This is a genomic window from Mycobacteriales bacterium, assembly GCA_035995165.1.
Taxonomy (GTDB): Bacteria; Actinomycetota; Actinomycetes; order Mycobacteriales; family CADCTP01; genus CADCTP01.
Window position 1 is genome coordinate 1 of record DASYKU010000044.1, and the last position, 57,671, is coordinate 57,671.

The following is a 57,671-nucleotide window of genomic DNA, read 5'->3' on the forward strand; positions in this document are numbered from 1 at the left end:
GGACGCTGGGGCGGCGCGAGGGAGCGACGCCGTACATGGTGGTGCTCTCCGCCTTCCAGGTGCTGCTGTCGAAGTACAGCGGGAGCACGGACATCGTCGTCGGGAGCCCCATCGCGGGCCGGACGAGGAAGGAGGTCGAGGAGCTGATCGGCTTCTTTGTCAACACGCTGGTGCTGCGCGCCGACCTCTCGGGAGACCCGAGCTTCCGGGAGGTGCTGGGGCGGGTGCGGGAGGCGACGCTGGGCGCGTACGCGCACCAGGAGCTTCCCTTCGAGAAGCTGGTGGCCGAGCTGCAGCCGGAGCGCAGCTTGAGCCACTCGCCGCTCTTCCAGGTGATGTTCGCGCTGCAGAACGCCGAGGGCGGGGGCGCTCTTCCGGGGCTGGAGGTCAGCGGAGTCGGAGCGGCCATGGAGATCGCCCAGTTCGATCTCTCCCTGACGCTCTGGACGACCCCCAAGGGGCTGCGTGGCGCGCTGAACTACGGCACGGACCTCTTCGAGCGCGGCACGGTCGAACGGATGCTCGGCCACCTGGAGCGGGTGCTGGAGCAGGTCACCGCGGACGCGGACGTGCGGCTTTCGCGGCTGGAGCTGCTCGGCGAGGCGGAGCGCGCGCTGGTGGTGGAGGCGTGGAACCGGACCGAAGCGGAGTATCCGGCGGAGCTGTGCATCCACGTGCTGTTCGAGGAACAGGCGGCGCGCACGCCGGGGGCGGTCGCGGTCGTCTACGAAGGAGAGGCGCTAAGCTACGCGGAGCTGAACGCAAAGGCCAACCGTCTCGCCCACCACCTGCGCGGCCACGGCGTGGGCCCGGAGGTGCGGGTGGGCGTGCTGATGGAGCGGAGCCTGGAGATGGTGGTCGGCATCCTGGCCATCCTCAAGGCCGGCGGCGCGTACGTGCCGCTGGATCCCGGGTATCCCGCGGAGCGTCTCGCCTTCACCCTGTCCGACGCCGGCGTGCCCATCGTGCTGGCGCAGGAGACGGTGCGCGCGACCCTCGCGGTGCCGGATGGCGTGGAGCTGATCAGCCTCGACGCCGCGCGTGTGGAGATCGCGGCGGAGCCGGCGGAGAACCCGGCGGGCGGCGCGGGGCCGGATTCGGTGGCGTACGTCATCTACACCTCCGGCTCCACCGGCCGCCCCAAGGGCGCCATGAACAGCCGCCGGGGGCTGGACAACCGGCTGCGCTGGATGCAGCGCGCGTACGGGCTGACGGCGGCGGACGCGGTGCTGCAGAAGACCCCGGTCGGCTTCGACGTGTCGGTCTGGGAGTGCTACTGGGGCCTGCTCACCGGCGCCCGCACGGTGGTCGCCCGGTCCGGCGGGCACCGCGATCCCGCCTATCTGACCGAGCTGATCGAGACCCAGCGGGTCACCGTCGCGCACTTCGTGCCGTCCATGCTGCGGGTCTTCCTGGACACCGCGGACCTGGGCCGGTGCGGCTCGCTGCGCCAGGTCGTGGTCAGCGGCGAGGAGCTGACGGCCCGGCTGCAAAGGCGGTTCTTCGACAGCGGCCTGCGCGCCGGCCTCGACAACCTGTACGGGCCGGCCGAGGCGGCCATCGACGTGACCCGCTGGCAGTGCGGGCCGGGGGACGAGCCGGCGGTGCCGATCGGCCGCCCGGTCGAGCAGACCAGCACGTACGTCCTGGACGCCGCCGGCCGGCCGCTGCCGGCGGGGGCCGAGGGCGAGCTGCACCTCGGCGGGGTCCAGGTCGGGCGCGGCTACCTGGGGCGGCCGGGGCTGACCGCGGACCGGTTCGTGCCGGACCCGTTCTCGGACACCCCCGGCAGCCGGCTCTACCGGACCGGGGACCGGGCCCGGCTGCGCCCGGACGGCGCGCTGGACTACCTGGGCCGGCTGGACGAGCAGATCAAGCTGCACGGCGTACGGATCGAGCTCGGCGAGGTCGAGGCCGTGCTCGCGGCCCAGCCCGGCGTCCGGGCGGCCGCGGCGGCGGTGCGCGGGACCGCCGACGACGCCGTCCTGGTCGGGTACGTGGTGGGGGACGCCGAGCCGCGGGCGCTGCGGACCCGGCTGGCCGAGCTGCTGCCCGAGCACACCGTGCCCGGCGTCGTCGTCGGGCTGGACGCGCTGCCGCTGTCGGCCAACGGCAAGCTCGACCGCCGGGCCCTGCCGGACCCGCCATCCGCCGGGGACGGTCTCGCCGACGGCGCGGGTAGCCCGCTGGAACGGGAGCTCGCGACCCTGTGGGGCGAGCTGCTCGGCCGCGGGCCGATCGGCCTGGACGACGACTTCACCGAGCTCGGCGGCAACTCGCTGCACGCGGTCCGCTTCCTGACCCGGATCCGGAGCCGGTACGAGCAGCCGCTGACCCTGTGGCAGCTGTTCACCGCGCGGACGCCGCGGGAGCTGGCGGCCCTGCTGGAGCAGGACGCCGAGGGCGACGCCCTGCCGCCCCTGCGGCACCGGGCCGACACGGCGCTGGTGCCCTCGTCGGGCCAGCAGCGGCTCTGGTTCCTGGACCACCTCAGCCCGGCTGCCGGTGTGGCGTACAACGTGCCGACCGCGTCCCGGTTTCGCGGGCCGCTCGACGTGGCCGCGCTGGAGGCCGCGCTGAGCGACGTCGCCGGCCGGCACGAGCAGCTGCGGACGTCCTTCGAGCTGGTCGGGGGGTCGCTCGGCGCGCGGGCGCAGGACCGGCCGCTGCCGCTGCACGTGGTCGACCTGCGCGGGCAGCCCGACGCCGAGCGGGAGGCGCGCGAGCAGGCCGACCGGGTCGCGGCCGAGCACCTGGACCTGGCCGCCGCGCCGCTGGGCCGGAGCGTGCTGTTCCGGTTGGGCGACGAGGACCACCTGCTCGTGACCGTCCTGCACCACCTGGTCGCCGACGGGTGGACGATGGACGTCGTCGATCGCGACCTGGCCGACGCGTACGCCGCGCGGGTCCAGGGCCGGCCGCCCGGGTGGGTTCCGCCCGGCCTGACGTACCGCGACTTCACCGCCTGGCAGCTCACGCTGCCCGATCTGCTCGCGTACTGGCGGGATGCGCTCGACGGCGCCCCGGTCGTGCTGGAACTGCCGGCCGACCACCCGCGGCCCGCCACCCGCAGCCACCGCGGCCGGCGGATCGGTCTCCGCGCGCCGGCCGGCCTGCTGGCGACCGTCCGGGAGCTGGCCGGCCGGACCCGGAGCACGCCGTACGTGGTCTGCCTGGCCGCGTTCGGCCTGCTGCTGCGGGAGCTCACCGGCCGGACCGACCAGCTCGTCGCCTCGCCCGCGGCGGGCCGGCCCGACCCCGCGCTGGAGGACGTGGCCGGCTTCTTCGCCACCACCGTGCCCGTCCGCGTACGCCCCGGCGACGGGTCCTTCCGGGCGCTCGTCGGGGCTCTGCACCGCACGGCCCTGGACGCGCTGGACCACCAGTACGTGCCGTTCGAGAAGCTCGTGGCCGAGCTCGCGCCGGCCGGCGACCTGTCCCGGCCGCCGCTGGCGCAGGTGGCGCTGGCCTATCAGGGGCCGCTGCGGCCGTACGCGCGGCTCGACGGGCTGGCTGTGGCGCCGGTCCCGGTGGACAACGGGACCGCGAAGTTCGACCTGACCGTCGAGCTGCACGAGGTCGGGGACGAGCTGCACGTGGTCCTCGAGTACTGCACCGACCTGTTCGAGGCCGAGCGGGCCGAGGCGATGCTCGACCGGTACGTCGACCTGCTGGGCACCGCCGTCGGCGATCCCGACGCCGCGGTCCCGGCGCTCATCACCCCGCTCGTCGAGCCGGCGCCGCTTGCCGAGCCGGCGCCGCTTGCCGAGGCGGCGCCGTTTGCCGAGGCGGCCTCGCTCGCTGAGGCGGCGCCGTTTGCCGAGGCGGCGCCGCTCGTCGAGCCGGCGCCGTTTGCCGAGGCGGCCTCGCTCGCTGAGGCGGCGCCGCTTGCCGAGGCGGCCGCTGCGGATCGGCGTTGTCTGCATGAGATCTTCGCCGACGCCGCCGCGCGCTGGCCGGACCGGATCGCCGTCTCCGATCCCGGCCGCGGGCTCGCGTACCGGGACCTGGACCTGGCCGCGAACCGGCTCGCCCACCGGCTGCGCCGGGCCGGCGCCGGTCCCGGGGTACTGGTCGGGCTGTGCGCCGACCGTACGGTCGACCTCGTCGTCGGCGTGCTGGCCGTGCTCAAGGCCGGGGCCGCGTACCTGCCGCTTGATCCCTCCCATCCGGCCGCCCGGCTGGACCTGGTCCTGGCCGACGCCGACTGCCGGATCCTGCTGGCGGACGCGGAGTGGGCGGCCGCGCTGGCCGGATCCGGCCGCGCGGTGGTCGGCCTGGACGAGCCGACGACCGGCGAGCCCGAGGACCCGCCCCGGACCGGCGTACGGCCCGAGGACGCGGCCTACGTCATCTACACCTCCGGCTCGACCGGCCGGCCCAAGGGCGTCGTCGTCAGCCATGCGAACGTCACCCGGCTGTTCACCGCGACCGACGCCGACTTCGGCTTCGGACCCGAGGACGTCTGGACGCTGTTCCACTCGATCGCCTTCGACTTCTCGGTCTGGGAGCTGTGGGGCGCGCTCCGGTACGGCGGCCGCCTCGTCGTGGTCCCGCACCTGACCAGCCGGGAGCCGGCCGCGTTCCTCGACCTGCTCCGGGTCGAGCGGGTGACCGTGCTCAACCAGACGCCGACGGCGTTCCGGCAGCTGGCGGCCGTCGCCGAGGACGCCGGCTTCCCCGCCCACGACCTGCGCGTGGTGGTCTTCGGCGGGGAGGCGCTGGACCCGGCGACGCTGCGCGGCTGGGTCGGCGGCTACGGCACCGCCCGGCCGCGGCTGGTCAACATGTACGGGATCACCGAGACCACCGTGCACGTGACCGTCCGCCCGATCGCCCTGGCCGACCTCACCGACGCGGGCAGCCCGATCGGCCGGCCGATCGGGGACCTCCGGGTGCACGTCCTCGGCCCGGACCTGGCCGAGCTGCCGGCCGGCACCGAGGGCGAGATGTACGTCGGCGGACCGGGCGTGGCCCGTGGCTACCTGGACCGGCCGGCCCTGACCGCGGACCGGTTCGTGCCGGACCCGTGGGGCACCCCGGGCGACCGGCTGTACCGCACCGGCGACCTCGCCGTACGGCGTCCGGACGGCGAGCTGGAGTACCGGGGGCGGGCGGACAGCCAGGTGAAGGTCCGGGGGTTCCGGGTCGAGCTCGGCGAGATCGACCGGGCGTTGCTGGACCAGCCCGGTGTCCGGGCGGCGGCCTGCGTGCTGCGGGCGGACGAGCCGGGCGCGCCCAGGCTGGTCGCCTACCTCGTCCCGGAGCCGGGCCGGGCGGCCCGGCCGGCGGACGTCCGCGCGGCGCTGCTGGAGCGGCTGCCCGGGCACATGGTGCCGGCCGCCTTCGTCCCGCTCGACGCGCTGCCGCTGTCGCCCAACGGCAAGCTCGACCGGGCCGGCCTGCCGCGGCCGTCGTCCGACGACCTCGCGCTGTCCGGGCCCGGGGTGCGGCCGCGGACCGAGACCGAGCGCGCGCTGGCGCAGGCGTGGTCGGGGGTGCTCGGCGTCGACGAGCCCGACGTGCACGACAACTTCTTCGCCGCCGGCGGCGACTCGATCGTCGCCATCCGACTGGGGGTGGCGGCCCGCGCGGCCGGGCTGCCGGTCACCGTCGAGGCGCTCTTCCTGCATCCGACGATTGCCGAGCTCGCCGCGGAGTGCGACCGGCTCGGGGGCGGCCCGGCCGAGACGTCCGGTCCGGTGGTGTCGACCGGGCTGGCCGACCTCGACCCGGCGGACCTGCCCGCCGACGTGGTCGACGCCTACCCGACCGCGGCGATGCAGCTCGGGATCCTCTTCGAGTGCGAGCTGTCCGACGAGTCCGAGCTCTACCACGACCTGATGAGCGTGCAGGTCGCCGCCCGGTTCGACCGGCCGGCGCTGGAACGGGCGCTGGCCGGCCTCTGCGCCCGGCACGAGATCCTGCGGACCACCTTCGACCTGGGCGGCTTCCGGGAGCCGATGCAGTTCGTGCACCGCAGCGCCGTGGTGCCGGTGACCGTGCAGGACCTCGGGTCCGGCTCGGCCGAGGAGGCGCTGGCGGACTGGTGGCGCCGGGAGCAGGCCGACCCGTTCGACCTGGGCCGGGCGCCGCTGGTCCGCTGTGCCGTGCTGCGCCGGACGCCCGGGTCGTTCCAGCTTTCGCTGGCCGTCCACCACATCGTGCTCGACGGCTGGAGCCTCGCGCAGCTGATGACCGAGCTGCTGCTGCGGTACGACGCCGGGCTGCGCGGCCAGGACGCCGAGCTGCCACCCCCGGCCGCGCGCTACCGCGACTTCGTCGCCGCCGAGCAGGCGGCGGCGGCCGACCCGACCGCTGAGCTCTTCTGGACCGAGCGGCTCGGCCCCGACAGCGCTCCGTCCGCGGCGCCGGACCAGGCGTCGCAGGGGGGCGCCTTCCGGGAGCTGCTGCCGGACGAGCTGGACGCGGACCTCCGGCGTACTGCGGCGGACCTGGGCCTGCCGGTGAAGAGCCTGTTCTTCGCCGCCCACCTGGCCGCCCTGGCCGCGCTGACCGAGCGGCCCGGCGTGGTCAGCGGCCTGGTCTCCAGCGGCCGGCCGGAGCAGGAGGACTCCGACCAGGTCCTCGGCCTGCTGCTGAACATCCTGCCGATCCGGGCGACCGTGTCCGGGTCCTGGGCCGAGCTGGCCCGGGCGGCGTTCGACGCCGAGCGGGAGACCCTGCCGTTCCGGCGCTTCCCGCTGGCCCGCATCCAGCGGCTGGCCGGACGCGATCGCGCGGTCTTCGAGGTGGCGTTCAACCACACGGACTTCCACGTGCTGGCCGGGCTCGACGCGCTGCGGGAGGTCCGCGTCCTGGACTGGTGGTTCTCCGACCAGCACAGCTTCCCGCTGATGGTCGAGGTGAACCGGGTGCCCGGCTCGGGACGACGGCTGCTGGAGGTGACGGCGAGCGCGGACAGCCGGCTCGCGGACTCGGCGACCCGGCTCGGTGCGCTCCTCCGGCAGGCCCTGGAGCGCCTCGCCGCCGACCCGTCCGCGTCCGCCGAGCACTGGTCGGTGGCCCGGTAGCGGGTCCGGATTGCCCAGGATCGGCGGTTATGCTCGGCGCCCCGGTCCGAGGAGAGTGGGTTGCCCGACGACGCGGTGATCGTGTGCGACAACCTCGTGCGGATCTATCAACGGGGATCGATCGAGGTCCAGGCGCTGCAGGGGTTGGATCTGCGGGTCGGGGCCGGCGAGATGGTCGCGGTGGTGGGCGCGTCGGGGTCCGGGAAGTCGACGCTGCTGTCGCTGCTGGCGGGCACGGACGTGCCGACCGCCGGACGCGCGACGGTCGACGGCTGGGACCTGCTGAGGATGACCCGGGCCGAGCGGGTGCGGTACCGGCGCCACACGGTCGGGTTCGTCCGGCAGCGGACGACCGCGAACCTCGTCCCGTACCTGACCGCACGGCAGGTGGTCGAGCTGCCGATGTCGTTCGCGCGGACGACCGGCCGCAAGACCCGGGCGACGGCGCTGCTGGAGACGCTCGGGGTCGCGCACTGCGCGGACCGGCGCCCGGCCCAGCTGTCCGGCGGCGAGCAGCTGCGGGTCGCGCTGGCCGTCGCACTGGCCAACCGTCCGACGGTCCTGCTGGCCGACGAACCGACCGGCGAGCTCGACACCGAGACGTCGGTCGAGGTGTTCGGCGCGCTGCGGGCTGCGAACCAGGAGCTGGGCGTGACCATCGTGATCGTCACGCACGATCCGGCGGTCAGCGGCGAGGTCGAGCGTACGGTCGCCATCCGCGACGGCCGGACCAGCAGCGAGGTGCTGCGCCGGCAGGTCGACGGCGGTGTCGTCGCGGAGGAGTACGCGGTGATGGACCGCGCCGGACGGGTACAGGTGCCGAAGGACTACCGGGAGGCGCTCGCGCTGACGCGCCGGGTGCGGCTCGCGCTCGAGTCCGACCACGTCACCGTACGGCCGGACCGCGGGCCGTGAGCCCGCGGCCGATGCTCGCCGTCCGCGGTGTCACCCGCAGCTTCGGCACCGTGCACGCGCTGACCGACGTCTCCTTCGACGTCGAGGCCGGGACCCTGGTCGCGCTGGTCGGCCGGTCCGGGTCGGGCAAGACCACGCTGCTCAACGTCGTCGGCGGGCTGGACCGACCGGACGCCGGCACCGTCACCGTCGACGGCACCGACGTCACCGCGCTGGACGAGGAGGGCTTGAGCCGGCTCCGCCGGGAGACCGTCGCGTACGTCTTCCAGACCTTCGGGCTCATCCCGGTCCTGTCCGCGGCCGAGAACGTCGGCGTCCCGCTGCGCCTGAGCCGGACGCCGGTGGCCGAGCGGGAGCGCCGCGTCGCCGTCCTGCTCGACCTCGTCGGGCTGGCCGACCACGCCGAGCAGCACCCGGACGAGCTGTCGGGCGGGCAGCAGCAGCGGGTCGCGATCGCCCGTGCGCTGGCGGCGTCGCCGCGGCTGCTCGTCGCGGACGAGCCGACCGGGCAGCTCGACGCCGAGACCGGGCTGGCGGTGATGGCGCTGATCCGCGGCGTGGTCGAGTCCGAGGGCGTGACCGCGCTCGTCTCCACCCACGACCCGGTGATGGTCGCGTTGGCCGACCGGGTCGTCCGAATCGCCGACGGGCGGGTCAGCGCGTGACGGCACCGGGCCGGGCCCGGCGGCCACGTCGATGCTGAGGTTGCTCGTACGCCGGGCGGCGGCGCAGTGGCCGATGCTGGCGGCGGTCCTGGCCGTGGTGACGATCGGGGCGACGGTCCTCGGCGTGTGCGCGCTGCTGCTGACAACGGCGCAGGAAACGGCTCTGCGGCAGGGGATCTCACGCTCGCCGGCGTCCACTGTGGACGTCACGGCGTTCGTCGGCGGGGTGCCCGGGAGAGCCGGCGAGGCGGTCGCCGCCGACGCGGGCACGGTGGTCGCCGGGGCGCTGACGCCGCTGGCCGCGACGACCGCCACCCGGGCCTCGTCCGCGGTGCGGTTGCTCAGCGCCGAGCCCCGCCGGGTCGGCTATCTGTCCGGTGTGGACGGTCTGCCGCAGCGGGCGGTGCTGACGGCCGGCCGCTGGCCGCGGGCCGGGTCCGATCCGACCGAGGCGGTGGTGCTGGAGCCGACCGCTCGGCAGCTCCGGATCGAGCTGGGCAGCCGGGTCCGGCTCGGTGCCGAGGTCGGGTCGGGCAGCGCCCCGGACGTCACCGTCGTGGTCGTCGGCGTCTTCCGGCCGCGGCCCGACGCCGGCTGGGACCGGGACCCCCTCGGGGCGGCCGGCTACGACCCGGACCACCGCGATCCCCGCCCGGCCAGCGCGTACGGGCCGTTCGTGGTCGACCTCGCCGACCTCTACCGAAGCGGCTCGACGGTCGACCGGCTGCAGGTGACCGCCCATCCCGACCTGTCGGCGGTGTCGGGTCCGTCGCTGCGGGCGGCGCAGGCCTCGCTCGCCGGCGCGGACGGCCGGCTGACCGCGGCGATCGGGGACCGCGTCCGGATCGAGCGCGTCGCCTCCGAGCTGCCCGGCACGCTGGCCCGGGCGCACGCCCAGCAGGACGCGACCCGCTCGACCGTGCTCGTCGTCGTGGTGCTCGGGGCGGCGCTGGCCGCGGTCGCGCTCGGCCTGGCCGGGCGGCTGGTGACCACGCTGCGGGCGGAGGAGACCGCGCTGCTCGGGACGCTCGGCGCGAGCCGGCGACAGCTGGCCGGGATCGCATCGCTGGAGGCGGTCGCCCTCGCGGTCGCCGGGGCGCTGCTCGCGGTCCCGCTGTCCGGGCTCGCGTACGCCGTCCTCACCCGCCACTCGGGCCTCGTCGATGCGGGCCTGACCGTCACGGGCATCCAGGTTCTCGGAGTGGCGATCGGTGCGCTGCTGCTGGCCGCGGTGCTGGTCCGGCCGGGCCGGGCCACCGGAGTGCTGGTCCGCTCGGGGGCCGACGTCCTGCTGGTCGTGCTCGCCGTCGGTGGCTGGTGGCAGCTGCGGGACCAGCCCGACACCTCGACGGGTGTGGACGCGGTGCGCATCGCCGCTCCGGTCCTTGTCCTGATCGCAGGCGCCGCGTTGGCATTGCGGTTGGTGGCGGTGCCGCTGTGGCTGGCCGAGCGGGTCGCGCGCCGGTCCCGCGGGCTCGTCCTCCCGCTCGGCGCGGTCGAGGCCGCGCGCCGGCCCCGGGCGGTCGCGGCCGCCGTACTGCTCGGGCTCGCCGCGGCGACGGGCACCTTCGGGTTGGCGTTCGGCGCGACCTGGGAGAGTTCCCAACAGGACCAGGCCGACGTCCAGGTCGGTACGGACCTTGCGCTCACGCTGGCCGCCCCGCCCGTGGCCGGTGAGGGCGCCACCGTGCGGGCCGCGACCGGCGGCACGGTCTCGCCGGTGACGAACCGCGCCGTCGTCGTCGGGCAGGCGATCGGCGGCGATGCGCCCCGGCTCGTCGCCGTCGACACCCGGCACTCGGCGGAGATCCTGCGCGGCCGGGTGGACGGGGGCTGGGCCGCGGTCGGGGCGCGCCTCACGCCCGCCGCGGTCACCGGGTTGCCGGCCGGGGATGCCACCATCACGGGGACCGCGACCGGCGGGACCGGGCTGCGGCTGACGCCGCGGCTGGTGCTCCAGGACGGCACCGGCCTCCGTACGCCCTGCGACTCGGCGGCGGTTCCCCTGGACGGGCGGCCGCACCGGCTCACCTCCTGCGGACCGGCGTCCCGGATCGTCGCGCTCGACCTGCGGATCGATCTCGAACCCGGCGCGCCCGGCGGCGACGGCACCAGCCGGGTGACGGTCGACCTCGCCGGGCCCGGATCGGCGGCCGGCGCGTGGAGCGCGACGGCGGCCACGCCGGACTGGGTCACGAGCGCGGGCGCCGAGGTCCGGGCGGCCGGCGGCAGGACGGTCGTGCGGACCACGGCCACGGTCGACCTGACCGCGCTCGGGTTCGTGCCGGCCGAGGTCGTGGCGACGGCGTTCCCGCGGACGGCGGCGGTGCCGGTCGCGGTGTCGAGCCGGTTCGCGGACGCGCTCGGGGCCGGGCCCGGCGACCGGCTGGCGGTCACGGTCGGGACCACACCGGTTCCGGTCGTCGTGGCGACGGTCGTGCCGGCCGTGCCGTCGGCGCCGGGGCAGGTCGCGATGCTGGCCGACGTGGACGCGCTGTCCCGGGCGCTGATCGGCGCGGGTGAGCTCGCGCCCGCGGTCGACGCCTGGTGGGTGGGCGGGCCGGCGCGGTCCGACGGGATCCCCGGCCTGGGCACCGTGCTGACCCGGGCCGGCGTGGCCGACGATCTCGCGCACGGGCCGCTGCGGGCCGGGCTCCCGGCCGCGCTCGTCGTCCTCGTCCCGGCGGCGGTGGTGCTCGCCCTGGCCGGCACGGTGCTGCACGTCAGCTCCGACCTCGAGTCCCGGGCGCTGGAGGTGGCCCGGTTGCGGGCGCTCGGCGTACGGCGGCGCGGCGTGGTCGGCGGGCTGCTGGCCCAGCACGGCGGGGTGCTGGTCCTCCTGCTCGGGGCCGGTGCGGTCGTCGGTGCGCTGGCCGCGCGCGTGGTCGGGCCGTTGCTGATCCGGTCCGACGTCGGGGCGGCGCCGGTGCCGGCGGCCCGGACGCGCTGGCCCTGGCCGGCCGAGGGCGTGCTCCTTCTCGTACTTCTCGCCGGCTGCACGCTGGCGGTCGCGCTCGTCGTCCTCGTCCAGGTCCGCCGCGCCAACGCGAGCCACCTCCGGGTCGGCCCATGACCACCCGTCCGTCCGGGGTCGCGCCGTCCGGGGTCGCACCGTCCGGGGTCGCACCGTGCGGGGTCGCACCGTGCGGGGTCGTGGCGCACTGGGTCCCGGGGTGAGGGCGCTCGTGCGGGGGGCGTGGGCGGAGCGGTGGTCGCTGCTGCTGGCCGCGGTCGTGGTCGGCGTCGCGACGCTGCTCGCGTCCGCCGTACCGGTCGCGATCGGGAGGACCGCCGACGACGCCGTCCGGGACGCCGTCACCCGGGCCGGGACCGACGCGACCGTCGTGGTGAACGCGCCGTTCGAAGAGGAGGACCCGTCCCAGCGGCTGCGGGTCTCGCGCACGGCCGCGATCCTCGACCAGGACGCGAGCCTGGCCCGGTTCCAGCTCGGGCCCGCGCTGGCGGCGGCGTTCCGGCCGCCGGTGCCGGCGCTGCGCAGCACGCTGCTGCAGGTCACCGGCGGCGGCCCCGGCCGCACGTTCCGGCTCGCGTACGTCGGCGGCGCCCGGGTCGCCTGGGTCGCCGGCGGCCCGCCCGCGGCGGCGGTCCCGGCCGCGGCCGCCGGCGACGTCGTCCCGCCGGACTCCGGTCCGTGGCCGGTGCAGGTCGCCCTGTCCCAGCCGGTCGCGGCCGCGCTCGGGGTCGGCCCGGGCGACCGCGTCCCCGTCCGGGACCCGCGGGGTCAGGCGCTCGACGTCCGGGTCAGCGGCGTCTTCCGCCCGCTCGACGCGGCCGACCCGGGCTGGGGGACCGCGCCGCTGCTCGCCGGCGGCGCCACGACGGCCGGGCTGCTGAGTGCCGACTCGGTGCCCGACGCGCGGCTCGCACTCAACCCGGACGAGGTGACGCCGACGGTCACGTTCACGCCGGAGCCGAGCCGACTGCGCTCCCGGGACGCGGAGCCGTTCGCCGCCGCGATCGTCGCCCTCAAGGCCTCCTCCGGCACGGAGGAGGCCTCGTTCTTCCGGTGGCAGAGCGGGCTCGACGGCGTGCTGCGGGACGCGCAGGCCCGGATCGTGGCCGCGACCGCCCAGGCCGACGTGCTCCTCGTCGGCCTCGTGGTGAGCGCGGCGCTGATGCTGCTGCTCGCGGCCGACCTGCTCGTCCGGCGGCGTACGCCGGTGCTCGCCACCCTGCGCGAGCGCGGCGCGTCCCTGCCTCAGCTTGGCGCCGGGCTCGTCGGGGAGTCGGCCGTGGTCGCACTGGTGGGGGCGGCGGCCGGACGGGCGGCCGGCCTCTGGACCGTGCCGGTCCTGGTGGTCGCCGTGCTCGCCACTCCCGGGTTCGGCCTCTGGGCGGCGGCCCGGGCGACCCCGGCCCGGCGGGTCCCGGCGAACCGTACGGCCCGGCGGTCGGCCGCCCGGACGAGGCAGCTGCGCCGGGCGGCCGGCGAGCTCGCGGTCGTCCTGCTCGCGGTCGGGGCGTTCGCCGCGCTGGTCCAGCGGGGCGCGCAGGGCGTCCTGCCGGCGGCGGCGCCGACACTCGGGGCCGTGGTCGGCGCGCTCGTGGTGCTGCGGCTGCTCCCGGCCGGCGTCGCGTTCGGGCTGGCGCGCGCCCTGCGTTCGCCCCGCAGCCTTCCCGTGCTCGGTGCTGCCAGAGCCGCGGCGACGTCCACACGGGCGCTGCCGCTGCTCGTCCTGGTCGTGCCGACCGCGCTGCTCGCGGTCGCCCTCGCGGTCCGCGGCACCGAGGGCGACCGTCCGCTGGAGGAGGGGCTCCGCCGCCTGGCGTCCGTCTCGGCCGTCGTGCTGCTCGTCCTGGCGGCGCTCGGCGTCGTGCTGGCCGCCGCGACGACCGCCCCCGCCCGCGCCGTCACGCTGGCCCGGTTGCGCACCCTCGGCCTGCGACCCCGCGACGCCCGCCTGGTCGCGGCCGGCGAGCTCCTCCCGCCGGTCCTCGCCGGCGCGATCGCCGGCACCGCCCTCGGCGTGCTCCTGGCCCACCTCGCCGTCGCCCGCGTCGTCGGCCACGCCGTCACCGTCCCCTGGACGGCCGCCCTCCCGATCCCCCTGCTCGCCCTCACCGCCACCCTCGTCGTCGCCACCGAGTCCCGGGGCCGCCTCGCCCAGACGCTCCGCGCCGGCACCGCGTGAGGCTCAGGAGCTGAGGTGGGCGCCGGCGCCGACGGCGTAGGCCTCGTGGACCCAGCCGGCGAACTCACTGTCCATTTCGGACGGTGCGGTGAGGCGGAAGTGGTGGACGTACAGGCGTTTCGTGTACGGGACCGCGCTGGTGAAGCGCGGGTCCTCGACCGCGCGCTGCAGGTCGAGGTACCCGGTGAGGCCGGTCGGGGTCGGGCGGGCGCCGGCGAAACCGCGGCGGACGCCCTTGAAGGTGATCGTCGTCTTGGCCACCGCGTACGTGAACGGGCCGCAGACCTCGACCAGGCGGACGAAGTCGTGGAACAACGACACCGACGACTCCGGCTTGTCCCGCAGATGATCCTCGACCGTCCACTCCATGAGCGGCGACGCTAGCCCGACGCCCGACGCCCGGCGGACGGTGACGACGGTGCCCGCCGCAGCCCGTCCGGGACGAAGTGCCCGAGCAACCAGCCCCGGTACGCGTTCCCGTCGCTCGCCGCGTTCCCCCGCTCCCCGAGTCCGGAAGCATGCCACGGGCGGGTCTGGACGGGTGATCCGTGGGACTGTTGACTGGCGAACCATTGGCGGCGCCGGTGCTGCCGAGGTGACTGCGGAGGTCGAGCGTGCCCCTTCTCGATGGCGACGGCTGGCAGGGCAAGATCTACTCGGGCGGGTGGATCGACGGCTCCGGGGCCGCGTACGACGTGGTCTCGCCGTCGACCGGCGAGACCCTGGGCCGGTCCGGGCGCGCGACTCCGGACGACGTGCACAAGGCGGCGGCCCGGGCCGCCGACGCGCAACGCGCGTGGGCCGCGCTGCCGTACGTGGAGCGGGCCGCGGTGCTGCGCCGCGCCGGCGACCTCTGGAACTCCAGCGCCGAGGAGATCGGCGGCTGGCTGATGCGGGAGACGGGCGCGATCGGCCCGTTCGGCGGCTTCCAGGTCATGACGAGCGCCGAGGAGTGCTACGAGGCGGCCGCGCTGGCCTCCGCTCCCTACGGCGAGTTGTTGCGATCCGCGCTGCCGCGCCTGTCGATGGCGCGCCGGATCCCGGTCGGCGTGGTCGGGGTGATCGCGCCGTTCAACGTGCCCACGATCCTGTCGATCCGCGCGGTCGCGCCGGCCCTGGCGCTGGGCAACGCGGTGCTGCTCAAGCCGGACCCGCGCACGGCGGTCAGCGGCGGCGCCGTGCTGGCCGCGATCTTCGAGCAGGCCGGCCTGCCCGAGGGGCTGCTGCATGTGCTGCCCGGTGGCGCCGACGTGGGCGAGGCGCTGGTCACCGAGCCGGCCGTGCGGGTGGTCTCGTTCACCGGCTCGACCAAGGCCGGCCGGGCCGTCGCGACGCTGGCCGCGCAGCACCTCAAGCGGGTGCACCTGGAGCTCGGCGGCAACTCGGCGCTGCTCGTGCTCGACGACGTCGATCCGGACGCGGCGTCCTCGGTCGGTGCGTGGGGTTCGTTCGCGCACCAGGGGCAGGTCTGCATGACCGCCGGCCGGCACCTGGTCCAGTCCGGCATCGCCGACGCGTACGTGTCGGCCCTCGTGGCCCGGGCGGATCGGCTCCCGGTCGGCGACCCGGCGTCCGGGCAGGTCGCACTCGGGCCGATCATCGACGCCGGGCAGCGGGACAAGATCCACTCGCTGGTGACCCGGTCGGTGGACGCGGGTGCGCGGCTGGCCAGCGGCGGGACGTACGAGGGGCTGTTCTACCGGCCGACCGTGCTGGCGGACGTGCCGGTGACGGCGCCGGCGTACTCCGAGGAGGTCTTCGGCCCGGTCGCCCCGGTGGTCCGCTTCGACACCGTCGACGACGTGGTCAAGCTGGCCGCCGACACCGCGTACGGGCTGTCGCTGGGGATCCTGACCAACGACGTCATGCGCGGGCTGGAGATCGCCGAGCGGATCCCGACCGGGTTGGTGCACATCAACGACCAGACCGTGAACGACGAGGCGACGATCCCGTTCGGCGGGGTGAAGGACTCCGGGACCGGCGCCCGGCACGGCGGCGCCCAGGCCAACCTCGATGCCTTCACCGACACCCAGTGGGTCACCATCCGGGGCACCCTCCCGCAGTACCCGATGTAGATCAGGGGCGGAGCGCGCGGACGAAGGCCTCGGCTTCGGGCGCGCTCATCCCGGTCTCGTCGGCGACCAGCCGGACGGCGTCGGCCTCGCGGCCGGCGCCGGCCAGCGACCGCGCCCGGTACGCCAGGTCGCCGCGCGGGTCCCCGGACGCGGACCCGGCGGACGCGGACCCGGCGGACGCGGACCCGGCCGGGGGAGCGACCGGCAGCGACGCCCCGGCCGCGATCGCGTCGACCGCGTTCTTGGCGTCGAGCAGGCTCAGCCCGGTCGCCTCCCGCAACTCCTTCACGGCCTGGATCCGCTGGCCCGCCCCGGTCAGCTCCCGCACCCGGGCCTGCAGCTGCGCGCTGACCGGCGTCGTCACCGGCCGCGGCGGGCTGTCCCGCCCCGGCCGCCGCGCCACCCGCACGACGACGAGCAGCACGAGCACCACCAGCACCAACACCACGATCTCCCCGACCCCCACCCTCGGACCCTAGCGGCCCGACTTTCTCCGAGCGGGCGGCCCGAGCGACATGCCTGCCGGCGCCTTACTACTCACGGCGGTAATTACCACTCTCAGTAGTACGGCTCCTGCCCGTGCTGCCCCGGTCGCCGGTCCGCGAGGGACTGTGGATCTAGCGGTGTCTCTGGCCTGACGCGCCGGTCCTGGTGGCCGGCGGGGAAGATCGAGGCCCGGTTCGGGGGTGGGACAAGGCGGGATGCGACCAACAGCCGGGAGGCCGTCCGCACCGCTCTCGGCCAGTTGCTGGACTATCGCGAGTGGATCGAGTCGCCGGTCCGAAGCATGGTGGTGATCTCGGGGCAACCGCCGGTCGGCATGGTCGATGTACTCAACCGCGTCGGAGTCGGGCTGATCTACGAAGACCCAGACACCGGCGCCTTCGTACGCCGTGATCCGCCGAGGTACTAGGCCGGTCGAGGGGTGGTGGACGCAGGCTGAACTGCGGTGGGCTCGGGGCCGTGGTAGTTCGGCCGTACACGGTTCCTGTGCGCGGTGCTGGGCATTCGACCAAAGCTTTGCCTTTCCCTGGGAATTTCTGGGCTCTGCCGGACCTCCGTGTCTGGATACGGTCCGGTCGCTTCCGTCGCGCATCCGATCGCGGCGACCGTCCTGGGGGGCGTCGGACGACCCCGCTGCCCTCCGAAGGGGGAACGCATGGTCAACCGGTCCTGGTGGCAGGGACGCGCTGCCACCGTGTCCTGGCTGGTGGCACTCCTCGCCGGCCTGCTCGTCGCCGCGGCGTACCCGGCCGCCGCCGCGTCGTCGGGGGGTTCCAAGACGCCGTCGATCGCCGTCGCGCCGCACTACAAGGTGGCCGGCAAGGCCAACCCGGGCGTGCCGCCGACGTTCACCTGCCAGACTCAGCCGTCGGGCCAGTGCTTCGGCCCGGCCCAGATCCGCGCCGCGTACGGCATCGACAAGGTCAACGCCACCGGCGCGGGCCGCTCGATCGTCATCGTGGACGCCTTCCAGAGCCCGACGATCCAGCACGACCTCGACCTCTTCGACTCGGTCTTCGAGCTGCCCGCGGCGACGGTGAACATCGTCGCGCCGGACGGCCTGACCCCGTTCGACCAGGCCGACGCCAACCAGACCGGCTGGGCCGGCGAGATCAGCCTCGACGTGGAGTGGGCGCACGCCGTCGCTCCCGCCGCCAAGATCACGCTGGTGCTGTCGAAGACCAACGACGACGCCGACATCCTCTCGGCGACCAAGTTCGCGGTCGACCACAACCTGGGCGACGTCATCTCGCAGTCCTTCGGCGAGGACGAGCGCTGCGTGGACCCGGCCATCGCCGCCCAGCAGCACCGCGTCTTCCAGGCGGCGACGCTCAAGGGCATCACGCTGCTCGCGTCCTCGGGTGACCAGGGTGCGGCGCAGCCGACCTGCGACGGCAGCACGTTCAGCAAGGCTGTCAGCTCCCCGGCGACCGACCCGCTGGTGACCGCGGTCGGTGGCACGCTGCTCGACGCCGACGGCATCACCGGCGCGTACCACAGCGAGACCACCTGGAACGAGCCGGACTTCGAGGCCGGTGGCGGCGGCGGGTTCAGCACGCTGACCCCGACCCCGATCTTCCAGAAGCAGCTGCACCTGCCCTCCCGCGGCGTGCCGGACGTCTCGTACAACGCCGGCATCAACACCGGTGTGCTCGCGGTCTGGAGCACCTCGGGTCAGGGCGCGGACCTGCTGTTCATCTTCGGTGGCACCAGTGCGGGTTCCCCGCAGTGGGCCGGTCTGGTCGCGCTGTCGGCCCAGCTCCGGCACGCCCGGGTCGGCTGGCTCAACCCCCAGCTGTACGCCCTGTCGCTGGTCAAGCCCGTCTACAACGCGCTGTTCCACGACATCACCACGGGAGACAACACCTTCCACGGTGAGGCGTTCGGCGACCCGACCATTCCCGGGTTCGCGGCCAAGAAGGGCTGGGACGCGGCGACGGGTCTCGGCACACCCAAGGCGAACACGATCGTCCCGGTCCTCGGCGGCAAGCTGCCGTAGGCACCGGTAGTTCGGAGGGCGGCGCGGGGTCCGGTCCCCGCGCCGCCCTTCGGCGTCTCCGGACGGTCCGGAAGGATCGGCTGGGAACGTTCCCGGTCTTGTCCCAGCAGGTCTCACCGGGTAGAGATAGTGCTGGCCAGGTCGATGTCGACCCGGCAGCCGGACCGGTGTCGAGGCGGCGACACCGGCGAGCGGGGGCAGGCAAGCCCCGGCCGGCTCTCCTCTACCTCAGGCAGGTTGCCCAGATGCAGCTTTCCCCTGTCCGCAGGAGATTCGGGATCGGGTTGGCGGCCGCGGTCGTCGCCTCGTTCCTGACCACCGGCGCCCTCGCCGCCCCGGCGAGCGCGGCGCCCACCCCGGCCGCCCCGCACTCGGCCGCCGCGGCCGGCGACCCGGCCTTCGGGCCGAACGTCCTGATCTTCGACCCGAGCATGCCGCAGGCCCAGATCCAGGCCACCGTCGACGCGCTCCACACCCAGCAGGTGTCCGACCAGTTCGGCACCGGGCGGTTCAGCCTGCTGTTCAAGCCGGGCACGTACGGGTCGGTGGCCCAGCCGCTGCGCTTCAGCGTCGGCTACTACACCGAGGTCGCCGGCCTCGGCCGCAACCCCGGCGACACCGTCATCAACGGTTCGATCGACGTCGAGAACCAGTGCTTCCCGACGGCGCCGGGCGCGCCGACCGACTGCACCGCGCTGGTGAACTTCTGGCGCTCGATGTCGAACCTGTCGATCAACGTGACCGGCCAGACCGGCTGCCAGACCGGCAACGAGTTCTGGGCCGTGTCCCAGGCCGCGCCGATGCGCCGGGTGCAGATCAACGGCGGCCTGTCGCTGATGGACTTCTGCTCGGCCGGCCCGCAGTTCGCCTCCGGTGGCTTCATCTCCGACTCGGCGGTCTCCGGCACCACGATCAACGGCAGCCAGCAGCAGTTCATCGTGCGCAACTCCAGCCTCAACGGCTGGTCCAACGGCGTCTGGAACCAGGTCTTCGCCGGCGCCGTGGGCGCTCCGGCGCAGAGCTTCCCGACCCCGCCGTACACGACCCTGGACACCAACCCGGTGTCGAAGGAACGCCCCTACCTGTACGTCGACGCGGCCGGCAAGTGGAACGTCTTCGTCCCGTCCCTGCAGCGCAACGGCGCCGGCACGACCTGGGCCACCGGGCCGACCCCGGGCCGCTCGCTGCCGCTGTCCAGCTTCTACCTGGCCCGGCCGGGCGACAGCGTCACCAAGATCAACCTGCAGCTGCTGCTGGGCCGCAACCTCATCCTGACCCCGGGCGTGTACGACGTGGCCAGCACGATCCTCGTCTCGCACCCGAACCAGGTCGTGCTCGGCATGGGCATGGCCACGCTCACCGCCCAGCGCGGCTCGACCCCGCTGGCGACGCTGGACCTGCCCGGCATCGACGTGGCCGGGCTCATGATCGACGCCGGCCCGCAGAACTCGCCGGTGCTGTTCAAGGTCGGCACCAGGCTGCTCGGCGCGATCGGCAGCACCACCAACCCGGTGGCGATCCAGGACGTGTTCTTCCGGATCGGCGGCCCGCACGTGGGCAAGGCCACGACCAGCCTCGAGGTCAACACCCGCGGCACGCTGCTGGACGACATCTGGGCCTGGCGGGCCGACCACGGTGACGGCGTCGGCTGGACCGTGAACACCGCGGACACCGGCGTGGTCGTCAACGGCGCGGACGTCACCGCGACCGGCCTGTTCGTCGAGCACTACCAGAAGTTCAACGTGATCTGGGCCGGCGAGCGCGGCCGGACGATCTTCTTCCAGAACGAGATGCCGTACGACTCCCCGACCCAGGCCGACTGGTCGCACGACGGGGTCGACGGGTTCGCCGCGTACAAGGTGCTGGACTCGGTCCGGACGCACGAGGCGTGGGGGCTGGGCAGCTACATCTTCACCAACGTGAACCCGGCGCTGCACTCCACCAACGCGTTCGAGGTGCCGAACCGGCCCGGGATCGCGATGCACGACCTGCTCACGATCTCGCTCAACAAGGCCGGCACAATCGACCACGTGATCAACGGGGTCGGCGCGGCCGTGACCCCGGACCGGCAGGGTCCGGAGAACGTGATCAGCTACCCGTAGTCCGAAGGCGGCGGACCGTCCGGTGTGGACGGTCCGCCGCCCGGGCATCGTGTCCGATGTGGACTTCGATCTCGAGCGGTTCGTGACGGCTCAGGACAGTACCTATGAGGCCGCGCTGGCCGAGCTGCGCGCCGGGCACAAGCGCGGCCACTGGATGTGGTTCGTGTTCCCGCAGATCGCCGGCCTCGGCTTCAGCTCGATGGCGCAGCGGTACGCGGTCGCGGATCTGGCCGAGGCCCGGGCGTACCTGGCCCATCCGGTGCTGGGGCCGCGGCTGGTCGCGGCCGCCCGGGCGCTGACCGAGCTGGACGCGACGGATCCGGTCGCTGTGCTCGGCTCGGTGGACGCGCTCAAGCTGCGCTCCTCGATGACGTTGTTCGCGCACGCCACCGAGGACGAGCCCGTGTTCACCGAGGTCCTGCACCGGTACTACGGCGGCACCGAGGACGACGCGACGCTCAGCCGGCTCTGAGGATCTCCAGCAGGGCGGTGCCGCCGGGGGTGCCGAGGCCGGTGCAGGCATCCCAGCCCGGTCCGGCCGAGTACGCGCCGCCTGGTCCCGGCGCCCGGCCCGCCCGCGCCCGGCCCGCCCGCGCCCGGCCCGCCCGGCCCGGCGGCTCAGCGGGAGAGCCGGCCGATCGCGGCGCCGGCGGCGCAGATCCCGCCGACCGCCGTCGCGATGAGCACGCCGAAGTCGAGCCAGTAGTTCGTCGGCACGCCGATGAGCAGCCCGCGCAGCGCCCCCACCTCGTACGAGAGCGGGTTGATGTGGCTGAGCACCCTCAACCACCCGGGCATGATCGCGACCGGGTAGAGCGCGTTGGAGGCGAAGAACAGCGGCATCGTGATCGCCTGCCCGATGCCCATCAGCCGCTCCCGTTTGAGCACCCAGCCGGCCAGCGTGACCGACAGGCAGCAGAAGAACGCGGTGCCCAGCACGACCGCGGCGAACGTGCCGAGGATCTTCAGCGGGTTGTCGGTGAGCCCGACCCCGAGCAGCGCGGCCACGATCAGCACCACGATCGCCTGGACCAGCGCCCGGACCCCGGCCGCGAACGCCTTGCCCGCGACCAGCGCGACCCGCGGCGTCGGCGTGGCCAGCAGCTTGGTCAGCACGCCGGCGTCGCGCTCCCAGATGATCTGGATGCCGTAGAAGATCGCGATGAACAACGCGGACTGGGCGATGATCCCGGGCGCGAGGTAGTCCAGGTACGGCACGCCGCCGGTCGGGATGGCCCGGATCCGGCTGAACGTGGTGCCGAAGATCAGCAGCCAGAGGATCGGCTGGATCGCCCGGGTGATCAGCTCGCTGCGGTCGTGCCGCAGGCGCTGCATCTCGACCAGGCAGAACGTGTAGATCCGGGAGAGCAGCCGGCCGGCGCCGGACCGGGTCTCGGGCTCAACCCATGCGACGGGCGGTGCGGCGGGTGCTGCGGACATCACGCAGCCCTCCCTTCTCGTTCTCGGTGAGGCTGCTGCCGGTGTAGTGCCGGAAGACGTCCTCGAGGCTGGATCCGGCGCCGAGCCCGGCCTGCAGGTCGGCCGGCGCGCCCAGGGCCCGGACGGCGCCCTCGTGCATCAGCGCGACCCGGTCGCAGAGCGCCTCGGCCTCCTCCATGTAGTGGGTGGTGAGCAGGACCGTCATCCCGTACCGCTGCTGCATGTCGCCGACCCGGGCCCAGACGCTGTCCCGGGCGACCGGGTCCAGTCCGACGGTCGGCTCGTCCAGCACCAGCAGCGCCGGCCGGTTGACCAGGGCCTGGGCCAGCTCCAGCCGCCGCACCATCCCGCCCGAGTACGTCGAGGCGAGCCGGTCGGCGGCGTCGTCCAGGCTCACCATCGTGAGCACCTCGGCGACCCGCTCCTTGCGCTCGGAGCGGGGCACGTCGAAGAGCCGGGCGAACCAGCTCACGTTCTCCCGGCCGGTCAGCGCGCCCTCGATCGAGAGCTGCTGGGGGACGTACCCGAGGCGGCGGCGGACGGTCATCGGCTCGCGGGTCACGTCGGTGCCGAAGACGAGCACGTCGCCCTGCTGCACCGGCAGCAGCGTGGTGATCAGCCGGATCGTGGTGGTCTTGCCGGCGCCGTTGGGGCCGAGCAGGCCGAAGCACTCACCCGGTGCGATGGTCAGGTTGACGTCGTCGACGACCAGGTGGTCGCCGAAGTGGTGGCTCACGCCGGCCAGCGCGATCGCGTCGGTCACGCGGTCACCTCCTCCCGGGTCAGGTCGGTGGCGACGCCGGCCAGCACCGGCAGTGCCCGCTCCAGCGCGGCCCGGTCCGCGGGTGACAGCCCGGCGATGGCCCGGGCGGTGACCGCGGTCCGGCGGTCGCGCCACTGCTCGACCCGGCGCCGGGTCTCCGGGGTCAGCTGCAGCCGGGCGACCCGGCCGTCGGCGGCGTCCCGGTGCCGCTCCAGCACGCCGCTGCCGGTGAGCTGGCGGACCAGCGTGGAGACGGTGTTGGGGGCGACGCCGAGCTCGGCCGCGGCGTCGGCCACCGACAACCCCGGCGTACGGCGGACCAGGCGGATCAGCTCCAGCTGCGCGGTGGTGGGCCCGTCGTTCGGGAACGGCCGTTCGCCGATCTTGCGGGCGTGCCGGCGCAACAGGCCGACCGTCGCGTACAGCTGCTCGGCGAGCGCGGTGTCGGTCTCGGTGTCCATCGCCGTCCACGATACCTCTGCCACAGAGGTATCTGCCGGCCGAGATTGCGATCAGGCGTCGGATCCGCTCGGTCCGGTCACCTCCGGGGCGGTTCCGGCCAGAATCAGGCGAGACCGGCGGGAGGGTCGTGGACGACGACGACGTCATCGGCAGCGAGTCGGAGCGCGCACCCGAGCCGCGGGGGACCCTCCGTCGTGGCGTGCCGCTCCCGGCCGCGGTGCACTCGCACCGGCGGCTGGCTGTGACGCTGCTCGTCCTCGTCGCGTTCGGCGGGGTGGTGGCGATCAGCCGGGCCGGGGTGCACGGCCTGAAGTCCGCCGAGCCCGCCGTCCAGGCCGCCGGACCGCCGGCACCGCCGCTGTCCGGTCAGATCCTCGCCCTCGCCGCCGGCCAGAACGTCGTGTACGTCGTGGCCGACGACTGCGCCCAGGACTGCCGTCCGCTGCTCGTCGCCACCGGCGACGACGGCCGGACCTGGGCCGGCCTGCGGCTGCCGGGCGCCCCGGTGACCGCCGCGACGGCCCGGACCTGGCGGCTGACCGTGACCGGCGGCGAGGACCTGCTCGCGATCCAGGACCCGGCCGGCAAGACCGTCACGGTCGGCAGTACGAGCTCCCGGTTCCAGACCCACAAGATCGTCGACGGGCCGCCGCTGGCGCGGGCCCCGGCCGGCTGGGAGGCGATGCTCGACCTCTGCCCGCGGATCCGGTGCGCGACCCCGGCCCTGGAGTACGTCGAGCCCCGGACCGGCGTCCGGAGCCTGCTGGAGACCCAACCCCCGGTCCCGGCCCGGGTGCTCGGGGTGGGCGGGTCCCAGATCTGGGTGGCGGGCGTGGACCCCGGGACCCGGCAGTGGGCCGCCGCGGTCTCCGCCGACGACGGCGCGACCTGGGCCACCAGCGCGCTGCCCGGGGTCAGCACCGCCGCCGGGCTGGTGGCGCAGCTGCTGCCGGTGCCCGAGCTGGACCAGGCGTACCTGGTGCTGGGCAAGCCGGACGGCCAGGGCGGCCAGGCCCTCACCGACATCTGGTCGGTCCGGGCGAGCGGCGCCCCGAGCCAGGTCCGGCCCTCGACCGCGCTCGGCGCCGTCGAGGGCGCGGTCGCGACCAAGGACGGCCGCCTGGTGCTGACCGGGACGACGACCACCGTGCTGTCCCCGGACGGCGGCGAGAAGCGGTCCGACGCCTCGGACGTGGACTCGACCCGGTTCGTGCTCAGCAACCCGATGCGGGGGCCGCACCAGCTGCTGGTGGCGGCCGCGATCCGCACCGACGGAGCCGCCTCGATCGCGCTCTCCGGCACCGGCGACGCCGGCGACTGGGACGTACGCCCGATCGTCCTCGCCCGCTAGTTCCTCTCTGACCTGCGCGTTCTTTCTGGATGGCGGCCGTCTCGATATTACCCGTTGCGTTGCCGACGATCGCGATATATCGTTATCTCACCAACCACGAGAGGAGTGCACAATGCACACCCACACCACACAGAACCGGCAGGGTCACCCTGACCGGCATCCGCACCGGCACGGGCCGTTCGGTCGCGAGTTCGGTCCCGGCGTCGACCGGGGCGAGCGCGAGGACCGGCGCGGCCGGCACGGCGGGTTCGGGCGCCTGCCCGGCTTCCCGCCGACCCCAGGAGGCCCCGGCCCCGGCTTCGGCCCGGGCATGGGCCCGGGTCCGGGCTTCGGTCCGGGCATGCGTCCGGGTCCCGGACGCGGCCGGCACCGCGGTCGCGGCGCCCGCCGCGGCGACGTCCGGGCCGCCGTGCTCGCGCTGCTCATCGAGCGGCCGATGCACGGGTACGAGCTCATCCAGCAGATCGAGGAGCGGTCCGGCGGCGTCTGGCGGCCGAGCCCGGGCTCGATCTATCCGACCCTCCAGCTGCTCGCGGACGAGGGTCTGGTCTCCGGCGACGAGACCGGCGGGCGGCGGCTGTTCACGCTGACCGACGCCGGCCGCGAGGAGGACGCCAAGCACGAGGGCCAGTCGCCCTTCACCCAGGAGCGGGACGAGACCTTCGAGGTCGCGCACCAGTTCCGGGAGGAGATGGCGCAGCTCGGGATGGCGGTCTGGCAGGTCGCCCAGGTGGGCACCGAGGCGCAGCGCACCGAGATCCTCGGGGTGCTGGCCGAGGCTCGGCGGCGGGCCTACCAGCTGCTGGCCGACGGCGGGTCCGAGGACTCCGCCGCGCCCGACCCCGCCCCGGCGGAGTGAACCAGCCCTGCGGCCCCGGAAGAAACCCTTCCGGGGCCGCACCTGTCTGCGGGCACAATCTCCAGTCATGACGACGCCCCGCAGCATCGGATCGCTGTCCTCTATCGAGAGCGCCGCCTCGACCGGCTCGGTCGGCTCGGCCGGGTCCCTGGCCTCGGTCGGGAGCGCGGGCTCGATCGCCTCGATCGGGTCGGCCGGCTGCATCGGCTCGATCGGCAGCGCCGGCTGCATCGCCTCGGTCGGGAGCGCGGGCTCGGTCGCCTCGATCGGCAGCGTGGGGTCCTTCGGCTCGATCGCGAGCGTCGGGTCCTTCGGCTCGATCCTCAGCGTCGGAAGCTCGGGCGCGATCGGCGCCGTGTTCGGACGCCCGGTCCTCGGCCCCGCCCTCGAACGCCTCACCGCCGCGGTCAGCACCCGCCTCTCCCGCTAGATGTACTGCCCAGGGGCGCTGGCCCGGCGGCGGCTCTCGGCGAGAGCGGCGTAGGTCCTGCTGAACCCTGACCACTGTCAGTGGTATCTACCACCGACAGTGGTACGAGCTCGGAAGACATGGGTGCCCCAGCGCCCAGGACAGGCCGGCCCGGCCGGCCCTGATCGACGATCAGACGCGGCGGCCGTGGTCGGGCCCCGCGGCGTCAGAGCCCGTCTGTGGGCAGTACGGCTAGAGCGAGCGGCCGTGGCGGGAGCCGCGGAGGGCCAACCCGATGGCGGCGAGTCCGAAGAGGACGGACACCCCGAGCGCCAGCCCGTACGCCTGCCCGTACGACGCGGCGGGATCCGGCCCGGGGGAGCGGGACGAGGCGTAGAAGACCGCGCTGATGACCGCGGCCCCGATCGCGTTGCCGATCCGCTGTGACGTCTGCAGCGTGCCGCCCGCGGTCGAGCCGCCGGCGGCGTCGACGTCGGCCAGCGAGAGCGCCTGGTTCGGGGTGATCACGCTGCCGCCGCCGAGCCCGGAGACCAGCAGCGGCACCAGCAGCAGCAACGCCACCCCGGTCGGCCAGACCCGGCCGGCCGCGAGCAGCCCGGTCAGCCCGGATGCGGCCACGCCGAGGGTGAACAGCACCAGCCCGTCGACGAGCACCCGCGATCCCATCCGGGGCAGCAACCGGCCGGCGATCGGCGCCGCGACCGTCACCCCGACCGCGTACGCCGAGGACGTCAGCCCGGCCTGCAACGGCGAGAACCCCAGCCCCTGCTGCAGGAACAGCGCCAGCACCAGCGGCGTCCCCGTGTAGGCGCAGAAGAACAGGATCGCCAGCCAGATCCCGTCCGAGTACGAGGAGATGCGGAACAGGTCGAGGTCGATCAGCGGGTGCCCGCGGCGCTTGGCCGGCCCGCGCTCCCAGAGGTAGAAGGCGGCCAGCAGGGCCACCGCCGGCACCAGCAGCACCGCCAGCCGCGGGTCGTGGTTGGCGTCGTACTGGACCGCCGGCAACAGCAGCACGAACACCCCGGCCGCCAGCAGCGCCGCGCCCGGCAGGTCCAGGGCCCGGGCCGGCCCGTCCCGCCGGCCCGGCGCGGGCAGCCAGAGCCGGCAGAGCACGAACGCGACGATCCCGATCGGCACGTTGATGAGGAAGCAGAGCCGCCAGCCGTACCGGTCGCCGCCGAGGGCGAGGATCACCCCGCCGAGCACCGGTCCGGTCGCGGTCGCGACGCCGACCGCGGTGCCGATGACGCCGAAGGCCCGGCCGCGTTCCCAGCGCGGGAACAGCTGCTGCACCAGCCCGGACACCTGCGGGTTGAGCAGCCCGCCGGCCAGCCCCTGCAGCACCCGCCCGGCCACCAGCACGGTGGGGTTCGGGGCCAGCCCGACCGCGGCGCTGAAGACGACGAACGCGGCGATCCCGATCAGCAGCAGCAGCCGCCGGCCGCGGTCGTCGCCGAGCCGGCCGGCGATGATCGGCACCATCCCGAACGCCAGCGCGTACCCGGAGACGACCCACTGCAGCTGCGCCGGCCCGGCCCCGGTGTCCCGGCCGATGGAGAACAGCGCGACGTTGACGATGCTGACGTCCAGCAGCGTGATGTAGAGCGCGCAGACGCAGGTGCCCAGCGCCCGCCAGCGGAGGGGGTCGAGCTGCGCGCCCGACCCGCCGTCCGCCACTGTGCTCACGGTTCGCTCCGGTCGGGCGCTCCCGGCGGCGTCTTCCCTCCGCGCCCCCACGGTCGGCGCACGCCCGGGGCCGGCAGGCGCTGCGGTCCAGACACCGCCGCGCCCGACCTCCCACTCACGACGGCGAACGCTACCCCGGGGCCGTACGGTGGATCGGTGACCGCTGCCCGGACCATGCTGGCCGTCGCCGTCGAGGAGGCCCGGGCCGGGCTGGCCGAGGGCGGCATCCCCATCGGCGCCGCGGTGTTCGGCCCCGGCGGCGAGCTGCTCGGCCGCGGCCACAACCGCCGGGTCCAGGACGACGACCCGTCCGTGCACGGCGAGACCGCCGCGTTCCGGGCCGCCGGCCGGCAGCCGACGTACCGCGGCACGACGATGGTGACGACGCTCTCGCCCTGCTGGTACTGCAGCGGGCTGATCCGGCAGTTCGGCATCTCCCGGCTCGTCGTGGGCGAGACCCGGACGTTCACCGGGCAGCACGAGTGGCTGGCGTCCGCGGGTGTCGACGTCACGCTCGTCGACGACCCGGAGTGCGTCCGCATGATGGAGGAGTTCATCGCCGCGCGGCCCGAGCTCTGGTTCGAGGACATCGGGGTCGACCCGGGCTTTGCCGGGCCTTGAGGCCGGAAACGCGAACGTAGCCGGGCGGACATGACGAACGCCGCGCTTTTGTCTAGCGTTCGCCCGAGGATCCTCCGGGAGGTGTCGGCAATGGCGGTCACTGTTCCTGCCGAAGCGGTACGCGAGGGCACGTACGGCGACCGGGTGGTCGCGGTCGAGCCCGGCGGCGTCGGCTTCATTCCGCTGGAGGAGCGGCACGGCCGCCCCCGGCAGCTGCTGTGGACCTGGGCCTCGCCCAACCTCGAGTTCGCCACGGTCTTCGTCGGCGTGCTCGCGGTGGCCGCGTTCGGGCTCGGGTTCTGGGTCGCGCTGGCCGCGATCGTGCTCGGCACCGGCCTCGGCGCGGTCTCGCACGGCGTGCTGTCCGCGCGCGGTCCCGCCCACGGCGTACCGCAGATGGTGCTGTCGCGGCTGGGCTTCGGCTACTGGGGCAACGTGCTGCCGGCCGGGCTGAACGCGATCACCGCCGGCATCGGCTGGTTCGCGGTCAACAGCGTCAGCGGCGCGCTCGCCCTGAACACGCTCACCGACCTGCCCAAGGTCGTCTGCCTGATCGTCATCGTGGCGGTCCAGCTCGGGGTCGCGTTCTTCGGCCACAACCTGGTCCAGGCCTTCGAGCGGTACGCCTTCCCGATCCTGGCCGTCATCTTCCTCATCGCCGCGATCACGATCTTCGCCAAGACCACCCCGAGCGCCGGCGCGGGCGGCGGCAGCGGCAGCCTCGGCGGCTTCCTGCTCACCGTCGGCGCGACGTTCGGCTACGCGGCCGGCTGGAACCCCTACGCCGCCGATTACACCCGCTACTTCCGGGCCGACGTCAGCAAGCGGGCGGTCGGCTGGTGCGCCGGGCTCGGCGTGTTCGTCTCCTGCGTGCTGCTGGAGACGGTCGGGGCCGGGGCGGCCACGCTGGTCGACCCGGGCGCGGCGCTGGGCGACCCGACCGGCAGCTTCACCGGCAACCTGCCGTCGGTGACGGCGAACCTGACGCTGCTGGCGATCGCGCTCGGCGCGGTCTCGGCCAACGCGCTGAACGTCTACTCCGGCGCGATGTCGTTCGTCGCGCTCGGCGTGAACCTGCCACTGGCCGCCCGCCGGGCGATCTCCGCTCTCGGCTTCGGCCTGATCGGCTTCGTCGTCGCGCTCACCGGCCTGGACGACGCGGGCGCGAAGTACGAGAGCTTCCTGCTCGTCATCGCGTACTGGATCGGGCCCTGGCTCGGGGTCATGTTCGTCGACCAGGCGCTGCGCCGCGGGCAGCCGCTGGCACAGTTCCTCTACGACAAGCGGTACGCGAACTGGGCCGGCCCGATCGCGATGCTGTCGGGGATGCTGATCTCGATCCTGCTGTTCTCCAACCAGACCCGGTTCGTCGGCTACGTGGCCCGGCAGTCCTCGTCCTTCGGCGACATCGCCTTCGAGGTCGGGTTCCTCGTCGCGGCCGGGGTCTACTACGCGCTGGCCGCGAACAAGGTTCGCGCCCGGACCTAGCGCCCGGACCTAGCACCCGGACCTAGTTCCCCGGTCCTAGGCCCAACGGCGGATGGCGCCGTCGCGACCGGGGGAGTGGAATCGGGTCCGTGGATGTGGACGCGTACCTGAAGCGGATCGGTGCCGACCGGCCGTCCCGAGTGGACGTCGCCGCGTTGCGGGAGCTGCAGGAGCGGCACCTGGCGACGGTACCGTTCGAGAACCTCGACGTGATCCTGGGCGTGCCGATCGAGCTGGACGAGGACCGGCTGCTGGCCAAGGTGATCGGCGGCCGCGGCGGCTACTGCTACGAGCTGAACACCGCGTTCGGCGCGCTGCTGCGGGCGCTCGGCGCCGAGGTCACGCTGCTCGGTGCGGCCGTGTACGGACCGAACGGGCTCGGTCCACCGTTCGACCACCTGGCATTGCGGGTGGACCTGGACTCGCCGTGGCTCGTCGACGTCGGCTTCGGGCGGCACAGTCTCCACCCGCTGCGGCTGGACTCCCGTACCGACCAGCCCGACCCCGGCGGCACGTTCCGGCTGGTGGAGGCCGGCGGCGACCTCGACGTGGTCAAGGACGACGCCCCGCAGTACCGGCTGGAGCCGCACGCGCGGGTGCTGGCCGACTTCGCGCCGACCAACTGGTGGCAGCAGACCTGGCCCGGCTCGCACTTCCGGCGCGGCGCGGTCGCGTCGCTGCAGACCGCGGCCGGTCAGGTCACGGTCGCCGGCCGGACGCTGATCCGGACCTCCGCCGCGGGCCGGACCGAGACCGCGCTGCACAGCGATGCCGAGGTGGTCGCGGCGTACCGCGAGCACCTCGGCATCGAGCTGGACCTAGCCCTGGCGCAGGATCTCGGCCGCGGCTGACATCGCGCGCATCTTGCCGTCGGCCGACTCGCGCGGCAGGTACTTCATGCCGCAGTCGGGCGCCAGCACGATGTTCTCCGCCGGCACGTACGGCAGCGCCCGCCGGACCCGCTCGGCGACCGTCCCGGCCGTCTCCACCGCCGGGTCGGACAGGTCGATCACCCCGAGGATGATCGTCTTGCCGGTCAGGCCGGCGAGCACCGACGGGTCCAGATTGGACTGGGCCGTCTCGATCGAGATCATGTCGGCCGGGGAGTCGGCCAGCTCCGGCAGGAAGGAGTAGCCCGACGGCCGCTCGTGGATGATCGCCGCGTAGCCGAAGCAGATGTGCACGGCGGTGGTGCCGACGACGCCGTCCAGGGCCCGGTTCAGCGCCTCCAGGCCGTACTTGCGGGCGGGCTCCGGGCGCGCCTGCATGTACGGCTCGTCCAGCTGGACGATGTCGGCGCCGGCCGCGAAGAGGTCCTTGACCTCCTGGTTGACCGCGTCGGCGTAGGCCAGCGCGAGCGCCCGCGGGTCGCCGTAGTGGTCGTCCTGGGCCTGCTGCGACATCGTGAACGGCCCGGGCACGGTGATCTTGACCGTACGGTCGGTGTGCGCCTTCAGGAACTCCAGGTCCGAGCGCTGGATCGGGCCGGAACGCACCACGTCGCCGACCACCCGCGGCACCGGGTTGGGGTGCCCGCTGCGGTCCAGCGCCGCGCCCGGGTGGTCGATGTCCACACCGGACAGTGCGGTGGCGAAGTGGTTGGAGTAGCTCTCCCGGCGGATCTCGCCGTCGGTGAGGACGTCCAGCCCGGCCTCCTCCTGGGCCCGGATCGCGATCCGGGTCGCGTCGTCCTGGGCCTGGGCCAGGAACTCGGGCGCCGGGCGCCACAGCTCCTTCGCCCGCACCCGGGGCGGGAACCGGCCGGCCAGCTTGGCCCGGTCGATCAGCCACTCCGGCTGCGGGTAGCTGCCGACCAGCGACGTGGGGAACAGGGTCATGGGACAACCACCAATCTGCCGTCCGGCGTCGCGCCGGCCCGGGTCCACGCGTCGGCCACCGCGTCGAGGCCGACGGTCTCGTACGTGACCGTGCACCGGTGCGCCAGCACGGCGCCGAGCGCCTGGGTCCGCTGCGCGGCCGTCAGCGCGTTGTTCGTGTAGCCCAGGATGCTGTGCGAGCCGCTGCGCACCGCGGCACTGGAGAACGTGGCCGTCGGCCCGCCGCTGGCGCCGAGGTGCACGAGCCGGCCGTGCTCGCCCAGCGCCAGCAGGGCCGCGGTCGCGGTGACGCCGCCGACCGGGTCGATCACCACGTCGACCGGGCCGCCGGCCGCCTCCCGGAACCGCTCGGTCAGACCATCCACGGTGGACAGGTCGACCGTGGCGGTGGCGCCGCGCTCGGCGGCGAGCGAGCGGTGCGTCAGCCGCCGGCTGGCCGCGACGACGGCGGACGCGCCGAGCGCCGTCGCCGCCTGGACGGCGACCTGGCCGACCGCGCCGCCGGCCCCGAGCACCAGCACCCGCTCGCCCGGCTGGACCTTCGCCCGCCAGCTCAGGCTCATCCAGGCCGCGACCGCGGACAGCCCGAGCGCGGCGACCAGCTCGTCCGGCACGTCGTCGGCCAGCGGGACCACGTCGCCGGACACGGCCAGCTCGGCCAGGCTGCCGTCGCCCGGCTTCATCCCGGCGCTGGTGGAGAAGAACACCCGCGCGCCGGAGGAGAGCGTGCCGACCCCCTGGACGCCGGGCACGTACGGCAGCGGGGGCGCGCCGAAGTAGGACGTGCCGGTCGCGCACAGCAGGTCCAGCGGGACGATCGGGGCCGCGGTGACCCGGATCAGCTCCTGGTCCGGGCCGGCGACCGGGTCCGGCCGCTCGGCCGGCTCCGGGGCGGCGCCGTACGCGGTGAGGACGGCTGCTCTCACGTCGAGATGTCCGCGTACGGCAGGGAGAAGTGGGCCAGCCGCTGCGCGTACTCCAGCTGGAAGCCCAGCGGCTCCTCGTGGTCCCGCTCGAACATCGCGATGAACAGGGTCAGCGTGAGGAACGGGTGCGCGCCCATCTCGAACAGGGCCGGGTAGTCGTGTGTGGACAGTGCCGCCCGCTCCGCGTCGGTGAAGGCCTGGTACGTGCTGGCCTCCCGCGCCGCGCAGTTCAGCAGCTCGTTGGCCTTCTCGGCCTCCCACCACGTCACCGTGCCGGCGGGGTCCTCCCGGTACCGCTCCACGAGCGAGGGGTCCCGGTCGATCGTGAACAGGAACTTGTTCAGCAGATACTTGCTCATCTCCCGCTCCTCGATCGGACCCGGCCTCGTCCCTCGGCCGGCTCGGCTCTCGTCGCTCCCCGTTCGCGCTGCGAGCGCTCGCGCTCACTCATTCCGGCGCTCCGTTCGGGTACCAGGTGAAGTACGCCTCCATCGTGTGGAAGAGGTCGTACGTGTCGACGTAGTCGGCCTTCGCGTTCTCGCCCGCGACGCCCATCATCAGCATGAAGTCCATGAACCCGTGGGTCGCGTTGCCCGGCGCGTGCAGGCTGTCCAGCGTCACCTCGGACAGGCAGCCGTCCAGGTCGCCGTCGGCGATCCACTGGACCGCCTTGGCGTCGAACTCCGGGTCGGGCCCGTGCGGCCCGAACTGGCGCGGGCCGCCCAGCTCCAGCGAGAGGTGCCCGGTGCCGATGATCGCGACCTTCTTCTCGCTCGGCCAGGACTCGACCATCTCCCGGATCGCCTTGCCCAGCTGGACGAAGCGCTTCGGCTGCGGCAGCGGCGGCGCGAAGATGTTCGTGTAGACCGGCACGATCGGCAGGTCGTTCTGCGGTCGCAGCGTGATGATCGGGCAGGTGACGCTGTGGTCGATCCGCAGCTCGTTGGAGAACGCGAGGTCGAAGCCGGCGTCCAGGCCGGTGCGCAGCAGGTGACCGGACAGGTCCCTGTCCCCGGCCATGCGCATCTGCGGGAGCCCGAACTCGCGCTCCTCGTTGTACCAGTTGGCGTCGTACTGGTCGGCATGGCCGACGAGGAACTGCGGCATGTTGTCCAGCCAGAGCTGGTGGAAGTGGTCGGAGCCGACCATCACCAGCACGTCCGGGGCGGCCTTGGTCAGCGTCTCCCGGAACGCCTCGACCTTGCGCACCCACTCCGTAGCGAACGGCGGCGCCTCCTCGGGCGGCGCGGTGCTCGCCTTGTAGTAGAAGGGATGGTGGGTCGACGCGATCACCGCCGTGATCTCAGCCATCGGACTCTCCCTCGGTCACGGGCACCTCGACCGCGTTCCGGTCGATCTCCAGGTACATGTCCATCGCCAGCGGGTGACGCCGTTCCTCCGCGAGCTGGCCGAGCAGGCCGGCCGCGCGGGCCAGCAGCGCGACCCCGCGCAGCAGCTCGACCGGCAGGTCGAGGTCGGCCAGCGCGGCCCCGCAGACGCCGGCCCCGTTCAGCGGCAGCGTGCGCCCCAGCACCTGCGGGTGGACCCGGCCGATCGCCTCGTACAGCCGCAGGTGCGGGCCGCGCAGGCCCTCCTCCTCGGCGATCGCGAGCAGTCGCGGGGTCCGCGGGTCCTGGACCTTGTGCACCGGGTGGCCGAGACCGGGGACGAACTTCTTCTCGGCCCGGGCCTTCTGCACCAGCGGCAGCGCCAGCGCGTCCCAGCCGGCGTCGTCGGCCGGCAGCGCACCGTCCACTTCGGACAACGCCCGGTGCAGGTAGCCGCCGGCGTCCTCGGTCACGCCGAGGAAGCGGGAGCCGCCGCCGAGCAGACCGGCCGCCAGCGCGCCCTGCAGCGAGTCCGGCGCGGAGAGGTAGGTGACGCGGGCGGCGATCGCGGTCGGGGTGAAGCCGTGGTCGGCCAGCGCGACGAGCACCGACTCGAACACCCGGGCCTCGCCCGGGGTCGGTCGCCGGGCCGCCAGCAGCCAGAACGCCAGCTCGCCGAAGCCGATCTTCCCCATCAGGTCGTCGGCCAGGTCATGTCCCAGCAGCCGGATGTGGTCGGCATCGGAGGTGCCCAACGACGAAGGATAGGAACGACTCACTCTGTCCCCCTTGTTCGCTCCCGGTCGGGCGCTGGTGGCGACGTCTTCCCTACGCGCCTGCGTGGTGGGCGCGGGCGCGGGGCCGGGCGGCGCTCCGGTCCAGACGTCGCCGCGCCCCACCTCCCGCTCACGGCTTGTCCTCCAGCCAGGCGCGGATCTCGGCGCCGTGCTCGTCCAGCCCCGGCGGCGGCAGCCGGTAGCCGGCCGGCGTCTCGGAGAACGTGATCGGGTTGCGGATCGAGGGCACCCCGCCGACCTCGACCACCGGTTCGAGACCGAGCTCCTCGGCGAACGCGACGCCCTGGTTGACCGTGTTGATCGGCCCGCACGGGACACCGGCGCCGATGATCTCCCGGAACCACTCGTCCTTGCCCCTGGTCATGAGCCGCTCGACCAGCAGCGGGCGCAGCTCGTCCCGGTTGGCCGTGCGGTCCTTGTTCAGCACGAACCGCGGGTCGTCGGCCAGCTCGGGCAGGCCGAGGACCTCGCAGAGCTTGCGGAACTGCCGGTCGTTGCCGGCGGTGATGATGAGCTCGCCGTCGGCCGTCGGCATCAGGTCGTACGGGAAGAGGCTGGGGTGGGCGTTGCCCATCCGGGTCGGCGTCGCGCCGGCCGAGACGACGGAGCCGGAGTGGTTGACCAGTCCGGACAGGGCCGAGGACAGCAGGTTGACCTCGACGTGCTGGCCGCGGCCGGTCGACTGTCGCGAGTGGAGCGCGGCCAGCACGCCGATCGTCGCGTGCAGCCCGGCCATCACGTCGAAGACCGAGATCCCGGCCCGGTACGGCGGCCCGTCGGGGGAGCCGGTCAGGCTCATCAGCCCGGCGATCGCCTGCACGATGAGGTCGTAGCCGGGCAGCGCCGCCCCGCCGCCGGTGCCGAAGCCGGTGATCGAGGCGTAGATGACGCCGGGGTTGGTGGCGGCGACCGCGTCGTAGTCCAGGCCGAACCGGGCCAGCCCGCCGACCCGGAAGTTCTCCATCACGATGTCGGCCCGCGAGGCCAGCTCCCGGGCCAGCGCGGCGTCGTGCTCGTCCTTGAGGTCGAGCGCGATCGAGCGCTTGTTCCGGTTGATCGAGAGGTAGTACGTCGCCTCGCCGTCGCGTACGGGCGGCATCCAGGTGCGGGTGTCGTCCCCGCCCGGGCTCTCCACCTTGACCACCTCGGCCCCGAGGTCGGCCAGCAGCATGGACGAATACGGCCCGGCCAGGATCCGGGAGAAGTCGGCCACCAGCAGGCCGCTCAGCGGGCCCGGCGCGGCCTGTCCGTCGGTCGCTCCGCTCGGCTCCACAGCACCTCCTTGTCCGGTCGACGGACGGTCGTCCGGAAATCCGAGTCTTGCACTCATCCCGCGGGCAGCGCCACCGGCACGGACTGGTAGCGGGCGAAGTCGGCGCTCACCTCGCCGGCCGTCTGCAGCAGCATCGGCAAGTAGTCGCCGGTGAGGGTGCCGACGGGCGTTTCGGCCGCGTGCACGGTGACGTTCATCGCCGCGATCACCCGGCCGGCGCCGTCCCGCAGCGGCGCGGCCACCGACCGGATCCCGGGCGCCAGCGCCTCGTCGGTCAGCGTCCAGCCCTTGGCCCGGACGTCCCGCAGCAGCCCGTCCAGCTCGGCCCGGCCGGGTACGTGCCGGGCGGTCACGCCGGAGCGGGACGGCTCGGCCAGCACCGCGTCGAGCTCGGCCGGCGGCAGCCCGGCCAGCAGCACCTTGCCCAGCGAGGTCGACGGGGCCGGGAACCGGGTGCCGATGTCGACCCGCAGCGCGATGATCTTCGGCACCGCCACCCGGGCCACGTAGACGATGTCGGAGCCGTCCAGCTGGGCGATGGAGCTGGACTCGCCGGTCCGTCCGACCAGCGCCTCCAGGTGCGGCCGGGCGACGTCCCACAGCCCCAGCGACTGCACGTACGCCATGCCGAGCTCGAGCACCCGCGGGGTCAGCCGGAAGCCGCCGGGGCCGCCGCGCGCGTACCCCAGGGCCTCGAGGGTGAGCAGGATCCGGCGCGCGGTCGGCCGGGCCAGCCCGGACGCGGTGGCCACCTCGCTGAGCGTCAGCACCGGCCGGTGCGGCCCGAACGCCTTGATCACGTCGAGGCCGCGCGCGATCGCCTCGACGAAGTCGGGGCTGTCGGTACGGCGGGCCACGCCGGCAGCCTAGCGCCTGTGTCCGCTGTGCGGACAGGGTCAACCGGGGTAATCCGGCAGAAACGGGCAACGGTCCTTGACGGCCTCCCGGACGCGGTACAAGGTGCTCCCATTCCTCGAGGTGTCCGTCACGCGGACGTCCGTACGTGAAGGAGGACCTGTGGACGAGCTCGCGTCCGGCCGGCCGGTGGTGTTCCGCGGCGGCACCGTGCTGCCGATGGACGACCAGCGCAGCGTCCTGACCGGCGCCGACGTGCTGGTCGTCGGCGAGCGGATCGAGGCGGTCGGCCCGGACCTGCCGGTGCCGGACGGCACGCTGGAGATCGACGCGACCGGCGGCATCGTCATGCCCGGCATGATCGACACCCACCGGCACATGTGGCAGACCGCGATGCGCGGCTACGGCGCCGACTGGACCCTCACGCAGTACTTCGTCTGGTACTACCTGGAGCACGGCAAGACCTTCCGCCCGCAGGACATCCACGCCGGCAACCTGCTGGCCGGGATCGAGTCCCTGGACGCGGGCGTGACGACCACGGTCGACTGGTCGCACGGGTTGCAGACCACCGAGCACGCCGACGCCGCGGTGGACGCGCTGCAGGCGGTGCCGGGCCGGTTCGTCCTGGCGTACGGCAACATCCAGGCCGGGCCGTGGGAATGGTCGGCCGCGCCGGAGTTCCGCGACTTCGTCAGCCGCCGGATCACCCCGGGCGACGACATGCTCGGCTTCCAGATGGCCTTCGACGTGACCGGCGACCCGTCCTTCCCGGAGAAGGCCGCGTTCGAGGTCGCCCGCGACCTCGGCGTCCCGGTCACCACCCACGCCGGCGTCTGGGGCGCGACGAACGACGACGGCATCCGGCTCATGTACGACAACGGCTTCGCCGTCCCCGGCACCGTCTACGTGCACGCGGCCACGCTCTCGGAGGACTCGTACCAGCGGATCGCGGCCAGCGGCGGCACCGTCTCGGTCTCCACCGAGAGCGAGCAGAGTGCCGGCCAGGGCTACCCGCCCACCTGGAACCTCCGCTCGTACGACATCCCGGTGTCGCTGTCGATGGACACCAGCGTCTGGTGGAGCGGCGACCTGTTCTCGGCCATGCGGACCACGCTCGGCGCGGACCGGTCCCGCGAGCACCACGAGGCCCACGCCAAGGGCGACACCGTGACCAACTGCCACCTGCGGGCGGACCAGGTCGTGGAATGGGCGACCCGCGGCGGGGCCAAGGCGCTCGGCCTGGACGGCGTGGTCGGTCAGCTGAAGCCCGGGATGAAGGCCGACGTCGTGCTGATCAAGAACGACCGGTCGCCGGCGATGTTCCCGCTGCTCAACCCGTACGGGCACGTGGCGTTCCAGGCCCAGCGCGGGGACGTGCACACGGTCCTGGTCAACGGGCGGATCGTGAAGCACGAGCACGAGCTGGTCGGCATCGACCTCAAGGCCGCGCAGAACGAGGTCCGGTCCACTGTGGACCACCTGCGCTCGGCGCTCGGCGAGGACGTCTGGGCCAAGGGGATGAACCCCGAGGTGCCGGAGACCGCGATGCTCGACAACCCGTACCAGTACACGGATTACTCGTCCGGCACCACGCACGGACACTGAGACGCGGCGTCGCGGCGGGTGCCCCCGTGCCCGTCGCGACGCCGTCCCAGGAACGACGCCGTCCCAGGAACGACGCCGTCCCAGGAACGACGCGTTGCCTCCGGACCGGGACCGGATGCGCGCGGGCGACGGGGCCGTCATCCCGACCTGCTGGTCGGGTGTCTAGGACTCCGGCTCCGCCATGTTCCGGTGCATGCCGGCCTTGAGCTTGTCCGGCAGCACCTTGGCCGCGGTGCCCTGGGCGCGCGACTTCAGCGATCCCGCCAGCACCTTGTCCTCGGCGTCCATGAGGGCGTCGAAGCCCTGCCGGGCGACCTGGGCCGGGTCGTCCTTGGACCCCTGGCCGACCGGGGTGTCGTCCATCCCGGCCCGGTGGAAGAAGTTGGTGTCGGTGGGGCCGGGCATCAGCGACGTGATCACCACGGCGGTGTCCTCGAGCTCGTTCTGCAGCGCCTGGGTCCAGGACTGCAGGAACGACTTGGTCGCGTTGTAGACCGACTGGAACGAGCCGGGCATGGTCGAGGCGACCGAGGACGTCACCAGGATCGAGCCGGCGTCGCGGGCGATCAGGTCCGGCAGCAGCCGCTTGGCCAGGTGCACGGTGCCGGTGACGTTGAGGTCGATCAGCCTGATCTCGTCGGCCAGCTCGGTGTCGGCGAACGCGCCGCCGAGACCGACCCCGGCGTTCAGCGCGACCGCGGACAGCGGCCGGCCGGCCACGGTGACGGCGGCGTAGAGCTTCTCCACGCCGTCGTACGTGGCCAGGTCGGCGGTCACCGCGGACACCTGGGCGCCGGTCGAGCGCAGCTGCGCCGCGGCCGCCTCCAGGCCCGGGTCCTCCGCGCAGATCAACAGGTCGTAGTCGTGCTGGGCGAACTGCTTGGCCAGCTCGAGGCCGATGCCGCTGGAGGCACCGGTCACGAGCGCGAGGGCCTTGTCGGTCTCCGTCATGGGCGCGGGACTACCCGGATCGGCGGCCCCTATGCGGTGCGGCCGGTCAGAGCGGCGTGCTCGGAGATCAGCTTCGCGTACCGCCGACCGCTGTCCTTCACCGTACGGACCTGGCTGTCGTAGTCGACGTGCACGAGCCCGAACCGCTTCGCGTAGCCGTAGGACCACTCGAAGTTGTCCAGCAGGGACCAGACGAAGTAGCCGGCCAGCGGCACCCCGCGCCCTGCCGCCCGGACCGCGGCGGCCACGTGCGACTCCAGGTAGTGCGCCCGCTCCAGGTCGGCCACGGTGCCGTCGACGACCTCGTCCGGCCAGGCCGAGCCGTTCTCGGTGACGAAGATCCGGGGCGAGCGGTAGTCCTCGGCCAGCCGGGTGAGCAGCTTCTCCAGCCCGTCCGGGTGCACCTCCCAGCCCATGTCGGTGCGGACCGCGTCGGGCACCGGCACCATCCGGGCCCGGGGGAGCGGGCCGCCGGGGTCGTCGGTGACGACCTCGCGGAAGTAGTAGTTCAGCCCGATGTGGTCGGTCGGGGCGGCGATCGTGGCGAGGTCGTCCTCGCGGACCGGCGGCTCGACGCCGTACACCTCGACCATGTCGGCGGGGTAGCCGCGGCCGTGCAGCGGGTCCAGCCACCAGCGGTTGGTGTGCCCGTCCGCGCGCCGGGCCGCGGCCAGGTCGGCCGGGTCGTCGGAGGCCGGCTCGACCGGGCTGAGGTTGACCACGGCGCCGACCCGCGCACCCGGGACCGCGGCCCGCAGGGCCTGGACGGACAGCCCGTGCCCGAGCAGCAGGTGGTGCGCGGCCGGCACGGCCCGGGCGATGTCCCGCTCGCCCGGCGCCATCCGGCCCTCCAGGTGCCCGATCCAGGCCGAGCAGAGCGGCTCGTTGACCGTGAACCAGTCCTGGACCCGGTCGCCCAGGGCCTCGCCGACGACGCCGGCGAAGTCGGCCAGCGCGTACGCGGTGTCGCGGGACGGCCAGCCGCCGCGGTCCTGCAGCACCTGCGGCAGGTCCCAGTGGTAGACGGTGACGAACGGCCGGATGCCCCGCTCCAGCAGCGCGTCCACCAGCCGGTCGTAGAATGCCAGCCCGGCCGGGTTGACCGCGCCGGTCCCGTTGGGCAGCACCCGCGGCCAGGAGATCGAGAACCGGTACGCGCCGACCCCGAGCTCGCCGAGCAGCCCGACGTCCTCGCGCCAGCGGTGGTAGTGGTCGCAGGCGACGTCGCCGGTGTCGCCGTTGGCGATCGCGCCGGGAACCGTGCAGAAGGTGTCCCAGATCGACGGGGTTCTCCCGTCCGCGGCCACGGCCCCCTCGATCTGGTAGGCGGCGGTGGCCGCACCCCAGGCGAACTCGGCCGGGAGGTCCTTCAGCTGATCCATGACTCTCCTCTGTGGACGGTCACTCGCTCCCCGCCCCCTGCCGGTGGGGGTACGTCGTCAAGGAGTGAATGGCACGCCCGGGGAGTTAATTTGATGCTTGAATTATCACTAGCATTTAACTGGTGAGGCAGGGTGGCGTCAAGACACCGGACGCGGTGACGCGGCGCGCCGAGGAGGGGGACGGACGTGCAGGCGAGACGTACGGTGCGGGACCTGAGACGGCACAACCGATCGGTCCTGCTCTCCAGCCTCTACCTGGGCGAGCCGCAGAGCCGGCAGGACCTCGGCCGCTCCAGCGGGCTGAGCCAGGGCACGGTCAGCAACGTCGTCGGCGAGCTCATCGACGAGGGCCTGGTGATCGAGGCCGGCCTGGTCGACTCCGACGGCGGCCGGCCGCGCACGCTGCTGCGGGTCAACCCCGGCTACACCCACATCGTCGGCGTCGACGTCGGCGAGACCGGCACCCGGGTCGAGGTCTTCGACCTCGCGATGCGGCCGCTGGCCACAGTCGAGCTGCCGCTGCCCTCGGCCCGGCCGGACCCGGCCGCGGTCGTGGCCCAGGTGCACGAGGGGCTGGAGCAGGTGCTGCGGGAGGCCGCGGTGTCCACCGACGACGTGCTGGGCATGGGAGTCGGCGTGTTCGGCAGCGTCGAGCAGGGCCCCGAGGCGACCGTGCACGTGCAGACCATCGGCTGGGACTCGGTGCCGCTGGAGCGGATGCTGCGGGCCGGCACCGCGCTGCCCATCTACCTGGAGAACGGCGCGAAGACCCTCGGCCAGGCCGAGCTCTGGTTCGGCGCCGGCCGCGGCGTGCAGCACGCGGTGATCACGCTGGTCGGCTCCGGCGTCGGCGCCGCGGTCATCAGCAACGGCGCCATCACCCGGGGCGCGACCAGCAGCGCCGGCGAGTGGGGGCACACGTCGCTGGTCTACGACGGCCGGGCCTGCCGCTGCGGCTCCCACGGCTGCCTGGAGGCGTACGTCGGGGCGGAGGGGATCCTGGACCGCTGGAAGGCCGCCCGCAACGGCCGGCCGGTGCCCGGCACCGACGAGCAGTCCTCGCTGGACCTGCTGCTGGCCGACGGCGGCAAGGTGGCCGAGCGGGTGCTGGCCGAGACCGCGGGCTACCTCGGGGCCGGGATGGCCAACCTGGTCAACCTCTTCAACCCGGAGCGGATCGTGCTGGCCGGCTGGGCCGGGGAGGCGCTGGGGCAGCGGCTGCTGCCGCAGATCCGGGCCGCGGCCCAGGAGCGGGCGCTGCGGCACCCGTTCGGGCAGACCTCGATCCAGCTCGGCCAGCTCGGCGTGGACGCGGTCGCGATGGGGGCGGCGACGCTGCCGGTGGCGGACCTGCTGGCCCGGGGCGCCGCCCCGACCGAGCGCCCGCGCTCCCTGCGCCTGGACGCCCCGGCCTGAGCGCGCCCGGCCCCGCTGAGGGGCCGGGCGCGAACCCTTACGGCAGGCGGTAGTTCGGGCCCAGCGCGGCGCCGCGCTCCGGGTGCGCCTGGTCGAAGCCGCGGGCGTCACACTGCAGGCCGCCGACGATGCAGTGGTTCACCAGCGCCGCCTGGGTGGCCGCGTCCCAGGCGTTGAAGAAGTCGTAGTGGAACGTGTAGCCGCGACCGCTGGACAGCCGTACGCCGGAGAGGTTGCCGCTGACCGGGAACGCCATCTTGAACTCGATCATCGGCAGCGCGACCGGGTGGTCGACCGTGCAGCGCCCGTCCACCGGGTACGCCAGGTGGCTCTTGTGGTCGGGCGTGTCCAGGTAGAGCCCGTTCCAGCAGCTCGGGGCCTGGAACCGGACGTTGAGCTGGGTGCCGGCCGGGCAGCTGACCGGGATGTCGGCGTTGTGGAAGGACTCGCCGCACTCCCAGCCCTCGACCGACTGCGCGAGGAACTCGTCCGGCCCGTTGGTCGGCGCGCCGACCAGCATCCGCAGCCCCAGCGGGAACGGCCGCACGCTGGTGTAGTCGATGAGGTTGGTCTTGTAGTAGATGACCTGCGGGCCGGCCGGCATGACCGGGGTGTCGCCGTTGAGCATCGTCGGCATCCAGTAGCCGGACCTGTCGTCCGGGGTCAGGCAGGAGGACGTACCGGCCTGCAGCGAGGCCAGCGTGGTCGCGGCCGTCGTGGTGGTGTTGCCCATGAACGTGTGCAGGTGCGAGGCCCCGGGCTGGTTCGGGAACACGATCGGGTCGTCGGACAGGTTGCCCCGGCTGACCGCGCAGTCGGCCTGGAACTCGTGGAAGAACGCGTGCGGCGGGTTCGCCGTCGACGGGACCACGCCGGTCACCTGAGGATTGGCCAGGATGAAGCCGTCGGTCGGGGCCTGCGCGGTGCCGAAGACCTTGAACTCGAACAGCGAGTAGCCGAAGCCGGTGGCGCGGTGGGTGCCGAACATCCGGACGTACCGGCCGGTGCCGGTGACCGGGATGCTCTGGGTGCCGCCGGTGCCGGTGGTGGTGGAGAAGATCGTGGTCCAGGCCGCGCCGTCCTCGGAGGTCTGCAGCTGGAACGCCGTCGCGTACGCGGCCTCCCACTGCAGCACGACCCGGCTGATCACCGACGACCGGCCGAGGTCGACCCGCAGCCACTGCGGGTCGGCGAACTGGCTGGACCAGCGGGTGCCGGCGTTGCCGTCGAACGCGGCCGGCGCGCTGTTGGCGCCGTTCTCCCCGGACGACGCCAGCGCCGGATGGTCCTGCGACAGCAGGGCTTCCGCGGCCGACGCGGTCGTGGCCGGGCCGCCGAGCAGCGACGCGACGATGATCGCGGCCGCGGCGGGGACGGCGATGCGCCAGAAGCGACTGACTCTCATGGTGGGTCCTCAACCTCGGAAGGTGGGCGCCCGCCGGAACGCCGTTGTGGGGTGGGTGGTGCGCCGCCGGGCGGTGGGGGGACCGCCCGGCGGCACGTCACGATCTAGGGGAAGCTGACGATGTTCACCGGGATGGTCGACGTCCCCTGCGCCGCCGCACCGGTGTTGTTGATGACGTGGTCGATGACGCCGACGCCACCGAGGGAGACGGTGAGCAGGTCGTGGAAGCGGACGCCGGCGTTCACCGGTGTCTCGAACCCGCGGTCGGCGTGCACGGCCGGGTTGGTCTGGAAGAAGCAGTAGCTGCCGAGCCCCCAGGCCTCATGGCTGGTCACGGTGTCCGCGACCTTGTAGGCGGCGTACCCGAGTGCCCCGGTCCGCCAGGTCGCGTTGTCCGGCGGGTCGTACGGCAGCTCGTTCTGGAAGAAGTACGTCCGCCCGCCGTTGCCGTTCCAGGTCACCTCGTACTTCTGGTAGTGCTCGACGAACAGCCCGTACGCCGTGACGTTCTGGCCGTTGACGATGAGCCCCTGGTCCGCGGTGTTCACGGTCCAGCCGATGCCGGCGCCGTGGTCCGCCCGCCAGGCCCAGATGTGGTCGATGATCACGTTGCTGGAGTTGACCAGCAGGCTGGTCGTGGCCTTGCCGGCGATCCGGCCGCCGATCCGGAAGAACACGTCCTGGACCGTCGTCGGGTTCGCGGCGTGGGACGCGGTCGAGCCGTTCTGCCCCACCTGCAGCAGCACCGGCGAGTTGACGGTGCCGGCGTCGAAGAGCAGGCCGGCGATCTTGACACCGTCCACATCGGACACCGACATCGGGACGACGCCGCCGACCGGGACCAGGGTGGCGTAGCCGATGCCGAGCACGACCGTGTTGGCCCGGGTCACGTTGATGGTCTGGTCGACGTTGTAGATGCCGGGGGTGAAGAGCAGGTTCAGGCCCTGGGCCAGCGCCTGGTTGATGGTGGCGGCCGTGTCGGTCGGCTTGGCCACGTAGAACTGGGTCAGCGGGATGACCGTGCCCGGAGTGGCGGCGGTCAGCCAGGTCGCCCCGGCGGTGTTGGTACGCAGGTTCGGCACCAGCACCTGGAAGTTGCCGGCCGCGTCCATGAACAGGTACGGCTTCTCCCGGATCACCGGGGTGGTCGCGACCGTCGTGTAGACCGGGTTGGGGAAGCTCTGCGCCGGCGCGCCCTGGGTGCCGACGAAGACCTGGTTCCAGACGCCGTTGGTGACGCCGCCGATGGTCGAGTCGCGGGTCAGCCACTGCTGCTGGGAGAACTGGCCCTCCATGCCGGTGATCCGGCTGTCGGCGATGTAGCCGCCGGAGGCGAAGCCGAAGCCGGTCGGGGCCAGGTTGAGCTCGCCGCGGATGTCCACCCGCCGCATCGGGGCGGCCTGCGACACCGCCCACCGGGCCGAGCCCGGGACCATGAAGTTCTCCGCCGAACGCCAGAAGTTCTGGGTCGCGTTGCCGCCGGAGGAGTTGGCGTCCACGGTGAGCCCGCCGATGTTGACGTCGTCGGGGTTGCGGCCGAGGCCCATCACCGAGGTGTTGTAGCCGACGTTGACGTTGATGTTGTACTGGCCGGGCTTGAACAGCAGCGCGTCCCGGCGGGTGCCGAACTGGTTGGTGTCCTGGGCGGCGAAGACCGCGTCGACCGCGGCCTGCTCGGACGCGGTGGTCATCGACGGGTCGAAGATGTGCACGTTCGGACCGAGGTCACCCCCGCCGGGCAGCGGGTTGCCGGGAGGGGTGGTGGTGCCGCCGGTGGTGAACACGGCCATCTCGAACAGCGAGTAGCCGAAGGCCGACCCGCGCGCGGTGCCGTTCATCCGGACGAACCGGCCGCTGCCGTTGACGGTCAGCGTCTGCGTCCCGCCGGTCCCGGTGGTGGTGGTGAAGATCGTGGTGAACGGACCGGTCGCGGCCGGCGCGACCTGGATCTGGAACCCGCTGGCGAACGCGGCCTCCCAGGTCAGCACGACCCGGCAGACGGTCGCGGTCGCGCCCAGGTCGACCTGCAGGAACTGCGGGTCGGCGAAGGCGGAGGACCAGCGGGTGCTGCCGTTGCCGTCGAAGGCGGCGCTCGCGGGCGTCCCGGCGTTCTCGGTGGTGGACGCCGTCGCGGCGTGGTTCAGCGCCGCGTTCGTGGTGCCGCAGCCGGCCGGCGGCGTCGTGGTGCCGAACGTGCCGAAGACCTGGAATTCGAACAGCGAGTAGCCGAACTGGGAGCCGCGGGCGGTCCCGTTCATCCGGACGAAGCGGCCGGAGCCGGTGACCGGCAGCGTCTGGATGCCGCCGGTCCCGGTGGTGGTAGAGAAGATCGTGGTGAAGGGCCCAGTGGCGCCGGCTGCCGTCTGGATCTGGAAGGCCCGCCCGAAGGCGGCCTCCCACTGCAGCGTGACCTGGGTGACGGTGGCGGTCGCGCCGAGGTCGACCTGGATCCACTGCGGATCGGTGAACTGCGAGGACCAGCGGGTGCCGAGGTTGCCGTCGACGGCGGCCGACGCCGGGTTCGCGGCGGCGTTCTCGGTGCTCGACGCGGTGGCCGGCTTGCCCTGCGAGATCAGCGGGTCGGCGGCCGAGGCCGAGCCCGGCAGCAGGACGACGGCGGCGGTCGCCGCGACGGTGACGGCCGCGATGCCCGCGGCCAGCAACGACCGCAGCCGGCCAGGGCCGCGGGCGCTCGTACGGAGGGTGGACATGGCTCTCCTTGGGTGGGAGGGACACCGACAGGATTGGGGGTCCGACCGCGGCGGCGGTCCGCGGCCGGACCGGTCACTGTGGACGGTCACTGTGGACGGTGGTCAGGAGAACGCCGTCAGTTCCGCGATCGACCACCAGAACGTCGAGCTCCCGGTCTGCACGATCCGCACGTACCGGGCCGTGCGGGCCGGGAAGCTCACCGTCACCACCGCGGCGGTGCCGGTCCCGGTCGCGACCGGGGTGCCGAAGTTCACGCCGTCGGTGGACGTGAACACCTGGTAGCCGCGGGCGAAGTCGCTCGCCGAGCCCGCGGAGTCCATCACGATCCGGCTGATGCTCCGCGGCGCGGCCATGTCGACGGTCAGCGTCTGCCCGTTCGCCATCGGTGTGCCGGTGCTCCACCGGGTGGCCGCGTTGCCGTCGAACAGGTTCGCCGGGACGTCGCCGGAGCTGGGCGTGGACGTCGCCGTCCAGCCCGTACGGGGGAGCGGCTGGCTGGTGCCGCCGCCGATCGTGACCGAGCCGGTCAGCCGGACGTCCCGGGAGGAGGCGCCGACGAAGACCTGGTTCACCCCGGCCGCGGTGGTCCAGCCGTTGTTCCAGAACTGGAAGCTGCGCGCGTCCAGCGGGATCGTCACGTGCTGGGACAGGCCCGGCGCGAGCGTCACCTTGGTGAAGCCGCGCAGGTTCTTCGGCGGCTCACCGGTGCTGGCGGGCTGCCCGACGTACACCTGCGGGGTCTCGGTGCCGGTCCGGGGCCCGGTGTTGGTCACGTCGAAGCCGACCGTCACGATCCCGCTCGCGTCCGGCGCGGACACGGTCAGGTTCGCGTAGCCGAAGGACGTGTACGACAACCCGAAGCCGAACGGGAACAGCGGGGTCCGCGCGGTCGCGTCGTACCAGCGGTAGCCGACGTCGATGCCCTCCGAGTACTGCACGGTGCCGGCCGTGCCCGGGAACTGGGCCGCGGTGGCGGCCGGCACGTCGGCCAGCGACTGCGGGAACGTGACCGGCAGCCGGCCGGAGAAGTTCACGTCGCCGAACAGCAACCGGGCCAGCGCCGTGCCGTACTCCTGGCCCGGGTACCAGGCCTCGACGATGCCGCGGACCGCGGCGGCCCAGGGCATCGCGACCGCGGAGCCGCTGTTGACCACGACCACCGTGTTGGGGTTGGCCGCGGCCACGTCGGCGACGAGCTGGTTCTGCGCCGCCGACAGGGAGATGTTCGCCAGGTCCGAGCCCTCGGACTCGAAGTTGTTGACCACCACGACGGCCAGGTCGCTGGTCGCCGCCGTGCTGACGGCCTGGTCGTGCAGGGTCTGGCCGGGCGGCTGCCAGCCGAAGGTCACGTTGCTGGCCCCGCCGGCCTGGAAGTAGTCGATCTCGATCGGCACGGTCTGGCCGGCGGTCAGCGCGATGCTGCCGGTCCGGGTCGTGCTGCCCTGGTTGAAGAAGTTGTTGATGACCTGGGTGTTGTTCACGAACAGCCGGCTACCGTCGTCGCTGGTCAGCGAGAACTGGTACGTCCCGGTGGTCGGCGCCCGCAGCGTCCCGGTCCACTTGGCCGACCAGTTGGTCGCGGTGACGCCCGGCTGCGGGGAGGCGCCGCCGAACATGAAGTCGATGCTCGAGTCGGTCCGGGTCGCCACCGGCGCTCCGGTCAGCGTGGTGTTGTTGAAGAACTGGGTCGTGAAGGCGCCGGTGAAGGCGGGCAGCGCACCGCTCGCGGACGGGGCGCCCTGGGCGTACCGGACGGTGACGCCGGCCGGGGCGCGGGCGGTGAGGCCCTGCACCGGGGTGACCAGCCGGGAGGCGTTGACCGCGGCGCTGCCGCCGCCCTGCGGCATCGCGTCCGGACCGGCACCGGGCCCGACGACCGCGATCGAGTGCACGGCCGGGGCGACCGGCAGCACCGGGCCGGCGTTCTTCAGCAGCACCGAGCCCTGCTCGGCGATCTGCTGCGCGGTGGCCTGGTGCGCGGCCGTGGTCACGACCGCGCCGGTGGTCCCGGTCTGGGCCCGGTCGAACAGGCCCAGCCGGAACATCTGGGTGAGGATCCGGCGCACCTTGTCGTCCACTGTGGACTGGGCGACGGAGCCGTTCTGTACGGCGGTCTTCAGTGCGGCGCCGAAGAAGTCGGCGCCGGGCATCTCCATGTCCAGCCCGTTGTTCGCGGACGCGACGGTGGAGTGGGTGGCGCCCCAGTCGGCGGTGACGAAGCCCGGGAAGGCCAGGTCGCCCTTGAGGATCCCGTTCAGCAGCGGCCCGTTCTCGCAGGCGAACGGCCCGTTGATCGCCGAGTACGAGCACATCGCCGAGGCCGCCTGCCCGGACGTGATCGCGGTCTCGAACGCGGGCAGGTAGATCTCCCGCTCGGCCCGGGCCGAGACGATCGCGTTGTCGGCCGGGGAGTTGCGGCTGGTCTCCTGGTTGTAGACCGCGTAGTGCTTCACCTGGGCCAGCGGGCCCTGGCCCTGGATGCCGGTGATGTCGGCCGCGCCGACCTGCCCGGCCAGGTACGGGTCCTCGCCGAAGGACTCGAACGCCCGGCCCCAGCGGGGATCGCGCACGATGTTCACGGTCGGCGCGAGCACGACGTTCGTGCCCTTGCCCCACTGCTCGGAGCCCAGCACCGCGCCGTACTGGCGCATCGCGTCGACGTCGAACGTGGCCGCGCCGGCCACCGGCGCCGGCAGCTGGGTGACCCCGGTCAGGCCGTCGCCGACGCCGACCGGGCCGTCCTGCAGGTGGATCGGCGGGATGCCGAGCCGGGTGTTGGCGGGCACGCAGCCGACGTAGCCGCAGTTGCCGCCGCCGTGCAGCTCGGCGATCTTCTCGTCCAGCGTCATCTGGGCCAGCAGCGCGTTGGCCCGGTCCACCGGTGCCAGCGCCGCGTCGGCCCAGGGGCGCACGTCGGCGTGGGCGGGAGCCGCCGGCAGGAGCAGGAGGGCGGCGACGGCCGCCAGCGCGGCCCTCACTGGAACACCCGCACGTAGTCGACGAGCATCCGCTGCGGCATGACCGTGGTGGCGTCCGGGTTGCCCGGGAAGTCGCCGCCGACGGCGTTGTTGAGGATCACGAAGAACGGGTGGTCGTAGACCCAGGGCCCGCGGGTCGCCTCGACCTGGGCCTTGGTCAGCGTGAAGAACGGGTTGCCGTCGACGAGGAACGTCATGTGCGCGGCGTCCCAGTCCATCCCGTACGTGTGGAACGCGGCGGCGAAGTCGCCGGTCCCGGTGAACGGCTGGCCGTCGCCGTTGCCGCCGTTGTAGGCCGGCGCGTGCAGCGTCGAGAACACCTGGTTCGGCAGCCGGCCGACGTGCTCCATCACGTCGATCTCACCCGAGGCGGGCCAGCCGACGGTGGGGAAGTTCGCCCCCAGCATCCAGAACGCCGGCCAGAGGCCCTGCGTCCCGGACACCTTGATCCGCGCCTCCACGTGCCCGTACGTGAAGCTGAACTTCCCGGCGGTGTTGATCCGGCCGGAGGTGTACTGGCACGGACCGCCGGGGCAGGCGGAGCCGGCCGTGGTCTCCCGCCGGGCCTCGATGACGAGGTTGCCGGTGCCGTCGGTGCTGGCGTTGCGGTTCGGCGTGTAGAACTCGAGCTCGTTGTTCTGGCCGCTGCCGGTCTCCGCGGTCCAGCGGGCGGTCGACGGGGTGACCCCGGCGGCGTCGTTGAACTCGTCGTCGAAGACCATCCGGGTGGCCGGGAGGCTCACGTTCGGCGGCGGCGCGGGCGGCGCGACCGGGCTGCCGCCGGTGCCGTAGACCTGGAACTCCCAGAGCGAGTAGCCGAAGGTGGTGGCCCGGGCGGTGCCGAACATCCGGACGAACCGGCCGGTGCCGTCGACGGTCAGCGTCTCCTTGAACCCGCGGCCCGTCGTGGTCGAGAAGATCGGCGTCCAGTTCACCCCGTCCGGCGAGACCTGGATCTGGTACGCGGTGGCGAACGCCGGGTCCCACTGCAGGACGACCTTGGTCACGTGCGCGGTGGCGCCGAGGTCGACGGCGATCCAGCCCGGGTCGGTCCAGGCCGAGGTGGCCCAGCGCGAGGCCGGGTCGAAGTCCATCGCCTTGGCCGGCAGGCAGTTCGAGCACTGGCCGTCGTTCTGCGCGGAGGACGCGGTGGCCGGCTTGCCGAAGGACAGCGGGATCTCGGTGCCGGTCGGCGGCGGGGTCGTGGTGCCGCCGGTGGTCCGGACCTGGAACTCGAACAGCGAGTAGCCGAAGGCGGTGGCGCGGGCGGTCCCGTTCATCCGGACATACCGGCCGGTGCCGGTCACGGGCAGGGTCTGGGTGCCGCCGGTGCCGGTGGTGGTCGAGAAGATCGTGGTGAACGGGCCGCCCGGGGCGGTCGCGGTCTGGATCTGGAAGCCGCGGGCGAACGCCGCCTCCCACTGCAGCACGACCTGGCAGACCGTGGCGGACGCGCCCAGATCCACCTGCAGCCACTGCGGGTCGGCGAAGGCCGAGGACCAGCGGGTGGTGCCGTTGCCGTCGACCGCGGCGCTCGCGGGCGTGCCGGCGTTCTCGGTGCTGGAGGCGGTCGCGGGCCGGTTCAGCGCGGCGTCGGCGGTGCCGCAGCTGCCGGCCGTCCCCATCGTCCCGAACACCTGGAACTCGAAGAGCGAGTAGCCGAACTGGGTCGCGCGGGCGGTGCCGAGCACCCGGACGTACCGGCCGGTGCCGGTGACCGGGAGGGTCTGGCTGCCGCCGGTGCCGGTGGTGGTCGAGAAGACGGTGGTCCAGCCGACCGCGTCCGCGCTGGTCTGGAGCTGGAACGCGCGTGCGAACGCGGCCTCCCAGGTCAGCGAGACCTGGCTGATCGTCGCGGTCGCGCCGAGATCCACCTGGAGCCACTGGGGGTCGGCCGCGGCCGAGGACCAGCGCGTGCCGGTGTTGCCGTCCACCGCGGCGCTCGCGGGGAAGGCCGCGTTCTCGGTGGAGGACGCCGTGGCCGGTCTCCCCTGCGAGAGCAGCGGGTCGACGGCGCCCGCGGCCGGGGTCAGCGCGGGCAGGCCGAGCACGGCCGCCGCCAGGACCAGGAGCAGGAGCACGGCGCGGGGAATCCGCCCGCGCGGAACGACTCGGAGAACCATGCGACTCCGCCTTCCGGATGCGAAAGGTCTGCCGCCGCCGCCGTACGGCCGCAATTCTCAGTGCTTATTTCAAGGCATGATTTAACGCAGGCTTCACGGCGGTCGTCAAGACGTCGACAGGCGTCGAGTGACCCGTTCCGGCTAGTCCGAATGTCCGACTCGTACGGCCTTACGGGGGAACGCTCCTGGGTCAGGCGGCGTCAGGGCAGAATGGACGGCCGGGTTTCAGGAGGCGCGGTGGTCGACACCGAACGCAAGGCCGAACAGCAACACCTCGATCTTCTCTACACACGACTGGACGAGCTGCGCGTCCGCAGCGAACGGGCGCTGGCGGCTGTCCGGATGGCGCCGACCGTCGGCACCCCGGGCGCGCGCAGCGAGCGGGACGCGTTCATCGCGCTGCACGCGAGCCGGCTGTCCCAGCTGCGCGCGGTCGAGGAGCGGCTCTGCTTCGGGCGGCTGGACCTGCTCGGCGGCGAGCGCCGGTACGTCGGCCGGATCGGGCTGTCCGACGAGGAGCACCGCCAGCTGTTGCTGGACTGGCGCGCGCCCGCGGCCGAGCCGTTCTACCGGGCCACCGCGGTCTCCCCGGCCGGCGTGGTCCGGCGCCGCCAGCTCGGCAGCAAGGCCCGGCAGGTCACCAGCATCGAGGACGAGGTGCTGGACCTGGAGGCGTACGACGTCGACCGGGACGGCCCCGCCGTAGCCGGCGAGGGCGCGCTGATGGTCGCGCTGGACGCCGCCCGCACCGGCAAGATGCGCGACATCGTCGGCACCATCCAGGCCGAGCAGGACCGGGTCATCCGGGCGCCGGTCAACGGGGTGCTGGTCGTGCAGGGCGCACCCGGGACCGGCAAGACCGCGGTCGCGCTGCACCGCACGGCGTACCTGCTCTACACGTACCGGGACCGGGTCGCCTCGGCCGGCGTGCTCGTGGTCGGGCCGAACGAGCGGTTCCTGCGCTACATCGACGCGGTGCTGCCGGCGCTGGGCGAGGCCGACGCGACCGTGCTCGCCACGCCGGGACGGCTCTACCCGGGCGTGGACGCGACCGGGTCGGAGGGCCCGGCCGTGGCCGCGGTCAAGGGCGACCTGCGGATGGTGACCGTGCTGTCCCGGGCCGTACGGGACCGGCAGCAGGCGATCAGCGAGCCGGTGTCGCTGACCGTCGACGGCAGCCGGATCATGCTGCGGCCGCACGACGTCCGGGCCGCGCTGGACCGGGCCCGCCGCTCGGGCAAGCCGCACAACCAGGCCCGGGTGATCTTCGTCAAGCAGCTGCTGGGCCAGCTCGCCGGTCAGCTCGGTGGCAGCCGCGACCTGGACCAGGAGGAGCGGGCGGCCCGGATCGCCGACCTGCGCGAGTCCAGGGACGTCCGGCGCGAGCTCAACGGCTGCTGGCCCCCGATCAGCCCGGAACGGCTGCTGCGCGACCTCTACGCCCAGCCCTGGCGGCTGGAGTCGGCCGGCCGGTCACTGTCCACTCAGGAGCGTGCCCTGCTGCGGCGGGACCGGGCCGCGGACTGGACGCCCGGGGACGTACCGCTGCTGGACGAGGCGGCCGAGCTGCTCGGCGACGCCGAGGAGGCCGGCGCGGGCGGCAGCCCGTCGGAGTCGGACCTGGACGTCGCCCGGCGGACGCTGGAGGACTCCGGCGCGGCCGGGATGATGAGCGCGGAGCAGCTGGCCGCGCGCTGGTCCGACGAGACCGTCCGGCGGTCGGTGGCCGAGCACGCCGAGACCGACCGGGAGTGGACGTACGGGCACGTGGTCGTGGACGAGGCCCAGGAGCTGGCGCCGATGGCCTGGCGGCTGCTCATGCGGCGCTGCCCGACCCGGTCCATGACGATCGTCGGCGACCTGGCCCAGACCGGCGCGCTCGGCGGGGTGTCGTCCTGGTCGGCCACGCTCCGCCCGTACGTGGGGGACCGGGCCACGATCGAGACGCTGACCGTGAACTACCGGACGCCGGCCCAGCTGATGGCGCTGGCCGTCCGGGTGCTGCGGGCCGGCGGGGTGCCCGTCACCGAGCCGACCTCGGCCCGCACGACCGAGTGGGCGCCGGTGCTGACCGCGGTGCCGGACGTGCTCGCCGCGGTCGCGCCGGCGGTGAAGGAGGAGCTCGACCTGATCGGCCCGGGCACGCTGGGCGTGCTCTGCCCGCGGGCGCTGCTGGAGCCGGTCGCGGCCGCGGTCGGGATCGGCGGCCCGGACGCGGACCGGGTCTCGGTGCTCACCGTCGAGCAGGCCAAGGGCCTGGAGTTCGACGGCGTACTGCTGCTGGAGCCGGCCGCGATCGTCTCCGACTCGCCGCGCGGCGTACACGACCTCTACGTCGCCATCACCCGCCCCACCCAGCGCCTGCACGTCCTGCACGCGACCCCGCTACCGCCCGGCTTCGAGGAAGCCCCGCAGGGGGGCGGGGCTCGCTGACGGGACTTCGAGCCAGGGGAGGTGGCCGACGCCGGGCAGGGTGACCCGGGCGACGTCGGGAGGGGCGGCCGCCAGGAAGTCGTACGCCAGGGCGAGCTGCGCGCCCCAGCGGTGCTCCGGTCCCGGAGACCGGCGTCCACAGCTCCCGCCCGTCATCCGCCAGCACAGCCCGTACCCTAGGAGCCATGGACGAAGTGGGCAGCGGTGCTTGAGCCGAGCGGGCTGTACGAGCTGGCCCCCGAGCTGCCCGAACTGGACCGCCCGGTCCTCGTCGTGGCGATGACCGGGTTCGTGGACGCGGCCGGGGCGACCAAGCTCGCCGCCGAGCACCTGCGCGAGACCGGCGACCCGGTCGACGTGGCCAGCTTCGACGTCGACCAGCTCTACGACTACCGCGCCCGGCGGCCTCCGATGATGTTCGTCGAGGACCACTGGGAGGGCTACGAGACCCCGGAGATCCGGGTCCAGGCGCTCACCGACACCACCGGCACCCGGTTCCTCATGCTCGACGGCCCGGAGCCGGACGTGCAGTGGGAGCGGTTCGTGGCCGCGGTCGAGCTGTTGTGCCAGCGCCTGGACGTCAGCGCCAGCGTCGGCTTCAACTCGATCCCGATGGCGGTGCCGCACACCCGCCCGCTCGGGGTGACCGCGCACGCCAGCCGGCGCGAGCTGATCAACGACTACCAGCCCTGGCTGCAGCGGGTGCAGGTGCCGGGCAGCGCCGTGCACCTCCTGGAATACCGCCTGGGCGAGGCCGGCCGGGACTCGATGGGCTTCTCCGTGCACGTGCCGCACTACCTCGCCCAGACCGACTATCCGGCGGCCGCGCAGACGATGCTGGAGGCGGTGTCGAAGGCGACCGGGCTGTCCCTGGTCGGCGACTCGCTCAAGGCCGCCGCCGACGCGGTCCGGGCCGACGTGGACGGGCAGGTCGAGCGGTCGGAGGAGGTGGCGAGCGTGGTCCGGGCACTGGAGGAGCAGTACGACGCGTACGTGTCGGGGCGCGGGGAGAACCTGCTCGCCTCCGACGCCGGCCCGCTGCCCACCGCGGACGAGCTCGGGGCCGAACTGGAGCGGTTCCTGGCCGAGCAGACGGATCGTCCGGACCAGCAGTAGCCATCCGGTGGACCTGTCCGCGCGGGTCGACCGCTTCCAGCAGCGCCACCCGGCCGTCGGGTACCCGCTCGCCGTCATCTACAAGTTCTTCGACGACCAGGGCAACTACCTGACCGCGATGATCACGTACTACGCGTTCCTCTCGCTGTTCCCGCTGCTGCTCCTGCTGCTGTCGATCCTCGGCTTCGCGCTGCACAACGACCAGGCCCTGCAGGACCGGGTCGTGGACTCGGCGGTCAGCCGGCTGCCGGTGATCGGCACCCAGATCGCGGACAACGTCCAGTCGCTGCGCGGCAACACGCTGGCCGTCGTCATCGGCGCGCTCGGCGGCCTGTACGGCAGCCTCGGCGTCGTGCAGGCGGCGCAGAACGCGTTCAACAAGGTCTGGGCGGTGCCGCGCAACTCCCGGCCGAACCCGGTCATGGCCCGGGTCCGCAGCCTGTCGATGCTGGTCGTGCTCGGCATCGGGCTGGTCGTGTCCACCGGCCTGTCGGCGCTGTCGGCAGTGGCCGGCCGGGTCGGCGACTCCGACCTCGACAGCGGGCTGCGTGCGCTGCTCGGGCTGGCCGCGGTGGTGGTCAACGTGGCCCTGCTGGTGTTCGCGTTCCGGCTGCTCACCGCCGCCTCGGCCGGCACCCGCCGGGTGCTGCCGGGCGCGATCTTCGCCGCGGTGATCTGGCAGGTGCTGCAGATCTTCGGCACCTACTACTTCGGGCACACGCTGCGCGGCAGCACCGCGACGTACGGGCTGTTCGGCATCGTGCTGGGGTTGCTGGTCTGGCTCTACCTGTCCGCGTTCGCGGTCGTGCTCGGCGCCGAGGTGAACGCGGTCCGGGACGGGCGGCTCTGGCCGCGCAGCCTGCTCACGCCGTTCACCGACGACGTGCGGCTGACCCACGGCGACCGGAAGGCGTACGCGTCGTACGCGGAGACCGAGCGGCACAAGGGGTTCGAGACGGTCGAGGTGGGCTTCGACCAGGACCCGCCCGAGGACGATCCGGGAAGGCGACGCCCGCACTGAGCTTCCCCCGAGGCTCGCGGGCCGGCGTGGCGGGGCCACGTCGGAGGGCGTCCGGGTCGTCCTCCCGGGCCCCCCGTTTCCCTCAGCAGTCCCACTTCCGGCGAGCCGTGCCGAACCGCGGCGGGCGTCGCTCCCGGCCGCAAGACTGCCTGGTCAACGAGGATCCCGCTTCGGTCCCACTGTGCCTACTTAACCGGTTTGGCTCCCGGACTTAATGCGGGCCCGGGCCAGCGCGACCAGACCGGCGCGGTTGGGCACGCCGGTCTTCGCGACCAGGTTCGCCACGTGCGTCTCGATGGTGCGCGGGGAGAGCACCAGCCGCTGCGCGATCGCGGTGTTCGTCAGCCCGTCGCCCATCAGCGCGAGCACGTCGACCTCGCGGCTGGTCACCCCGACCGCGCGCAGCGCCGCCGGCACCGGGGTGTCGCCCCGCCCCGGCCGCGGCACCGGGGCGCCGGCCTTGCGCAGCACCTCGCGGCAGCGGCTGGCCAGCCGGCTCTCGCCCCGCCCGGCGAAGACCGGCAGGGCCTCCCGGGCCCAGCCGATCGGATCGCCCCAGCCGTCGGTGAGCGCGGCGTCGGCGACCAGCAGCCGGATCCGGTGCTGCCACCAGGGCAGCCGGGCCATCGCCCGGTCGGCCGCGGCCAGCTCGGCGTCGGCCTCCCGGCGGCGGCCCCGGCGGCCGCAGTCGACCGCCGCCGCGTACCCCAGCAGCGCGGTGTTCTCCCAGTTCACGGTCGAGGGCTGGGCCTCGGCCCGGGCCGCGTCGCCGTCCTTGCCGGCCAGCGTCCGGACCAGCGCCCACAGGCCGCGGGTCGGGGTCGGGGTGACCGCGAGGCTGCGGCGCAGGTAGTCGGCCGCGGTGTCGAGCACCTTCAGCAGCTGCTCCTGGTCGTCCGCGACCAGGGCGGCATGCGTCCGGACCTGGCCCCAGACGGCCGCGTTGACGTCCAGGTCGTCCGGGGCCAGCGTGAGCGACTGGGCCGAGCACTTCTCGGCCTCCTCGGCGTTGCCGAGCTCCTCGTACGCGATCGCCTGGAAGCAGACCGCGGTGGCCCAGAGCCGGTCCGTCCGCAACCGCCGGGCCACGTCCGCGCACCGCTGCGCGTACGTCAGCGCGCGGGTCGGCTCCCGGTGCAGCAGGCCGGCCGCGATCTGCAGGTCCAGGGTCGCGGCCAGGCCGACCAGGCCGGCGTCCTCGGCCAGCCCGCGGGCCCGCTCCAGCCGGTCGGTGGAGCCGTTCTCGAGCAGGTCGACTGTGCCGAGCTCGTGCAGCGCGGAGACCCGGTCCAGCGGCAGGTCCTGCTCCCGGGCCAGCGCCTCGGCCGCGGAGAACGCGTCCCGGGCGGCGGCCGCGTCGTCCAGCCGGGCCACCCGGCCGATCACCAGCAGGGCCTGGCAGGCGACCGACCAGAGCTTGCGGTCGCGGGCGGTGCCGAGGCCGGCCTGGGCCATCTGCCGGGCCCGGACCGGCTCACCCCGGGCGTACGCCAGCCGGGCCGCGAGCACGCCGACCAGCGGGTCGCCGTCCGGCCCCGCGTCCGGGATCGCGGACAGGTACGCCGCGGCCACGTCCCAGCGCTCGGCGTCCGCGGCCACCTGGGCCAGCACCAGCCGGACCCCGGTGTCGCCCTCCCGGAGCAGCCGCTCGCCCAGCGCCAGCGCCCGCTCGGCGTCGCCCTTGTTGGCCAGCACGGACAGCAGCTCGCGGTCGGCCGTGGCCTTGACCCCGGGGGTGGCGGCCAGCTTCGCGGCCCGGGTCAGCAGCAGGTCGGCCGAGTGCAGCGCGCCCCGGCGGGCCGCGACCCGGCCGGCGGCCACGGACAGCTCGGCCGCCCGCTCGTCCTCACCCGCCGCCGCCCGCAGACCCGCCGCCAGGTCGTACGCCTCCGGGTCGCGGCGTTCGACGATCTCGGCCGCGGCGTGCGCCAGCGAGCGGCGCTCCGGCGGCAGCAGGTCGTC

40 protein-coding genes (1 of these 40 running past the window's edge) are annotated in these 57,671 nt (G+C 73.8%); 20 read left to right on the forward strand and 20 right to left on the reverse strand.

Translation table 11 applies throughout. The features are described from left to right. Positions 1-5: 5 nt before the first annotated feature. The 5 genes from VGP36_06895 to VGP36_06915 all read left to right on the forward strand — a co-directional run bounded on the left by VGP36_06895 (position 6) and on the right by VGP36_06915 (position 13,767). A complete protein-coding gene (locus tag VGP36_06895; GenBank protein ID HEV7654448.1) occupies positions 6-7,034 on the forward strand; it encodes an amino acid adenylation domain-containing protein in 7,029 nt (2,342 codons plus the stop codon). A 60-nt stretch (positions 7,035-7,094) separates the two neighbouring features. Then, complete coding sequence (locus tag VGP36_06900) at positions 7,095-7,949, forward strand: ABC transporter ATP-binding protein (GenBank protein ID HEV7654449.1); 855 nt, start codon at positions 7,095-7,097, stop codon at positions 7,947-7,949. After that, positions 7,946-8,614, forward strand: coding sequence for an ABC transporter ATP-binding protein (locus tag VGP36_06905; GenBank protein HEV7654450.1), 669 nt, complete (start codon positions 7,946-7,948; stop codon positions 8,612-8,614). Before VGP36_06900 ends, VGP36_06905 begins: the two co-directional genes overlap by 4 nt. Positions 8,615-8,645: 31 nt before the next feature. Further along, positions 8,646-11,687, forward strand: a complete 3,042-nt coding sequence (locus VGP36_06910) for a hypothetical protein (GenBank protein HEV7654451.1) — start codon at positions 8,646-8,648, stop codon at positions 11,685-11,687. 100 nt (positions 11,688-11,787) lie between these two features. Next, on the forward strand, positions 11,788-13,767 hold the full coding sequence (locus VGP36_06915; protein HEV7654452.1) for an FtsX-like permease family protein: 1,980 nt from the start codon (positions 11,788-11,790) through the stop codon (positions 13,765-13,767). 3 nt (positions 13,768-13,770) lie between these two features. Here VGP36_06915 and VGP36_06920 read toward each other — a convergent pair whose 3' ends face one another. Next, positions 13,771-14,136: a DUF5655 domain-containing protein gene (locus VGP36_06920; GenBank protein ID HEV7654453.1), complete on the reverse strand. Its 366-nt coding sequence runs from the start codon at positions 14,134-14,136 to the stop codon at positions 13,771-13,773. Positions 14,137-14,381: 245 nt separating this feature from the next. Here VGP36_06920 and VGP36_06925 point away from each other — a divergent pair, with 245 nt between their 5' ends. Next, complete coding sequence (locus VGP36_06925) at positions 14,382-15,842, forward strand: benzaldehyde dehydrogenase (protein ID HEV7654454.1); 1,461 nt, start codon at positions 14,382-14,384, stop codon at positions 15,840-15,842. A gap of 1 nt (position 15,843) precedes the next feature. Here the strand turns inward: VGP36_06925 and VGP36_06930 are convergent, their stop codons facing one another. Continuing rightward, positions 15,844-16,308: a hypothetical protein gene (locus tag VGP36_06930; protein ID HEV7654455.1), complete on the reverse strand. Its 465-nt coding sequence runs from the start codon at positions 16,306-16,308 to the stop codon at positions 15,844-15,846. 693 nt (positions 16,309-17,001) lie between these two features. Here VGP36_06930 and VGP36_06935 point away from each other — a divergent pair. The 3 genes from VGP36_06935 (at position 17,002) to VGP36_06945 (ending at position 20,919) form a co-directional block, all read left to right on the forward strand. After that, the gene (locus VGP36_06935) at positions 17,002-18,345 is read left to right on the forward strand and encodes a S53 family peptidase (protein ID HEV7654456.1); all 1,344 of its coding nucleotides are present in this window, start codon (positions 17,002-17,004) and stop codon (positions 18,343-18,345) included. Positions 18,346-18,590: 245 nt separating this feature from the next. After that, complete coding sequence (locus VGP36_06940; GenBank protein HEV7654457.1) at positions 18,591-20,447, forward strand: glycosyl hydrolase family 28-related protein; 1,857 nt, start codon at positions 18,591-18,593, stop codon at positions 20,445-20,447. 46 nt (positions 20,448-20,493) lie between these two features. Then, complete coding sequence (locus VGP36_06945; protein ID HEV7654458.1) at positions 20,494-20,919, forward strand: DUF1810 domain-containing protein; 426 nt, start codon at positions 20,494-20,496, stop codon at positions 20,917-20,919. 146 nt (positions 20,920-21,065) lie between these two features. On the opposite strand, the gene VGP36_06950 is transcribed toward VGP36_06945, so the two are convergent. Genes VGP36_06950 through VGP36_06960 form a run of 3 tightly spaced genes read right to left on the reverse strand, consistent with a single transcriptional unit; the run spans position 21,066 to position 23,111 of the window. Beyond that, the gene (locus tag VGP36_06950; GenBank protein HEV7654459.1) at positions 21,066-21,887 is read right to left on the reverse strand and encodes an ABC transporter permease; all 822 of its coding nucleotides are present in this window, start codon (positions 21,885-21,887) and stop codon (positions 21,066-21,068) included. Then, positions 21,847-22,650 carry an ATP-binding cassette domain-containing protein gene (locus tag VGP36_06955; GenBank protein HEV7654460.1) on the reverse strand — a complete coding sequence of 268 codons (804 nt, stop codon included), beginning with the start codon at positions 22,648-22,650 and terminating at the stop codon, positions 21,847-21,849. The genes VGP36_06950 and VGP36_06955 overlap by 41 nt, the downstream gene beginning before the upstream one ends. Further along, a complete protein-coding gene (locus VGP36_06960; protein HEV7654461.1) occupies positions 22,647-23,111 on the reverse strand; it encodes a MarR family transcriptional regulator in 465 nt (154 codons plus the stop codon). The genes VGP36_06955 and VGP36_06960 overlap by 4 nt, the downstream gene beginning before the upstream one ends. Positions 23,112-23,239: 128 nt before the next feature. On the opposite strand from VGP36_06960, the gene VGP36_06965 reads away from it, so the two are divergent. The 3 genes from VGP36_06965 to VGP36_06975 all read left to right on the forward strand — a co-directional run bounded on the left by VGP36_06965 (position 23,240) and on the right by VGP36_06975 (position 25,752). After that, positions 23,240-24,463, forward strand: a complete 1,224-nt coding sequence (locus VGP36_06965) for a hypothetical protein (GenBank protein ID HEV7654462.1) — start codon at positions 23,240-23,242, stop codon at positions 24,461-24,463. 112 nt (positions 24,464-24,575) lie between these two features. Beyond that, positions 24,576-25,322: a PadR family transcriptional regulator gene (locus tag VGP36_06970; GenBank protein ID HEV7654463.1), complete on the forward strand. Its 747-nt coding sequence runs from the start codon at positions 24,576-24,578 to the stop codon at positions 25,320-25,322. 67 nt (positions 25,323-25,389) lie between these two features. After that, positions 25,390-25,752: a hypothetical protein gene (locus VGP36_06975; protein HEV7654464.1), complete on the forward strand. Its 363-nt coding sequence runs from the start codon at positions 25,390-25,392 to the stop codon at positions 25,750-25,752. A 231-nt stretch (positions 25,753-25,983) separates the two neighbouring features. Here the strand turns inward: VGP36_06975 and VGP36_06980 are convergent, their stop codons facing one another. Continuing rightward, positions 25,984-27,441, reverse strand: coding sequence for an MFS transporter (locus VGP36_06980; GenBank protein HEV7654465.1), 1,458 nt, complete (start codon positions 27,439-27,441; stop codon positions 25,984-25,986). A gap of 174 nt (positions 27,442-27,615) precedes the next feature. On the opposite strand from VGP36_06980, the gene VGP36_06985 reads away from it, so the two are divergent. The 3 genes from VGP36_06985 to VGP36_06995 all read left to right on the forward strand — a co-directional run bounded on the left by VGP36_06985 (position 27,616) and on the right by VGP36_06995 (position 30,401). After that, a complete protein-coding gene (locus tag VGP36_06985; protein ID HEV7654466.1) occupies positions 27,616-28,062 on the forward strand; it encodes a nucleoside deaminase in 447 nt (148 codons plus the stop codon). 90 nt (positions 28,063-28,152) lie between these two features. Then, positions 28,153-29,550 carry a cytosine permease gene (locus VGP36_06990; protein ID HEV7654467.1) on the forward strand — a complete coding sequence of 466 codons (1,398 nt, stop codon included), beginning with the start codon at positions 28,153-28,155 and terminating at the stop codon, positions 29,548-29,550. An 89-nt stretch (positions 29,551-29,639) separates the two neighbouring features. Further along, positions 29,640-30,401, forward strand: coding sequence for an arylamine N-acetyltransferase (locus tag VGP36_06995; protein HEV7654468.1), 762 nt, complete (start codon positions 29,640-29,642; stop codon positions 30,399-30,401). On the opposite strand, the gene VGP36_07000 is transcribed toward VGP36_06995, so the two are convergent. The 7 genes from VGP36_07000 to VGP36_07030 all read right to left on the reverse strand — a co-directional run bounded on the left by VGP36_07000 (position 30,369) and on the right by VGP36_07030 (position 36,569). Continuing rightward, positions 30,369-31,388 (reverse strand): uroporphyrinogen decarboxylase family protein, encoded by a 1,020-nt coding sequence (locus tag VGP36_07000; protein HEV7654469.1) that lies wholly within the window; start codon positions 31,386-31,388, stop codon positions 30,369-30,371. The genes VGP36_06995 and VGP36_07000 overlap by 33 nt on opposite strands. Next, positions 31,385-32,314: a zinc-binding alcohol dehydrogenase family protein gene (locus VGP36_07005; GenBank protein HEV7654470.1), complete on the reverse strand. Its 930-nt coding sequence runs from the start codon at positions 32,312-32,314 to the stop codon at positions 31,385-31,387. Before VGP36_07005 ends, VGP36_07000 begins: the two co-directional genes overlap by 4 nt. Next, positions 32,311-32,673 carry a hypothetical protein gene (locus VGP36_07010; GenBank protein HEV7654471.1) on the reverse strand — a complete coding sequence of 121 codons (363 nt, stop codon included), beginning with the start codon at positions 32,671-32,673 and terminating at the stop codon, positions 32,311-32,313. The genes VGP36_07005 and VGP36_07010 overlap by 4 nt, the downstream gene beginning before the upstream one ends. Before the next feature lie 88 nt (positions 32,674-32,761). Next, entirely contained in the window at positions 32,762-33,625 is an 864-nt protein-coding gene (locus VGP36_07015; GenBank protein HEV7654472.1) for a hypothetical protein, read from the reverse strand. Continuing rightward, on the reverse strand, positions 33,618-34,397 hold the full coding sequence (locus tag VGP36_07020; protein ID HEV7654473.1) for a citryl-CoA lyase: 780 nt from the start codon (positions 34,395-34,397) through the stop codon (positions 33,618-33,620). Before VGP36_07020 ends, VGP36_07015 begins: the two co-directional genes overlap by 8 nt. Positions 34,398-34,548: 151 nt before the next feature. Continuing rightward, on the reverse strand, positions 34,549-35,712 hold the full coding sequence (locus VGP36_07025; GenBank protein ID HEV7654474.1) for a CoA transferase: 1,164 nt from the start codon (positions 35,710-35,712) through the stop codon (positions 34,549-34,551). A gap of 53 nt (positions 35,713-35,765) precedes the next feature. After that, entirely contained in the window at positions 35,766-36,569 is an 804-nt protein-coding gene (locus VGP36_07030) for an IclR family transcriptional regulator C-terminal domain-containing protein (GenBank protein HEV7654475.1), read from the reverse strand. Between the two features lie 160 nt (positions 36,570-36,729). On the opposite strand from VGP36_07030, the gene VGP36_07035 reads away from it, so the two are divergent. Next, the gene (locus VGP36_07035; GenBank protein HEV7654476.1) at positions 36,730-38,172 is read left to right on the forward strand and encodes an amidohydrolase family protein; all 1,443 of its coding nucleotides are present in this window, start codon (positions 36,730-36,732) and stop codon (positions 38,170-38,172) included. A gap of 162 nt (positions 38,173-38,334) precedes the next feature. Here the strand turns inward: VGP36_07035 and VGP36_07040 are convergent, their stop codons facing one another. Both VGP36_07040 and VGP36_07045 read right to left on the reverse strand, forming a co-directional pair. Then, positions 38,335-39,123, reverse strand: a complete 789-nt coding sequence (locus VGP36_07040) for an SDR family NAD(P)-dependent oxidoreductase (GenBank protein HEV7654477.1) — start codon at positions 39,121-39,123, stop codon at positions 38,335-38,337. 29 nt (positions 39,124-39,152) lie between these two features. Then, complete coding sequence (locus tag VGP36_07045) at positions 39,153-40,505, reverse strand: GH1 family beta-glucosidase (GenBank protein ID HEV7654478.1); 1,353 nt, start codon at positions 40,503-40,505, stop codon at positions 39,153-39,155. 204 nt (positions 40,506-40,709) lie between these two features. On the opposite strand from VGP36_07045, the gene VGP36_07050 reads away from it, so the two are divergent. Next, entirely contained in the window at positions 40,710-41,921 is a 1,212-nt protein-coding gene (locus VGP36_07050) for an ROK family transcriptional regulator (protein ID HEV7654479.1), read from the forward strand. A 37-nt stretch (positions 41,922-41,958) separates the two neighbouring features. On the opposite strand, the gene VGP36_07055 is transcribed toward VGP36_07050, so the two are convergent. The 4 genes from VGP36_07055 to VGP36_07070 form a co-directional block, all read right to left on the reverse strand. Continuing rightward, positions 41,959-43,326 carry a DUF1996 domain-containing protein gene (locus VGP36_07055; GenBank protein HEV7654480.1) on the reverse strand — a complete coding sequence of 456 codons (1,368 nt, stop codon included), beginning with the start codon at positions 43,324-43,326 and terminating at the stop codon, positions 41,959-41,961. A gap of 104 nt (positions 43,327-43,430) precedes the next feature. Next, the gene (locus VGP36_07060; GenBank protein ID HEV7654481.1) at positions 43,431-46,037 is read right to left on the reverse strand and encodes a discoidin domain-containing protein; all 2,607 of its coding nucleotides are present in this window, start codon (positions 46,035-46,037) and stop codon (positions 43,431-43,433) included. Positions 46,038-46,139: 102 nt separating this feature from the next. Next, positions 46,140-49,016 (reverse strand): glycoside hydrolase family 3 C-terminal domain-containing protein, encoded by a 2,877-nt coding sequence (locus VGP36_07065; GenBank protein ID HEV7654482.1) that lies wholly within the window; start codon positions 49,014-49,016, stop codon positions 46,140-46,142. Continuing rightward, the gene (locus VGP36_07070; protein HEV7654483.1) at positions 49,013-51,097 is read right to left on the reverse strand and encodes a discoidin domain-containing protein; all 2,085 of its coding nucleotides are present in this window, start codon (positions 51,095-51,097) and stop codon (positions 49,013-49,015) included. The genes VGP36_07065 and VGP36_07070 overlap by 4 nt, the downstream gene beginning before the upstream one ends. Positions 51,098-51,376: 279 nt before the next feature. Between VGP36_07070 and VGP36_07075 the strand changes: the two genes are divergently transcribed. The 3 genes from VGP36_07075 (at position 51,377) to VGP36_07085 (ending at position 55,709) form a co-directional block, all read left to right on the forward strand. Beyond that, entirely contained in the window at positions 51,377-53,572 is a 2,196-nt protein-coding gene (locus VGP36_07075; GenBank protein ID HEV7654484.1) for an AAA family ATPase, read from the forward strand. A 204-nt stretch (positions 53,573-53,776) separates the two neighbouring features. Continuing rightward, a complete protein-coding gene (locus VGP36_07080; protein ID HEV7654485.1) occupies positions 53,777-54,688 on the forward strand; it encodes a PAC2 family protein in 912 nt (303 codons plus the stop codon). Between the two features lie 7 nt (positions 54,689-54,695). Continuing rightward, positions 54,696-55,709, forward strand: a complete 1,014-nt coding sequence (locus tag VGP36_07085; protein ID HEV7654486.1) for a YihY/virulence factor BrkB family protein — start codon at positions 54,696-54,698, stop codon at positions 55,707-55,709. Between the two features lie 189 nt (positions 55,710-55,898). Here the strand turns inward: VGP36_07085 and VGP36_07090 are convergent, their stop codons facing one another. Beyond that, positions 55,899-57,671, reverse strand: partial view of an AAA family ATPase gene (locus VGP36_07090; protein HEV7654487.1) — the 3' portion only. Its footprint extends 1,080 nt past the window's final position; only the last 1,773 of its 2,853 coding nucleotides appear in the window; the start codon falls outside the window, past its right edge; the stop codon is at positions 55,899-55,901.

Coding starts and splice junctions, on each gene's coding strand:
- VGP36_06970 (HEV7654463.1), top strand. CDS start 24,576: ATGCACACCCACACCACACAGAACCGGCAGGGTCACCCTGACCGGCAT.
- VGP36_06990 (HEV7654467.1), top strand. CDS start 28,153: ATGGCGGTCACTGTTCCTGCCGAAGCGGTACGCGAGGGCACGTACGGC.
- VGP36_06935 (HEV7654456.1), top strand. CDS start 17,002: ATGGTCAACCGGTCCTGGTGGCAGGGACGCGCTGCCACCGTGTCCTGG.
- VGP36_07060 (HEV7654481.1), bottom strand. CDS start 46,037: ATGTCCACCCTCCGTACGAGCGCCCGCGGCCCTGGCCGGCTGCGGTCG.
- VGP36_07000 (HEV7654469.1), bottom strand. CDS start 31,388: ATGACCCTGTTCCCCACGTCGCTGGTCGGCAGCTACCCGCAGCCGGAG.
- VGP36_06960 (HEV7654461.1), bottom strand. CDS start 23,111: ATGGACACCGAGACCGACACCGCGCTCGCCGAGCAGCTGTACGCGACG.
- VGP36_06910 (HEV7654451.1), top strand. CDS start 8,646: ATGCTGAGGTTGCTCGTACGCCGGGCGGCGGCGCAGTGGCCGATGCTG.
- VGP36_06950 (HEV7654459.1), bottom strand. CDS start 21,887: ATGTCCGCAGCACCCGCCGCACCGCCCGTCGCATGGGTTGAGCCCGAG.
- VGP36_06985 (HEV7654466.1), top strand. CDS start 27,616: ATGCTGGCCGTCGCCGTCGAGGAGGCCCGGGCCGGGCTGGCCGAGGGC.
- VGP36_06940 (HEV7654457.1), top strand. CDS start 18,591: ATGCAGCTTTCCCCTGTCCGCAGGAGATTCGGGATCGGGTTGGCGGCC.
- VGP36_07010 (HEV7654471.1), bottom strand. CDS start 32,673: ATGAGCAAGTATCTGCTGAACAAGTTCCTGTTCACGATCGACCGGGAC.
- VGP36_07040 (HEV7654477.1), bottom strand. CDS start 39,123: ATGACGGAGACCGACAAGGCCCTCGCGCTCGTGACCGGTGCCTCCAGC.
- VGP36_07055 (HEV7654480.1), bottom strand. CDS start 43,326: ATGAGAGTCAGTCGCTTCTGGCGCATCGCCGTCCCCGCCGCGGCCGCG.
- VGP36_07015 (HEV7654472.1), bottom strand. CDS start 33,625: ATGGCTGAGATCACGGCGGTGATCGCGTCGACCCACCATCCCTTCTAC.
- VGP36_07045 (HEV7654478.1), bottom strand. CDS start 40,505: ATGGATCAGCTGAAGGACCTCCCGGCCGAGTTCGCCTGGGGTGCGGCC.
- VGP36_06975 (HEV7654464.1), top strand. CDS start 25,390: ATGACGACGCCCCGCAGCATCGGATCGCTGTCCTCTATCGAGAGCGCC.
- VGP36_06920 (HEV7654453.1), bottom strand. CDS start 14,136: ATGGAGTGGACGGTCGAGGATCATCTGCGGGACAAGCCGGAGTCGTCG.